General features: G+C 56.7%; 52 protein-coding genes and 1 pseudogene (2 of these 53 only partly in view). 29 read left to right on the top strand and 24 right to left on the bottom strand.

Annotation, left to right across the window (positions count from 1 at the left end; translation table 11 throughout):
- Together ORG26_RS03875 and ORG26_RS03870 are read left to right on the top strand one after the other, a co-directional pair.
- Positions 1-590: the 3' portion of a porin family protein gene (locus ORG26_RS03875; RefSeq protein ID WP_266367212.1), read on the top strand. Its footprint begins 88 nt before the window's first position; only the last 590 of its 678 coding nucleotides appear in the window; its start codon lies off the left edge, out of view; the stop codon is at positions 588-590.
- A 121-nt stretch (positions 591-711) separates the two neighbouring features.
- Entirely contained in the window at positions 712-1716 is a 1005-nt protein-coding gene (locus ORG26_RS03870; protein ID WP_266367211.1) for a lipid A deacylase LpxR family protein, read from the top strand.
- Between the two features lie 56 nt (positions 1717-1772).
- Here ORG26_RS03870 and ORG26_RS03865 read toward each other — a convergent pair whose 3' ends face one another.
- Positions 1773-2183 (bottom strand): LytR/AlgR family response regulator transcription factor, encoded by a 411-nt coding sequence (locus ORG26_RS03865; protein WP_266367210.1) that lies wholly within the window; start codon positions 2181-2183, stop codon positions 1773-1775.
- Positions 2184-2422: 239 nt separating this feature from the next.
- Positions 2423-2854, bottom strand: coding sequence for a LytR/AlgR family response regulator transcription factor (locus tag ORG26_RS03860; protein WP_266367209.1), 432 nt, complete (start codon positions 2852-2854; stop codon positions 2423-2425).
- A 323-nt stretch (positions 2855-3177) separates the two neighbouring features.
- Between ORG26_RS03860 and pheS the strand changes: the two genes are divergently transcribed.
- The 3 genes from pheS to ORG26_RS03845 all read left to right on the top strand — a co-directional run bounded on the left by pheS (position 3178) and on the right by ORG26_RS03845 (position 6896).
- On the top strand, positions 3178-4200 hold the full coding sequence (pheS, locus tag ORG26_RS03855; protein ID WP_266367208.1) for a phenylalanine--tRNA ligase subunit alpha: 1023 nt from the start codon (positions 3178-3180) through the stop codon (positions 4198-4200).
- A gap of 225 nt (positions 4201-4425) precedes the next feature.
- Positions 4426-5697, top strand: a complete 1272-nt coding sequence (locus tag ORG26_RS03850; protein ID WP_266367207.1) for a DUF937 domain-containing protein — start codon at positions 4426-4428, stop codon at positions 5695-5697.
- A gap of 215 nt (positions 5698-5912) precedes the next feature.
- Positions 5913-6896 carry an SDR family NAD(P)-dependent oxidoreductase gene (locus ORG26_RS03845; RefSeq protein ID WP_266367206.1) on the top strand — a complete coding sequence of 328 codons (984 nt, stop codon included), beginning with the start codon at positions 5913-5915 and terminating at the stop codon, positions 6894-6896.
- A gap of 311 nt (positions 6897-7207) precedes the next feature.
- Here ORG26_RS03845 and ORG26_RS03840 read toward each other — a convergent pair whose 3' ends face one another.
- Positions 7208-8254 (bottom strand): alpha/beta hydrolase, encoded by a 1047-nt coding sequence (locus ORG26_RS03840; RefSeq protein WP_266367205.1) that lies wholly within the window; start codon positions 8252-8254, stop codon positions 7208-7210.
- Positions 8255-8576: 322 nt separating this feature from the next.
- Between ORG26_RS03840 and ORG26_RS03835 the strand changes: the two genes are divergently transcribed.
- Positions 8577-9089 carry a hypothetical protein gene (locus tag ORG26_RS03835; protein ID WP_266367204.1) on the top strand — a complete coding sequence of 171 codons (513 nt, stop codon included), beginning with the start codon at positions 8577-8579 and terminating at the stop codon, positions 9087-9089.
- Positions 9090-9117: 28 nt separating this feature from the next.
- Positions 9118-9489, top strand: coding sequence for a GerW family sporulation protein (locus ORG26_RS03830; protein WP_266367203.1), 372 nt, complete (start codon positions 9118-9120; stop codon positions 9487-9489).
- A 61-nt stretch (positions 9490-9550) separates the two neighbouring features.
- Here ORG26_RS03830 and ORG26_RS03825 read toward each other — a convergent pair whose 3' ends face one another.
- The gene (locus tag ORG26_RS03825) at positions 9551-10474 is read right to left on the bottom strand and encodes a hypothetical protein (protein ID WP_266367202.1); all 924 of its coding nucleotides are present in this window, start codon (positions 10472-10474) and stop codon (positions 9551-9553) included.
- A 127-nt stretch (positions 10475-10601) separates the two neighbouring features.
- Between ORG26_RS03825 and clpB the strand changes: the two genes are divergently transcribed.
- Positions 10602-13241: an ATP-dependent chaperone ClpB gene (gene clpB / locus ORG26_RS03820; protein ID WP_266367201.1), complete on the top strand. Its 2640-nt coding sequence runs from the start codon at positions 10602-10604 to the stop codon at positions 13239-13241.
- Between the two features lie 456 nt (positions 13242-13697).
- On the opposite strand, the pseudogene tnpA reads toward clpB, so the two are convergent.
- Positions 13698-14162, bottom strand: a pseudogene (gene tnpA / locus ORG26_RS23660) (IS200/IS605 family transposase).
- Positions 14163-14300: 138 nt separating this feature from the next.
- Here tnpA and ORG26_RS03810 point away from each other — a divergent pair.
- The 3 genes from ORG26_RS03810 to ORG26_RS03800 all read left to right on the top strand — a co-directional run bounded on the left by ORG26_RS03810 (position 14301) and on the right by ORG26_RS03800 (position 22152).
- Positions 14301-16961 (top strand): DUF7133 domain-containing protein, encoded by a 2661-nt coding sequence (locus ORG26_RS03810; RefSeq protein ID WP_266367200.1) that lies wholly within the window; start codon positions 14301-14303, stop codon positions 16959-16961.
- A gap of 445 nt (positions 16962-17406) precedes the next feature.
- Positions 17407-20466 carry a SusC/RagA family TonB-linked outer membrane protein gene (locus ORG26_RS03805; RefSeq protein WP_266367199.1) on the top strand — a complete coding sequence of 1020 codons (3060 nt, stop codon included), beginning with the start codon at positions 17407-17409 and terminating at the stop codon, positions 20464-20466.
- 12 nt (positions 20467-20478) lie between these two features.
- A complete protein-coding gene (locus ORG26_RS03800; RefSeq protein WP_266367198.1) occupies positions 20479-22152 on the top strand; it encodes a RagB/SusD family nutrient uptake outer membrane protein in 1674 nt (557 codons plus the stop codon).
- Positions 22153-22224: 72 nt separating this feature from the next.
- On the opposite strand, the gene ypfJ is transcribed toward ORG26_RS03800, so the two are convergent.
- A complete protein-coding gene (gene ypfJ, locus ORG26_RS03795; RefSeq protein ID WP_266367197.1) occupies positions 22225-23094 on the bottom strand; it encodes a KPN_02809 family neutral zinc metallopeptidase in 870 nt (289 codons plus the stop codon).
- Between the two features lie 500 nt (positions 23095-23594).
- Between ypfJ and ORG26_RS03790 the strand changes: the two genes are divergently transcribed.
- Positions 23595-25196, top strand: a complete 1602-nt coding sequence (locus ORG26_RS03790; RefSeq protein ID WP_266367196.1) for a hypothetical protein — start codon at positions 23595-23597, stop codon at positions 25194-25196.
- Here the strand turns inward: ORG26_RS03790 and ORG26_RS03785 are convergent.
- Together ORG26_RS03785 and ORG26_RS03780 are read right to left on the bottom strand one after the other, a co-directional pair.
- A complete protein-coding gene (locus ORG26_RS03785) occupies positions 25190-26266 on the bottom strand; it encodes an NADH:flavin oxidoreductase/NADH oxidase (RefSeq protein ID WP_266367195.1) in 1077 nt (358 codons plus the stop codon). The two genes, ORG26_RS03790 and ORG26_RS03785, sit on opposite strands and share 7 nt — an antisense overlap.
- A gap of 22 nt (positions 26267-26288) precedes the next feature.
- Positions 26289-26519, bottom strand: coding sequence for a hypothetical protein (locus ORG26_RS03780; protein WP_266367194.1), 231 nt, complete (start codon positions 26517-26519; stop codon positions 26289-26291).
- Positions 26520-26771: 252 nt separating this feature from the next.
- On the opposite strand from ORG26_RS03780, the gene ORG26_RS03775 reads away from it, so the two are divergent.
- The 3 genes from ORG26_RS03775 to ORG26_RS03765 all read left to right on the top strand — a co-directional run bounded on the left by ORG26_RS03775 (position 26772) and on the right by ORG26_RS03765 (position 29748).
- Positions 26772-27317 (top strand): gluconate 2-dehydrogenase subunit 3 family protein, encoded by a 546-nt coding sequence (locus ORG26_RS03775; RefSeq protein WP_266367193.1) that lies wholly within the window; start codon positions 26772-26774, stop codon positions 27315-27317.
- Between the two features lie 82 nt (positions 27318-27399).
- The gene (locus ORG26_RS03770; protein ID WP_266367192.1) at positions 27400-29115 is read left to right on the top strand and encodes a GMC oxidoreductase; all 1716 of its coding nucleotides are present in this window, start codon (positions 27400-27402) and stop codon (positions 29113-29115) included.
- A 210-nt stretch (positions 29116-29325) separates the two neighbouring features.
- Positions 29326-29748, top strand: a complete 423-nt coding sequence (locus tag ORG26_RS03765) for a hypothetical protein (RefSeq protein ID WP_266367191.1) — start codon at positions 29326-29328, stop codon at positions 29746-29748.
- A gap of 84 nt (positions 29749-29832) precedes the next feature.
- On the opposite strand, the gene ORG26_RS03760 is transcribed toward ORG26_RS03765, so the two are convergent.
- Positions 29833-30972, bottom strand: a complete 1140-nt coding sequence (locus ORG26_RS03760; RefSeq protein WP_266367190.1) for a YsnF/AvaK domain-containing protein — start codon at positions 30970-30972, stop codon at positions 29833-29835.
- Between the two features lie 31 nt (positions 30973-31003).
- Positions 31004-31438 (bottom strand): YsnF/AvaK domain-containing protein, encoded by a 435-nt coding sequence (locus tag ORG26_RS03755; RefSeq protein ID WP_266367189.1) that lies wholly within the window; start codon positions 31436-31438, stop codon positions 31004-31006.
- Positions 31439-31768: 330 nt separating this feature from the next.
- Here ORG26_RS03755 and ORG26_RS03750 point away from each other — a divergent pair, with 330 nt between their 5' ends.
- Both ORG26_RS03750 and ORG26_RS03745 read left to right on the top strand, forming a co-directional pair.
- Positions 31769-32308: a hypothetical protein gene (locus tag ORG26_RS03750; protein WP_266367188.1), complete on the top strand. Its 540-nt coding sequence runs from the start codon at positions 31769-31771 to the stop codon at positions 32306-32308.
- A 78-nt stretch (positions 32309-32386) separates the two neighbouring features.
- A complete protein-coding gene (locus tag ORG26_RS03745; protein WP_266367187.1) occupies positions 32387-33091 on the top strand; it encodes a hypothetical protein in 705 nt (234 codons plus the stop codon).
- 57 nt (positions 33092-33148) lie between these two features.
- Here ORG26_RS03745 and ORG26_RS03740 read toward each other — a convergent pair whose 3' ends face one another.
- Positions 33149-34258, bottom strand: coding sequence for a hypothetical protein (locus tag ORG26_RS03740; protein WP_266367186.1), 1110 nt, complete (start codon positions 34256-34258; stop codon positions 33149-33151).
- A 174-nt stretch (positions 34259-34432) separates the two neighbouring features.
- On the opposite strand from ORG26_RS03740, the gene ORG26_RS03735 reads away from it, so the two are divergent.
- Positions 34433-35890 (top strand): Gfo/Idh/MocA family protein, encoded by a 1458-nt coding sequence (locus tag ORG26_RS03735; protein ID WP_266367185.1) that lies wholly within the window; start codon positions 34433-34435, stop codon positions 35888-35890.
- 107 nt (positions 35891-35997) lie between these two features.
- Here the strand turns inward: ORG26_RS03735 and ORG26_RS03730 are convergent, their stop codons facing one another.
- Both ORG26_RS03730 and ORG26_RS03725 read right to left on the bottom strand, forming a co-directional pair.
- Entirely contained in the window at positions 35998-36159 is a 162-nt protein-coding gene (locus ORG26_RS03730; RefSeq protein ID WP_266367184.1) for a lmo0937 family membrane protein, read from the bottom strand.
- A 227-nt stretch (positions 36160-36386) separates the two neighbouring features.
- The gene (locus ORG26_RS03725; protein ID WP_266367183.1) at positions 36387-36782 is read right to left on the bottom strand and encodes a hypothetical protein; all 396 of its coding nucleotides are present in this window, start codon (positions 36780-36782) and stop codon (positions 36387-36389) included.
- A gap of 178 nt (positions 36783-36960) precedes the next feature.
- Between ORG26_RS03725 and ORG26_RS03720 the strand changes: the two genes are divergently transcribed.
- The 8 genes from ORG26_RS03720 to ORG26_RS03685 all read left to right on the top strand — a co-directional run bounded on the left by ORG26_RS03720 (position 36961) and on the right by ORG26_RS03685 (position 44979).
- A complete protein-coding gene (locus ORG26_RS03720; protein ID WP_266367182.1) occupies positions 36961-37587 on the top strand; it encodes a hypothetical protein in 627 nt (208 codons plus the stop codon).
- 17 nt (positions 37588-37604) lie between these two features.
- A complete protein-coding gene (locus ORG26_RS03715) occupies positions 37605-38462 on the top strand; it encodes a prephenate dehydrogenase (protein ID WP_266369308.1) in 858 nt (285 codons plus the stop codon).
- Positions 38463-38774: 312 nt separating this feature from the next.
- Positions 38775-40103 (top strand): TolC family protein, encoded by a 1329-nt coding sequence (locus tag ORG26_RS03710; RefSeq protein WP_266367181.1) that lies wholly within the window; start codon positions 38775-38777, stop codon positions 40101-40103.
- Positions 40104-40281: 178 nt separating this feature from the next.
- A complete protein-coding gene (locus ORG26_RS03705) occupies positions 40282-41370 on the top strand; it encodes an efflux RND transporter periplasmic adaptor subunit (protein ID WP_266367180.1) in 1089 nt (362 codons plus the stop codon).
- Between the two features lies 1 nt (position 41371).
- Positions 41372-42628, top strand: coding sequence for an ABC transporter permease (locus ORG26_RS03700; RefSeq protein WP_266367179.1), 1257 nt, complete (start codon positions 41372-41374; stop codon positions 42626-42628).
- 139 nt (positions 42629-42767) lie between these two features.
- On the top strand, positions 42768-43484 hold the full coding sequence (locus ORG26_RS03695) for an ABC transporter ATP-binding protein (RefSeq protein ID WP_266367178.1): 717 nt from the start codon (positions 42768-42770) through the stop codon (positions 43482-43484).
- Between the two features lie 2 nt (positions 43485-43486).
- Entirely contained in the window at positions 43487-44539 is a 1053-nt protein-coding gene (locus ORG26_RS03690) for a sensor histidine kinase (RefSeq protein WP_266367177.1), read from the top strand.
- Positions 44540-44625: 86 nt separating this feature from the next.
- On the top strand, positions 44626-44979 hold the full coding sequence (locus ORG26_RS03685) for a hypothetical protein (protein WP_266367176.1): 354 nt from the start codon (positions 44626-44628) through the stop codon (positions 44977-44979).
- Positions 44980-45066: 87 nt separating this feature from the next.
- On the opposite strand, the gene ORG26_RS03680 is transcribed toward ORG26_RS03685, so the two are convergent.
- Together ORG26_RS03680 and ORG26_RS03675 are read right to left on the bottom strand one after the other, a co-directional pair.
- Positions 45067-45516, bottom strand: a complete 450-nt coding sequence (locus ORG26_RS03680) for a ferritin-like domain-containing protein (protein WP_266367175.1) — start codon at positions 45514-45516, stop codon at positions 45067-45069.
- Positions 45517-45619: 103 nt separating this feature from the next.
- A complete protein-coding gene (locus ORG26_RS03675) occupies positions 45620-46066 on the bottom strand; it encodes a ferritin-like domain-containing protein (RefSeq protein WP_266367174.1) in 447 nt (148 codons plus the stop codon).
- An 89-nt stretch (positions 46067-46155) separates the two neighbouring features.
- On the opposite strand from ORG26_RS03675, the gene ORG26_RS03670 reads away from it, so the two are divergent.
- On the top strand, positions 46156-46956 hold the full coding sequence (locus ORG26_RS03670; RefSeq protein ID WP_266367173.1) for a LytR/AlgR family response regulator transcription factor: 801 nt from the start codon (positions 46156-46158) through the stop codon (positions 46954-46956).
- A 25-nt stretch (positions 46957-46981) separates the two neighbouring features.
- On the opposite strand, the gene ORG26_RS03665 is transcribed toward ORG26_RS03670, so the two are convergent.
- The 7 genes from ORG26_RS03665 to ORG26_RS03635 form a co-directional block, all read right to left on the bottom strand.
- A complete protein-coding gene (locus ORG26_RS03665) occupies positions 46982-48271 on the bottom strand; it encodes a hemolysin family protein (RefSeq protein ID WP_266367172.1) in 1290 nt (429 codons plus the stop codon).
- 8 nt (positions 48272-48279) lie between these two features.
- The gene (locus tag ORG26_RS03660; RefSeq protein ID WP_266367171.1) at positions 48280-48528 is read right to left on the bottom strand and encodes a hypothetical protein; all 249 of its coding nucleotides are present in this window, start codon (positions 48526-48528) and stop codon (positions 48280-48282) included.
- Positions 48529-48640: 112 nt separating this feature from the next.
- Positions 48641-51208, bottom strand: coding sequence for a cytochrome c biogenesis protein CcsA (gene ccsA / locus ORG26_RS03655; RefSeq protein ID WP_266367170.1), 2568 nt, complete (start codon positions 51206-51208; stop codon positions 48641-48643).
- Between the two features lie 3 nt (positions 51209-51211).
- Entirely contained in the window at positions 51212-51652 is a 441-nt protein-coding gene (locus tag ORG26_RS03650) for a cytochrome c maturation protein CcmE domain-containing protein (protein ID WP_266367169.1), read from the bottom strand.
- A 96-nt stretch (positions 51653-51748) separates the two neighbouring features.
- Positions 51749-51973, bottom strand: a complete 225-nt coding sequence (locus ORG26_RS03645) for a CcmD family protein (RefSeq protein ID WP_266367168.1) — start codon at positions 51971-51973, stop codon at positions 51749-51751.
- 42 nt (positions 51974-52015) lie between these two features.
- On the bottom strand, positions 52016-52714 hold the full coding sequence (ccsA, locus tag ORG26_RS03640) for a cytochrome c biogenesis protein CcsA (RefSeq protein ID WP_266367167.1): 699 nt from the start codon (positions 52712-52714) through the stop codon (positions 52016-52018).
- 118 nt (positions 52715-52832) lie between these two features.
- Positions 52833-53498 carry a heme exporter protein CcmB gene (locus ORG26_RS03635; protein ID WP_266367166.1) on the bottom strand — a complete coding sequence of 222 codons (666 nt, stop codon included), beginning with the start codon at positions 53496-53498 and terminating at the stop codon, positions 52833-52835.
- A 306-nt stretch (positions 53499-53804) separates the two neighbouring features.
- Between ORG26_RS03635 and ORG26_RS03630 the strand changes: the two genes are divergently transcribed.
- Positions 53805-54029 (top strand): FeoA family protein, encoded by a 225-nt coding sequence (locus ORG26_RS03630; RefSeq protein ID WP_266367165.1) that lies wholly within the window; start codon positions 53805-53807, stop codon positions 54027-54029.
- Between the two features lie 89 nt (positions 54030-54118).
- The gene (gene feoB, locus ORG26_RS03625) at positions 54119-56239 is read left to right on the top strand and encodes a ferrous iron transport protein B (RefSeq protein ID WP_266367164.1); all 2121 of its coding nucleotides are present in this window, start codon (positions 54119-54121) and stop codon (positions 56237-56239) included.
- A gap of 21 nt (positions 56240-56260) precedes the next feature.
- Here the strand turns inward: feoB and ORG26_RS03620 are convergent, their stop codons facing one another.
- Both ORG26_RS03620 and ORG26_RS03615 read right to left on the bottom strand, forming a co-directional pair.
- Positions 56261-56425: a hypothetical protein gene (locus tag ORG26_RS03620; RefSeq protein WP_266367163.1), complete on the bottom strand. Its 165-nt coding sequence runs from the start codon at positions 56423-56425 to the stop codon at positions 56261-56263.
- Between the two features lie 428 nt (positions 56426-56853).
- Positions 56854-57671, bottom strand: partial view of an NAD(P)H-hydrate dehydratase gene (locus tag ORG26_RS03615; RefSeq protein ID WP_266367162.1) — the 3' portion only. Its footprint extends 682 nt past the window's final position; only the last 818 of its 1500 coding nucleotides appear in the window; its start codon lies off the right edge, out of view — the gene reads right to left on this strand; the stop codon is at positions 56854-56856.

Raw genomic sequence — 57671 nt, 5'->3', positions numbered from 1 at the left:
TCTCCCAGTTACAGACGGACGGCCTTCGCGCCACCCGCCTCGACAACGGTTCCCCGGTGATGACGGGCGGCCAGGCAGTTGTCGATTTTTTCAAGGAAAGTGAAAGCCGCCGCACGGGCTTTGTCGGCGGGGTATATGCCCGTCTTGGCAAAAAACTGTACATCCAGCCGGAAGTCCTGGTATCGGCCAAAGGTGGTTCGTTCGATATAGTGAGAACGGGCATGACATCTACGACCCAGCGTGTCGACATCAAAACCACAACCATTGATATTCCGCTGATGGTTGGTTACAAACTTGGCCCCCTGCGCCTGAACGCCGGTCCGCTGGCTTCCCTGCCGATTTCGGAAAGTAAGTCGTTCAAGGATGCCGTTAACCAGTATACGACGCAGCCGGTGGACCAAACTTACAAACAAGCCATCTTCGGCTACCAGGCCGGGGCGGGGCTCAGCCTGCTCGGGTTGCAGCTTGACGTGCGCTACGAGGGTGGATTGTCAGACTTGTCCCGCGTGGGTATCAAGACGCCGCAAAACGATAGCCGCTTTACCACCCGGGGCAATTTGTGGCAGATCACGGCTGGATTCGGCTTTTAATCGCTCCCATACATAACCTGATGAAACCCCGTCCAACGACGGGGTTTTCTTTTTTCAGACAGCGACTGGAGTTCGGTATTATCTTTGTGCGAGTACCGGCATTACTCACCGTTCGCTTTTCATGAAGAAGTTGCTGCTGCTTGCGGCCAGCCTCTGGCTTACGTTGCCGGGATGGGCGCAGGATTCTACCCGTCATGCCTACGCCTATTTTTCGCTGGAAAACGATGGTTTCCAGATTCGGGCCAAGGACGTGACCGACCGCTATTTCACCAACGGAGTGCGGGTCGGCATGCAAAGTACCGCCGGCCGGCGCAATCCCTTTCGCCGCCTGCTGCTTCACCTGCCGGCTTCGCTGGAAAGTCGCCCGGACCATTTGTATGGTTTTGAAATCGGTCAGGAAATCTACACGCCCCGATCCACTTCGCAGCGGACCCCCAAGCTGTACCCGTACGACCGGCCTTATGCCGGTTATCTGTTCACCTCATGGAGTCTGGTAGCGACCGACCGCGTGCGGGCCACCCGACTGACCTCCGCGCTCACGCTCGGCATGATTGGACCCGTCAGCGGCGCGAGCGAAGTGCAGAACGGGATGCATCGGCATCTGAAACAGAAAAGCGCAGAAGGCTGGGTGAACCAGCTCCGCAACGACCCCGTCATCAGCTACTCAGCCCGGTGGGAAGCCCGGCCTTTTGCGCCCATTCACCCGGCCTTCGACCTGACGGCCAGCGTGGAAACAACCGTGGGAACGCTGACAAACTCGCTCGGCCTGGGAGGAATGCTGCGAATTGGCCGCTTCAACGACTATTTTCAGAGTGCTTCCGGGATGTACGACGATGACGCTTCGGTGCCGGTGCGGAAAATTCAGGTTTACGCTTTTGTCCGTCCGGTGTTTCAAAGCGTGCTGGACAATTCACTGCTGGGCGGCGGCTGGCTGAACGGGTCGCGAAATTATTACGCGCTGCCTTCGGTAGAACTGGAACACTTTTACTGGACGACCGAGTACGGCTGGGTAGCGGTCCTGAAGAATTTCCGGCTGGCCCTGACCCAATGCTACCGCGGCAAAGAATTCAGGACCGGGGCCGAACACTACTGGGGGAAAATCAGCCTGACGGCCCGCGTGCGATAAAAAAAGCCGTTGCTATGGGGCAACGGCCATTGGTTATATCGTAAACGGACGGTTTCTTAGTTATAAAGCGTAATCCGGTAGCGGTGCAGACGCAGGCTAATTTCTTTTGCACGGCGGCGGGAAATACTCACTTCCTGGCCATCCGAGAGCTTCACGCAGCGGTCGGGCAGGTAGTTGTCGAACTGCACATAGCCCATGTTGACAATGGACGACTTGTGCACACGCAGGAACACGCTTTCGTCCAGCATGGATTCAAAAGCCTTCAGCGTCTTCGAAACCAGGTATTTCTTTTTGTCACGGGTAAAGATATACGTATAGTTCCCCTCGCCCTGAAGACTGACAATATCGTCAACTGAAATCAGGACGGAGCGGTTCAGGTAGGGCAGGGCAATCCGTTGAGTGCCGCGCTGATAAGCGTCAGGAAAGCTGGGCTGGAGCGAAGAGGAAGAAAGTACAGGAGATTCCATAATTTTTGGCGTGTTGGCTGACTGAATCGACACAACAAAAATAACGGTTACCCCCCTGGAAACGTAAAAAGGCTTGATCATCCAGTTTGCTTGTTGTTAATTAAGCATCTGAATGTCAAGCCTTTAGTTCTGGTGTGGATATAGATATTACGTAAATCCCCTAGTTGGAATACGTATTTCTACGTATTGCTGAAAATCTGTATGGAACGTAATATTCTCTCCTGCACAATACCAGACGGTTAGCGCGAAGAGGTAGGCAGGAAATTACGAATCCGGTCGATGAACATCTGGGCGCGGCGGCGGGAAATTTTAACCTGCTGACCATCAGTCAGTTCGAGTTCGCCTTCTTTTTTGATGTAAAACCGACGGACATAGCCGAGGTTGACGATGCATGATTTATGAACGCGGACAAACGACTGTCCGTCAAGCAGTTCTTCATACTCTTTCAGAGTGCGTGAGACCAGCATTTTGGTGCCATCTTTCAAAAAGAAGTTGGTGTAATTGCCCGAACCTTCCAGGCGTACAATTTCGTCGATAGAAACAGTGCGTTTTCGGTCATAGAATGGAATCAGGAGTTTCTGAAGTGAGGCAGGAGTGGACTTTTTTTCCACACTTTTGGGGAAATTTGTGGACACTTGGTCGAAAAGGTTCTCACGCAGGATTGTTTCCATAGCAGCTAGAGTATTCTGTTAAAAGGTTGACAACACTTGGTTTTAAGACGATTAGTGCAGAACGGGAAGATTTTTCGAACTGTGGACTGCACCAGCCGTTACCAGTAGATTCCCAACAACCGTACCGTCTATACTTTGTACATCTGTTCACCTGCCAGACTGAACAGATGTGCAGGTTGGATTGGCTGATAGCCGGGGATGAATTCATGCTATATTCAAAAGTTGAATTGTTATCTTTGCCGATACGAGGCGGCAAGGTCTGGTTAATAAGATGGGACATTGCCCGCCCGGTAACTTGTTGGGTTTAGATTTTTTTTTGGCGTATGCTGGACAGAGTAAAAGAAATATATCAGGAGATTGAACAATTTGAAGTTCAGACCAAAGACCAACTGGAGCTGTTCCGGCTGCGGTTCGTGGCTAAAAAGGGAGCCGTGGCGGAGTTGTTTGAAAAACTCAAGACCGTTCCCCAGGAAGACCGCCGGGCCGTTGGTCAGGAACTGAACAGCCTGAAGGATTTCGCGCAGCAGCGTTTTACCGATTACAAAGCGCTGGTGGAAGAGAATTCCGGGGGACATGCCGGTCCGGTTCCCGATCTGACGCTGCCGGTGGTGCCCAACCAGACCGGCGCGCTGCATCCGCTTTCCATCGTCCGCCAGCAGATCATTACCATTTTCGGCCGCATCGGTTTCAGCGTCTCCGACGGACCGGAAATCGAAACGGACTGGTACAATTTCGGCGCGCTCAACTTCCCGGACAATCACCCCGCCCGGGATATGCAGGACACGTTCTTTGTCCAGACCAATCCGGACGTACTGCTGCGGACGCATACTTCCAACGTTCAGGTCCGCCTGATGGAGCGTCAGAAACCGCCGTTGCGGGCGATCATGCCGGGCCGGGTTTACCGCAACGAGGCGATTTCGGCCCGGGCGCACTGCCTTTTCCACCAGGTCGAAGGGCTGTATGTGGACCGGAACGTAGGTTTCCGGGACCTTAAGGATACGCTCTACCACTTCGTGAAGGAGATGTTCGGGAAAGACACCAAAATCCGCTTCCGGCCCTCGTTCTTTCCGTTTACGGAGCCGAGCGCCGAAATCGATATTTCCTGCCTGATCTGCAAAGGGGCCGGCTGTAATGTCTGCAAACAAACGGGCTGGGTCGAGATTGCCGGTTCAGGCATGGTGGACCCCAACGTACTGAGCAACTGCGGCATCGACCCCAAGGAGTTTACGGGTTTTGCCTTTGGAATGGGCATCGAACGGATTGCGATGCTGAAATACGAGATTCGTGACCTGCGGCTCTTTACGGAAAATGACGTCCGTTTCCTGCGTCAGTTCGAAGGAGCCTGAGCGGATTGCAAAAAGGAAAAAGAAACGGGAAAAGGGAATGGTTCAGGCCGGTCGGACAGGCGGGATTAGGATACCATTAACTTTTCACGTTAATTTTTAACTTTCTTCAAAACGTTTCTATTTTTAACCTCTGTATGGCGTTCGTCAGCTACAGGTGAAAGCAGATGAGGGGCCGGGGCCATGTAGGTGGCTGGTTGATGAAAAAGAATTTGTCTCAATAGATTTATGAATTTAGTAGCCGTACTGAAGGAGAACTTAACCGACACTGTTGTTTCACGCGCTGCGTACTACGTAGACGAGAATCCGGAAAAAACCCGTACTGCCCTGGAGGGCATTGTCTGTACGATCGTGGCCGGGCTGATGAAACGAACCACCACCGAAATCGGCGTTAACCAGCTTTTCAACGCCATCCAGAAGGGCAAGTACGATGGTTCTCTGGTTGCCTCTTTCCCCGACCTGCTGAAAGACCCCGAACAGGTCAGTCGCCTGGCCGAAGCGGGCAGCAACAGCATCAGCCACCTGCTGCCGGCCATGAAAAGCTCGATGGGGACCATGATCTCCAGCTACGCCAACATCAAAAACTCGGCGGCCATTACGCTGCTGGGTCTGATGACGCCGGTCGCCCTCGGTACGCTCCACCAACTGGTTCTGGAGAAGAAAATGGATGCCGATGCTCTGGCGTCCCTGCTCGCCGACCAGCGAGACCGCATCGTGGAAAACACTCCGGAACGGCTGCTCGACAAAATGGGCGAGGGCCTGAACATCCAGCAACTGCTGGCGCTGGGTGTGACCCCGGCCAAACGGTCGGCCACCATCGAACGCCCGGTATTGCAGGAACGGCCCCGCTTTGTGCCCGAGCCGGACGAAGACTCCAACGGGTCGCTGGCCAAATGGGGCATCGGCGCGCTGGTGCTGGTGGCGTTGGCCGGTGGAGGGTACTACATCTGGAACAATACCCAGAATTACTCCGACTACGAGGAAACGGCTATTTCCACGGATTATAAGGACTCGACGGCCACCGACTCGACCAAACGGCTGACGGCTACCCCGGTGAGCGGCAGCGCCACGGCGCCCGTTTCGGCAACCCCGGCGGCCGCCGGAACCGCCACCGCCGAGCTGGCCGCCTACCTGGCTTCCCCCGAACCGGCAGGACGGGCCTTCAAACAGCCTTTTCTGGCTTTTGAGAAAGGGTCGCTTACGCCGGCAGCAACGACCCAGCCAGCCATCACCGAACTGGCTAATCTGCTGAAGGCCAATCCCAGACTTCAGATTCAGCTCATCGGATACGCCAACGACGCCACCCTGCCCATGACCAACAAAGTGCTGTCGACCAAACGGGTATACGTGCTCAAGCAGCAGCTGATCGACGCAGGCGTAGACCTGATGCGCATTGACGCCGTAGGCTTCGGAACGGGTGTCCGCTACAACCCAGCCGACACCTCGGCCTCCCGGAAACCCACCCGCCGCGAAGTGCTGGTCAAAGTGGTGACGAAATAAAGGTTGAAGGTTTAAAGTTTAAGGTTGCTCTGCCCCTTTATTTAATTGAGGCGAAGCTACGTTCAACTTTAAACCTTCAACTTTTTTAAGGCGAAGCTACGTTCAACCTTCATTTTTTACCCCGTTAGCGAGTATTTCCCAACAAGTTTACCCGTGGCTTGTTCTATCCGAATGGGGTTCATCTACCCCAAACGTACTCTGAAGCAAGCATAGTTATGGAAACACAAACGGGAAAAACGGCGCTGGTAACCGGCGCAACCAGCGGCATTGGGCATGAACTTGCCAAGCTTTTTGCACAGGATGGCTACAATCTGGTCCTGGTGGCACGCCAGGACGATAAGCTCCGCGAAGTAGCCGATCAGTTCAGGCAGCAATACGGGACGCAGCAGATTCACACGGTCGCCCGCGACCTGACCGACCCCAAAGCGCCCGAGGAAGTTTACGACGAAACCAAGCGGCAGGGCCTGCATGTAGACGTGCTGGTCAACAACGTGGGGGCGGGCGAATACGGCATGTTTGCCAACGAAACTGACCTCCAGCGCGAACTGAGCATCATCCAGCTCAACGTCACCTCTCTGGTTCACCTCACCAAGCTGTATCTGAAAGACATGATCCAGAAAGGGGAGGGAAAAATCCTGAATCTGGCCTCGGTGGTATCCATCATGCCTAACCCGATGATGGCGGTTTACGGAGGGACCAAGTCCTTTGTTTATTCGTTCTCGGAAGCGCTGCGCAACGAGCTCAAAGACACCAATATTACCGTAACGGCCCTGTTGCCGGGCGCTACGGACACCAACTTCTTCAACGCCGCCGGGGCAGAAGGCACCCGCGCCCACAAAATGGCCCAGGCCACCGGCGACCCTGCCGCCGTGGCGAAGGATGGCTACGATGCCCTCATGAGCGGCAAAGACAAAATCATTTCCGGTTTCATGAACAAAGCGCAGGTGGCGATGGGGCATTTCATGCCGGACCAGATGAACGCCTCCAGCATGCGTAAACTCATGCAACGCGAAGGCGAGGAGGAACGCACCGAACGCAGCAGCGACTGGATGTTCCCCGCCCTGCTCGCGGGCACCGTCGCCACGATGGCGCTGATCTGGGCTTTCGGTCGGGACATGAGCACCTACGACAAGCTGAAGTACCGGTATAAGGCCAACCGCGTTAAAAACGACCTGCTTAGCGCGCTGTCCCTGAATTAAGTCTCGGCGCCGTACGCCAAAAAATAACCGCACTCCCAAACAGGGGTGCGGTTATTTTTTGTAAAAAATGCTAGCCGAGGAGGTTTGGTGACGGACTATTTTTGTCAGTAAGGCATTGGCTGATAGTGGGTTGGCTCCGAGCGGAAGTTGGGCTAATACAAGTCAGGCTGGAAGGTGATGTTCCTCATACTCTGCCTCTTTTTTCGGGTGCAGTTTTACAATGTCAAACGAGACACAAACGGCTTAGGCCGATTAAAGATACTACATTTTGTAGGGTAAGAGAGGGTGTTAAAAAAGCGCGGTTGTTCCATTCAGCCGCGCTTTTTTGTTTTCAGCACAGACAGAAACTCCACGGCCATCTCCATAAACCGGTCGTTGGCGTGCGGAAACACATCCACCGGCCCGACAAACCCGTGCAGCATGCCCTTAAACTCGCGGTGATGAACCTCGATTCCGGCTTTCTCCAGTCGCTTGGCGTAAGCAATGGCCTGGTCGTGGAGGGGATCGAATTCGGCGGTAACCAGCAGGCAGGGCGGCAGCTGACCAAAGTTTTTATGCAGCAGGGGCGAAATCTCCGGATTCCGGCAGTCGGCCCCGGCAGTGTACACGTTGCGGATAAATTCCATGCTGGCCTGCGACAGAATGTACCCCACGCCAAACTTCCGGAACGACTCGGACTCCTCGGAGTACATATCGACCGCCGGATAAACCAGAATCTGTAGATCAATCGCGTCCGTGAGCCCTTCGTCGCGGGCCTTCTGCGTCACCACGGCGGCCAGGTTACCACCGGCGCTGTCGCCCCAGACGGCAATCCGGGCGGGGTCTCCGTCTTCACGGGCAATGTTGGCCAGTACCCATTTGAAGGTTTCGTAGCTGTCGTTGGTCGCCGCCGGGAACGGGTGTTCCGGAGCGACCCGGTAATCCGGAGCCACCACCAGAAAGCCCGTCTGGTTGGCCAGATGCCGGTAATACGCTTCGGCCATCGGGACAAAGTCGTAGAAAAACCCGCCCCCATGATAGGCAATGATGACCGGGAGCGGCCTGCCCGAGTGCGTCGGCTTGAACAGATGCACCTTGCAGTTGGGCAACTGAATGGTTTTGCGCGCGGCAATCGGCTCCAGTTCGTACACGTCCCCGTGCGCCCGCGCCCGCCGGTCGATCAACTGCCGTTTAGTCCAGCTGGCCGGTTCGTCATCGAGCCACTGACGGATAATGGCCGAACGCAGGGTGAGTCGCCCGTGCGGCGTGTACCGCAGGTTGTTGATGTATACGCCCAGCACCATCAGCCAGGCAAATCCTATCAGAAAAATACGTTGAGTCAACGGAATCACCCGTATCACACTTACCACTCGCTTCATAGTTCATACAGGCTTACGAACACCCGAAACCGGGGTTCAGCACCAATTATTGGCTCCCAACGGAGCTTTACCACAATTCACGGAAAGCACAGTCGGCGGATTGCGCTGATTGATAGTCCATTGGCAAGCCAACGGGCCGAAAAGTCCGGGGCTGGAAAGAAGGAGGGGAGGTTGTTGTTAAGACAAGATTAGGAAAGCTTTTGTTTGAAAGATTTGACAACTGGTCCAAATCGGTAGACGATCAGCAACGGGACTGATGCCCGTCATGGAAGAAGGAACGACGGCGACAAACATTTGTGGGGTAACAGCTAAACGATTACTCATGACCGGGTTTCTATGGTTCGTATGCATCCTCAGCCTGCTGGGGCTGATTCTGGGCTGGCTGCTGGTCGCCCGGTTGGCGGTGGTGATCGATACGGATGCCCGGTTGTATCTCCTGCAATGGCAGGGAGTTGCCTCGGCCCGGATGGTAGCGGATGGGCACGTTCGGCTCTGGGTGCTGGGCTGGACCAGAACCATCAACCCCTGGCAGCGCGAGACCAGACCGGCCTCCGCCGTTCCCGCTAAAAAAGCAAAAAGCCGGCGGACGGGCCCCAGGCCGTCTTTCCGGACCCTCCGGCGCAAGGGGCTGGCCGTTCTGCGGAGTTTTCGGGTACACGAGTTTTACGTTAATCTGGATACTGACAACTACCTCACCAACGCCTACCTGTACCCGGTGATGGGAGTGCTGAGCGGCCCCAACCGGCGGTTCCGCATCAATTTTAACGGCGACCTGACCGTCCGGCTCCGGATGGAAAACCGCCTGTACCGAATCGTCCTTGCTTTACTGAAATGATTTAACCAACTCTAAACCAAAAACAATTATGCAAACCTCAGTCAACGAAGTATTGGGTCAGGTGACCGACTTCCTCCGCAGCGAATCCAAAACAGAAACCGTCATCGGCAAAGCATTCCAACTGGGCGAGTTTTCCTGCGTCCCGGTCATTCGGCTCGGCATGGGCTTCGGCTTTGGCGGCGGCGAAGGAGAAGATAAAAAGGCGGGCCACGGCGAAGGCAGCGGGGCCGGAGCGGGCTTCGGCATCGAACCGATTGGTTTTCTGGTGACCAAAGGCGATCAGATCAATTTCGTCAGCACGAAGCAGTCGCGCGGGCTGAGCGAGGCGCTGGAAAAAGTGCCGGACGTGCTGGAGAAATTCATGAAGCGGAACGGTAATGCTGAACCGGCCGCGGTATAATCGCAAGGAGGGCAATCTGGCAACAGGTTGCCCTTTTGCTTGCTGACCGGATTGAATTCTCTCACCGGGTAGCGTGAGCCGCCTTGGTCCGCAGGGCTACGGGCCCCGGTGCGCGTTTCCGGCGCATCAATTGTTTCAGGGCGGGTTCAAGGGCCAGGGCATGGCCCCCGCCGAAGGTCACCATGACCCGGTCGTGCTGGTCGAGTGCCCGGTCGATTTTCGCCAGAAGTACACTGTCGCGGAGCATTTTGGTAGCCCGGCCAAGGGCGCAGAACAGGCAGTTGCCGCCGTTGACATAGTCGAATTTCTCGACATCGGCATTCAGAATCGGCAAAAACGGGCGACCGATGTACTTCTGGTACAGATTCTCGAAATAGGCCAGACCGCGTTCGTGCTCCGCCAGCGGAAAGCCCCGCCGGACGTAATAGGTTTCAATTTCTTTGGGATAAACTTTTTCAAAGGGTTCGTTGCCGTTGAAGCCCGAGAGATGCGGAATGACGGTCCGTTCCATGATGTAATAAAGAAAAAGCTGCTCCTTTGGGTACCTTCGCAGCATGAGCGCGTACTCCAGACTGTCGTTGAGGTCGCCGTCCAGCATGTGAATGCCGGCTTTGTCCGACAGAAATTTCAAACATCCGGTCTCGCCATCGCGGCTAATCGCTTCGTGAAGGCTCTGGTATTGCCGGGTCAGAGGGCCTCCTTCGTTGAAAGCAATCTGGGGCTTTACCTGCCGAAAGTATTGCTCAATCATGGAAAATTGCCGGTGGGTGGTGTCCCGGACATGATCACAGCCAACAAACACCAGCCGTTTCTCGCCCTTGCGGAGGTCGATAACGTGCGGCCAGGGACGGTTGAGGTGTTTGCCGACCCAGACATAGCTGCGTGTCTTGTAAGAGCCATTTCGCACGGTCTGGCAACCTGCCGTCAGCAGCAGGAGCAAGGGAAAAAAGCCGACAATCAGGTTCCAGTTAAAAGGGAGTGTCATTTTGGCGTAGAAATAACAGTAATTCTTAATTCAAGAGGCCATTTTGTCCGAAAATAGCTTACGGCGCGTCTTTTGCAAGCGTAAGATTATAAAAACAACAGAAACGAACGCCGGTTAAACCTAAGCCATGAACTTTAATAACTATACCATCAAGGCCCAGGAAGTGATCCAGCAGGCGGCGCAGATCGCGCAGGGCAACCTGCAGCAGACCGTCGAGACGGGTCATGTGCTGAAGGCTATTCTGGACGAAGATCCAAACACGGTCGGCTACCTGGCCAAAAAGGTAGGCGTAGACACCCGCCGCCTGACGCTGGCCCTCGACGCCATCGTGAACGGGTACCCGAAAGTGTCCGGTGCGGGCGCAAACGGGCAGAACATCTACCTCGGCAACGACCTGAACGCGGCCCTGCAACGGGCGCAGACGCAGCTGAAGGACTTCGGCGACGAGTACGTCAGCGTCGAACTGATGCTGCTCGGACTCGTCGGCGGCAAAGACGCCATCGCCACATTGCTCCGCGATGTAGGTTTTAACGAGAAGACATTCAAGGAAGCCATTAAAGAATTAAGAGGAAAAAATAACCCTGTGAAAGACCAGAACGCTGAAGCGAAATACCGTTCGCTGGAGCGGTACAGCATCAACCTGAACGAACGCGCCCAGACCGGTAAGATTGACCCGGTGATTGGCCGCGATGAAGAAATTCGGCGCGTACTACAGATTCTGAGCCGCCGCACAAAGAACAACCCGATTTTGCTCGGCGAGCCGGGGGTCGGCAAAACGGCCATCGTGGAGGGTCTGGCCCAGCGCATCGTGCAGGGCGACGTGCCCGAAAACCTCAAATCGAAGACCATCGTGTCGCTCGATATGGGACTGCTGGTGGCCGGGGCCAAGTACAAAGGCGAGTTTGAAGAGCGTCTGAAGGCCGTCATCAAGGAAGTAACCGATTCGGAAGGCGAGATTATTCTTTTCATCGACGAGATTCACACGCTCATCGGCGCGGGCGGCAATGGCGAAGGCGCAATGGACGCGGCCAACCTGCTGAAACCGGCCCTGGCCCGCGGCGAACTGCACGCCATCGGGGCCACGACGCTGAAGGAATACCAGAAGTACATCGAGAAGGACAAAGCCCTCGAACGCCGTTTCCAGGCCGTGATGGTTGACGAACCGGATGTGCCCGACGCCATCTCGATTCTGCGCGGAATCAAGGAAAAGTACGAACTACACCACGGCGTCCGTATCAAGGACGACGCGGTGATTGCGGCGGTCGAACTCTCGAACCGCTACATATCCGACCGTTTTCTGCCCGACAAGGCCATCGACCTCATGGACGAAGCCGCCGCCAAGATGCGTCTGGAAATCGACTCGGTGCCGGAAGAACTGGACGAACTCAACCGCCGCATCATGCAGTTGGAAATTGAGCGCGAAGCCATCCGCCGCGAAGCCGACCGCGATAAAGAATCAGTGCTCAACAAGCAGATTGCCGACCTGAACGAGGAACGCAACAGCCTGAAAGCCCGCTGGGAAACCGAAAAAGAATCGGTGAACGAAATCCGGACGCTGAAAGAGCAGCTCGACCAGCTTCGTTTCGAGGCCGAAGGAGCCGAACGCTCCGGCGATTATGGAAAAGTAGCCGAAATCCGCTACGGCCGCATTCCCGAAGCCCAGAAGAAACTCGACGAACTGACCGCCAAGGACGGCGACGGCTCCAACCTGTTGCAGGAAGAAGTGACCGCCGACGACATTGCCGAGGTGGTGGCCAAGTGGACGGGTATTCCGGTGAGCCGGATGCTGCAGTCCGAACGGGATAAGCTGCTGCACCTCGAAGACGAACTGGCGAAGCGCGTCGCCGGGCAGGAGGAAGCCATTCAGGTGGTGGCCGATGCCGTCCGCCGCAGCCGCGCCGGGATGCAGGACCCCAAACGGCCGATTGGTTCGTTTATCTTCCTCGGCACCACGGGCGTGGGTAAGACGGAACTGGCGAAGGCTCTGGCCGAGTACCTGTTCAACGACGATAACGCGCTGGTCCGGATCGACATGTCGGAGTACCAGGAGCGCCATGCCGTGAGCCGCCTCATCGGCGCGCCTCCGGGCTACGTGGGCTACGACGAAGGCGGCCAGCTGACCGAGGCCGTGCGTCGCAAGCCGTACAGCGTGATTCTGCTGGACGAAATCGAAAAGGCGCACCCCGACGTGTTCAACATCCTGTTGCAGGTGCTGGACGACGGCCGACTGACGGACAACAAAGGCCGGGTGGCGAACTTCAAAAACACTATTATCATCATGACCTCGAACATCGGGTCGCACATTATCCGCGAACGGCTGGCCGACCTCAACGACCGCAACGCCGCCCGGCTGATTGAGGAAACCAAAGACGAGGTGTTCGAACTGCTGAAGCAGACCGTGCGCCCCGAATTCCTGAACCGGATTGACGAGATGGTGATGTTCCAGCCGCTGACCCGTCGCGAGATTCGCAAGATCATGGAAATCCAGTTCCGGCTGATTCAGGAGCGGCTGGCCGAGCAGGGTATCACGCTCGAAGCCGACGGCGAGGTGCTGGACTTCATCGGGCAGGAAGGCTTCGACCCGCAGTTTGGTGCCCGTCCGCTGAAACGCGTGTTACAGCGCCGCATCCTGAACGCGCTGTCGAAGGAGATCATCGCCGGACGGATTCAGAAAAACGCCGTTGTGGGCATGATGCTGCACGAAGACGAGAACGGACAACGCGACATCATCTTCTTCAACCTGGACAAGGTGCCGGTATTGGAGTAAGAATGAGAATAACTGACAGACGCCCGGTTGCTTTCAGCGGCTGGGCGTTTTTTGTGTATTGAGGTGGAGCGGAAAGTGGAAGGAACCAGCGTCGGCCATGTTTTCCCGTCGCGTTAGCGACCAAACGTTTGTAGCATGAACAGGTAAGCCTTAGTCTTTCCGTCGCGTAGCGGCCTAACAAGTCCAAGAGGTTAGGTCGCTACGCGACGGATATACCACAATGGATGTTTAGGTTTGCTACAAACGTTTGGTCGCTAACGCGACGGAGACATACGACGGCGCGATTGGTTTGCTACAAATATTGGGTCGCTACGCGACGGATATACCACAATGGACGGGTGGCTTGCTGCAAACACGGGTCGCTACGCGACGGAAAAACACGCCGAAAACGTTGACCTCGCTACAAACATGGGTCCGTTGATGCGGCGGGATACCACCGTTGACATGCCAGCCCCGTCAATCTTCCAGCGGCCTGAAAACATATCGTTCATCAAAAGGCACCTCGAACTTTCGCAAAAACGCGACATACTCCTCCCCGAACGTCCGCTTTCGGTGATGCTCTTCCTGATTCAGAATGTATTTCACGACCTCGTCAAGTTGTGACCGACCGTACGAAAAGGTTCCGTAGCCGGATTGTTATTCAAACCGGCCCGGTGTCAGACGGTTTTCGTTAATCCATTTCGAGGAGTCCATTTTTACATATTGCATCAACTCTGAAATCGATTGCTTTGGGTTCAGCCCGATGAGCAGGTGAACGTGGTCGGGCATGCCGTTGATAGCGAGCAGCTTGCTCCCCTAGTGCTGGATAATGCCTGTCAGATAGCGAAACAGCTTTTCTTTCCAGTCCTGACGGATCAGGCCTTGCCGGTACTTCACGGCAAATACCGCGTGTAGATAAACCTGCGTGTAGGTATTTGGCATTTGAGGATGGAACGGGGGTTTCGAACAACTCTGCAAAACATACGGAATTCGCCCGTCCGACTTTAGGTAGCCGGGCGTTTTTTGTTTCTTTATACTTTAATTGCCCCAATTTTTTACAACGCCCAACTCATTTTGATAATGTTGCGAGTTTCCTTTTCCCTGCTGACCTCCTTTTTGCTCCTGTCCTGGCACTGGACGGACCCCAACCGGTCGGCACCGGCGCCGACCCGGACCGTCCTGACCCGCCTGGATTCGATGCGGAACGCCGCCCAGCGGAATGCCGCCCAGTGGCCTTCCGAACTGACCATTACCCCGTTCGTCGGGGCGGACCTGACCCCGAGCCCCGCCTGTCTGGCCGTCGCGCCGGGCGGTGAGGTGTACGTCGGAGTCGATAAGATGGGTTCGCTGGGCAAAAAACCGGGTCAGGGCAGCATCGTCCGGCTGGTCGATACCAACAACGACGGCAAAGTGGACCAGCATACGACGTTTGCGCTCGCCGACAACCCGCGCGGAATCCTGCCCGTGGGCGATCAGGTGTTTGTGCTGCACACCGTTTTTTCGAAAGAAACCGGCGTGGCGTCGGGCATGGACCTCGTTGTGTTCGAAGATAAAAATGGCGACGGAGTAGCTGATGGCCCGTCGAAGCCGCTGATTCAGCACATCAGTTCGCCCAAATTCCTGCAAAGCCGCGGCACCGACCACGCCACCAACGGCATCCGGATGGGCATCGACGGCTGGATCTACATCGCCGTCGGCGATTTTGGCTTTCACGGCGCGACCGACCGTTCCGGCAAACAAATGACCATGCTCGGCGGCGGCATTGTGCGCGTCCGGCCCGACGGCACCGAAATGGAGGTCTACACCCACGGCCTGCGCAACATCTACGACGTGGCCATCGACCCGTACATGAACATTTTCGCGCGCGGCAACACCAACGACGGCGGCGGCTGGAACATCCGTTTCAGTAACCAGATTCAGACCGGCGAATACGGGTATCCGGTGCTGTTCAAGCATTTTACGGACGAAATCATCCCGGCGCTGGTCGATCTGGGCGGCGGTTCGGGAACGGGCGCCCTCTTCATCGACGATGCGACTTGGCCGGAAAAATACAACCGGGTGCCGCTGATGGCCGACTGGGGACGCAGCCAGCTGTATGTCCACCGCCTGACGCCCGACGGCCCCAGCTTTACGCAGAAAGAAGAAGAATTTATCAAACTGGCCCAGATCACGGACGTGGACATCGACGCTTCGGGCCGGATGTACCTGTCGGCCTGGGACGGGGCGGGGTATTCGGGCAATCCGTCCAAAGGCTTCGTGGTGCGGGCGGTGCCCAAAACCTGGAGCTACAAGCCGTTTGCCGACGTCAGAAAAGCGTCGGAAAAAAACCTGGCTTCGCTCCTGAAATCAGGCAGTGCTGTCGCCCGGCTCGCGGCCCAGCAGGAGCTGCTCACCCGACCGGCGAAGAAAGCGGCCGACGTGGCCTGGGACGTAGCCAGCGACAAAAACCTGCCGTTGTCCAGCCGCGTAGCCGGTCTGTTCACCTATGCGCAGATTACCAAGGCGGAAGGCATTGAAAACCTGGTGAAACTGACCGCCGACGCCACCCTGCGGGAGTTTGCCCTGCGGGCGCTGGCCGACCGGAAAAAAACGACCGAAAAAGTGCCCATCGAGCCGTTCCTGAACGGACTGAAAGATCCTTCGGTGCGGGTGCAGATGGCGTCGATCATCGGACTGGGCCGTCTGGGCCGTCCGGAAGCAGCGGAGGCGCTGTTGCAGACGACCGTTCCGGCATCCTTCGTGGCTCCGGCGGTCGGCACGGAAGGGCCGCACGCTACGCCCAACCCGTCCATCATTCCGGCCCACCTCGCCGTCCGGGCGCTGACGGCGCTCAACGCCGTGGATGCCTGCGTCCGGGCAATCGACGGACCCAACGCCACGCTGGCCCTCTGGGCGCTGCGGTACATGCACGACCCCAAAGCCGCCAGCGGACTGGTCGCGGCTTACCAGCGCTCGACGGCCCCGGCGCAGCAGAAGCAGATTCTGACGACCCTGGCCCGCCTGTACCAGAAAGAAGCGGATTACGACGGCTCGTGGTGGTGGGGAACTCGTCCCGACACGCACGGCCCGTACTACAAAGCCATCGAATGGGAAGCTTCGCCCCTCATCAAAACGACCCTGCTGGAGGCCTGGAAGAAGTCGGCCGACAAACAGTTCTTCGCCGATCTGAACAGCCGCCACCGCCTGGGTATTGCCGAATTCGGAGGAGAAGAAAAAGCCGTTGCCGAAGAGGCCGTAAAGGTTGATCTGGCGAAAATCAAAGACAAAAAAGGGCAGGTCGGCGACTCGTCCATTGAGGACGTGATGCTGGCCCTCGCCAAAATCAAGGGCGATGCCGGGCTGGGCCGGAAGCTTTTTGTGCAGCAGGGCTGCGTGGCCTGCCACAGCCTGAGCCGGAGCGAGCCGATGAAAGGGCCTTTCATGGGCCAGATCGGCTCCATCATGAACCGCGAACAGATTGCGGAATCCATCCTCAAACCGAACGCGTCCATCTCGCAGGGCTTTGCCACGGTGCTCGTTTCCGCCAAAGGAAACAAGAGCTACACGGGCTTCGTGACCGAAGAGTCGGCCGACAAACTGGTGCTACGGGACATCACCGGGCAGGTTTACCGCCTGCGGGCCGCCGACGTGCTGAGCCGGAAAGAGATGGAAACATCCATGATGCCCGCCGGTCTGGCCAACGCTCTTTCGTTTGAGGAATTCGCCTCGCTGGTGACGTTTCTTTCGGAGCAGAAAAAATAAGCGGAGCTTTTGAGAATCAGGAAAATGGCCATGCCGCAGGGTGTGGTCATTTTTGCGTTTAAACGGCTCCGTTCCCGGAAAATTATTATACCTGACCAGTCGGATTGGCCAATCGCCTGACCGTAAACGGAAAGAACTGCAAAAGGGAGTCGGCCGCTGATTACGAGCGTGTTCCAGGTCATGTTGGCCAACTATTAAGGAGAAACGAAAGGACGTAATCTTTTCCTAATCCTGAATTGCATCTGAGTACTAATTCTCATTATTATTTTTATTTAAAATATGTTGCGTATAATTCTGAATAAGAATAGTATAGCCCGGACAACGAACGGTTTGTTAAGAATCCCGCCCTGTTTTTATCAATTCTTTAAATCCGCTCCGGGCGGTCGCTGACGAATACGTTTCGCCGGAACTTTGCAGTATCAAACGATTCATCCTTCTACCCCCTATGACGTACCTCTATTCTCCCTCAGGTCGTCTCCTCCGAACGGTCCGGAGGAACGTAACCTTTGGCCTGCTGATGGCGACCCTGCCGTCGGCTGCCGTATGGGCTGCTCATCCGTCCCCGGATTTCGGGAAAAAGCAACGGGAAATTCGCCAGACGCCCAATGCCGACATCACCGTTAGCGGCCGGGTGACCGACGCCGCCACGGGCGAGGCGCTGGCCGGTTGTTCGGTGCTGCTGAAAGGCACCCAGCGGGGCGCCACCACCGACGCGAAAGGCGATTACCGGATTGTCGTGCCCGACCAGAACGCTGTCCTCGTGTTTGGCTTCATTGGTTTCGATGCGCAGGAAGTGCCGGTCAACGGGCGCGCCACCCTCAACGTATCGCTCAAACCGTCCACTTCCGAACTGTCGCAGGTGGTGGTGATCGGCTACGGGACGGCTTCCAAAAAGGACGCGACCGGCGCGCTGACCTCGCTTAAAAGCACGGATTTCAACCGGGGTATCATCAACTCACCCGAACAACTGCTGCAGGGCAAGGTGGCGGGCGTCAACGTCACCTCGGCCAGCGGCGAACCGGGTGGCCGGCAGAGCATCACCGTCCGGGGACCGGGCGGCGTCCGGACGGGCAGTACGCCCCTGTTTGTGCTGGACGGCATTCCGCTCGACAATTCCAGCACGGGCGGCGCGACCAACCCGCTCACGTTCCTCAATCCGCAGGATATTGAAGCCATCGACGTGCTGAAAGATGCCTCGGCCACGGCCATCTACGGGGCCCGCGGTGCCAACGGGGTCATTCTGATCACGACCAAAAAAGGCAAAGCAGGCGTGTCCAACCTGACGCTTTCGACCAATCTCGGGCTTTCCCGAATGGCCCGTCCGCTGGAACTGTTCAGCGCCGACGAGTACCGCCGCCAGGTGGCCGCGGCCGGCGGCGTGGTCGATGACCTGAAAGCTGACACCGACTGGCAGCGCGAAATCAGCCGCCAGGCCGTGACGCAGGACTATAACCTGGCTTTCAGCGGCGGGGCCGAACGGCTGACGTACTATGGCTCGCTGGCCGTGCAGAATCAGGAAGGTATTCTGAAAAACAGCAAACTGAACCGCTACACGGGCCGTTTCAACGCTTCCCAGCGGTTTCTGGACGACCGGCTGACGGTGGACATGAACCTGACCGCCTCGCAGACGATCAACGAACGGCCGCCCATCGAAAGCGTCCTCGGCGGGGCCATTTCGGCCAACCCGACCTACGCGGCCTACGACGCCAAGGGCGAGCCGGTGCGGTATCAAGCCGGTACCAACCCGCTCATTTCGCTGCAACTGCAGAAAGACCTCACGACGACCAACCGGATCGTGGCTAACCTGTCGCCTTCGTTCAAAATCACGAAAGACCTCGTCTACAAGCTCAATCTGGGGGCCGATTATGCCAACTCGACGCGCGACCTGCAGTCGCTGGCCAGTGCCGTGCCGCAGCAGGACGGACGCCTCGAAAGCATCTATTCCAACAACCGGAACGTGCTGATCGAGAACTATTTCACCTATACCAAAGGCTGGAACGACCACGACCTGACCGCCTTGCTCGGGCATTCGTACCAGCAGTTTCAGATTCAGGGCCGCAACTGGAGCATCAACAAATTTCCGCTGTCGCCGATTGAGCCCATCAACAACCCCGGCCTGGGGCAGGACCTGACGCTGGCCAACAACCGGCCGGGCGGCTTTGCCCTCCAGAACGAGATTCAGTCGTTCTTTTCGCGGGTCAATTATCAGTACAAAAACCGCTACCTGCTGACGGCTACGGTGCGGGCCGACGGGTCGAGCAAGTTCGGGGCGAACAATAAGTACGGCGTTTTCCCTTCGTTTTCGGCGGGCTGGCGGCTGTCGGAGGAGGCTTTCCTGCAATCCGGGCCGTTCTCCGACCTGAAGATCCGCGCGGGCTGGGGCCAGACCGGCAACCAGGAAATTCCGTCGAAAATTACCCAGGCGCTGTTTACCTCGAACGTGGCGGCCGCGACCAGCTACCCGCTCGACGCCTCGACCAACTTCCCGGCCGGGACCACCTACACCCGCCTGGCCAATCCCGACATCCAGTGGGAGGTCTCGACCCAGACCGACATCGGGCTTGATTTCGGTTTGTTCAAAGGGGCGCTGACGGGCTCGGTGGATTATTTCCGGAAAGTGTCGGGCAAGATTCTGCTGGAAGTCATCCCGGCGGACCCGATTCAGCCGGCGTCGACTTACTGGACCAACGTGCCGGACATGACCATCACCAACCAGGGGCTTGAACTCGAACTGGCTTACCGGCACGTGAGCAGCAGCGGCTTCCGGTTCGATCTGGGCGGCAACGTGACGTTCATCAAAAACGTGGTGGAAAACTCGCCCTACACGGTCATTACGTCCGGTTCGGCCACCGGCCCCGGACTGACTTCGGCCACCGTCAACGGCTACGTGAACGGGCAGCCCATCGGCACGTTCTTCCTGCGCGAATTTATCGGCATCGACGAAAAAGGGCTCAGCAAATACCGCGACACGGACGGCGACGGTGTGGTTTCGGACAAAGACCGGATTGCGGCCGGCAGTGCCCTGCCCACCCGGCAGTACAACCTCAACGGCAGCGTGGCCTACAAAGGCTTCGACCTGACGGCCAACTTCAACGGTGTTTCGGGCAACAAGGTGTACGACAACACGGCCAACGCTTACTTCTACAAGGCCCGTCTGGTGAAAGGCCTCAACGGAACGACCGAAGCGCTGGGCGAGCCCAACGAGTCGATCAACAACGCCGCGCCGGTATCGACCCGCTTCCTCAAGGACGGTTCGTTCTTCCGGCTCAACAACCTGACGCTCGGCTACAACCTGAGTCCGAAGCTGATCGGCATGAATCGCTGGATCTCGGGCATCCGGCTGGCGGCCACGGGCCAGAACCTGTTTGTTCTCACTAAATACGACGGCTACGACCCGGAAGTGAACATCGACCGGACTGTCAACGGCATTTCGTCGTACGGAATTGACTACCTGAGCTACCCGAAGGCGCGTTCGTTCGTCTTCAGCCTGAATCTGACTTTTTAACCGGCCATCTCCATGAAAAAGAACATACTGCTTACCCTGACGCTGCTCGGACTGGTGAGCCTCAACGGTTGTACGGACCTCAGCGAAAAAGTCCTCGACGAAGCTTCGGCCACGGGCCTGACCGACAAGCAGGCCGCCGACGGCAATATCGCCCCGGTCTACGCCCGACTGCCGGATATCTTCCTGCACACCAACTACTTTGCTATTCAGGAGATTTCGACCGACGAGGCGATTCTGCCGTATCGAGGTGGCACCGACTGGGGCGATAACGGCATCTACATGGCCCTGCACCAGCATACCCACACCAGCACGGACCCCAACCTCCGCAATACCTGGGTACTGCTGACGCAGGGAATCTCGCGCGCGGTGACGGCCATCAATACCCTGCCGGGTATCAACGATCCCAACGTCAAAACGTACGTGGCCGAGGCGTGGGGCATGCGGGCCTATTACAACCTGCTGCTGCTGGACCTTTTCGGGCTGGTGTTTGTCAAAGACGACCCGCAGGGGACGTCCTCGATTCTGCGCGGCGAACAGGCGCTAGAGCATATCAAAAGCGAACTGCTGGCCGTGGAGCCTGACCTGCAGACGAACGTCGGTCCGGGCCGACTGACCAAAGCCGCCGTTTGGGGGCTGCTGGCCCGCCTTCATCTCAATGCCGCCGTGTATCGCGACCGTTACGCCGAGCGCTTTACCTTCCGGCCCGAGGATATGGACAAGGTGGTTGAATACTGCGATAAAATCATCAGCGGCGGTCAGCACCAGTTGTCGCGGGATTATTTCGCCATTTTCAATTCCGACAACAACAGCAACAAGGAGCTGATTTTTGCGGTGGACCAGCGGGCCGAACTCAACGGGCACAATCGGCTGGCTTATTTCTCGCTCTCGGGTGACCAGTTTCCGCTGCCCGCCTTCCCGAACGCCAACGGCACCGACGGCCCGGCCATTACGCCGGACTATTACCGGACCTGGGTGAACGCCTACGCGCCGCAGGACCCGAGTGTGGACCCGCGTTTTCACAAACAGAATCTGGTCATTCCGGCCGATTCCTGCGTTTCGGCGGACGCGTTCAACATGAACCGGGGCATTCTGCGGGGCCAGCAGTACGGGCTGATTCGGGTCAACGGGGCATTTGTGCGCTGCGGAAGCAACTACCGGGTCGGGCGGCTGTTCAACGTGACCCGCAACCGGCCGACGCTTCCGGTCACTTTTACGGAACGGGTGGATTTTACCGTGTCGGGCAGCGACTACAATACGGGCTACCGGGTGCTGAAATATGAATTCAGCAAAAAATCCGTTTCCGGCCGGAACCTGGGCGACGCCGACATTTCCATCCTGCGGCTGGCGGACATTTACCTGATGCGTGCGGAAGCGAAACTGCGGAAAAGCAACGATGCCGCCGGAGCACTGGCCGATGTCAACACGGTCCGGGCCGCGCGAACGGCCTCTACGCCACCGCCCGCCCTGACCAGCATGACCCTCGATCTGCTGTTCCGCGAACGCGGTTTTGAACTGTACTGGGAAATGGTCCGCCGGACGGATATGATCCGTTTCGGAAAATACGAGGAAAGCTGGACCGAAAAATCCGATGCCAACCGGCAGAAGCGGGTGTTTCCGATTCCGCAGACTGCCATCGACGGCGCGTCGAACTTGCCGGGGTATCTGGTCCAGAATCCGGGTTATTAAACCTCGGTTTATTGCTTAAAAGAAAACCCGGCCACCTGAATGGCCGGGTTTTCTGGTTGGTGCCAATCCGGATTATTGCGCCAGCTGGGCGTCCTCGCGGCTATTGAAGGTATCGCCCTGACTCATATCGCCCGTTTCCAGTCCTTTTTTGAACCAGTAGACCCGTTGGGCCGAGGTGCCGTGCGTGAACGCATCCGGAACGACGCGGCCCTGGGTTTCGGACTGAATCCGGTCGTCGCCGATGGAATTGGCCGCCCGAAGGGCCTCTTCCACATCACCGGGTTCAAACGTGAAGCTTTTGCCGTTGGCGTGGTGCGCCCAGACGCCCGCCAGAAAATCGGCCTGCAATTCCAGCCGGACCGACAGGCGGTTGGCTTCCGTCCGGCTCATCCGCTGCTGGGCGGAATGAATCTGATCCATGATGCCCAACTGGTCCTGAAGGTAGTGCCCGACCTCGTGCGCGATGACGTACGCCATCGCAAAGTCGCCGGGAGCCCGGAAGCGCTGGGCAAGTTCGTCGTAGAACGAAAGGTCGATGTACAGTTTTTTGTCGCCGGGGCAATAAAACGGACCCGAAGCCGCCGACGCCGTTCCGCAACCCGATTGTGTAACCTGCCGGAACAGGACCAGTACGGGCGGACGGTAAGTCTGCCCCTCTGCCTGTGCCGGAAGCACCTGCGACCAGATGTCCTCCGTCGAACCCAGCACCCGACGGGTGAAACGGGCCGCTTCGTCGTCCGGCTGGGGACCGGTTGCCTGCTGCTGCGTCGCGGCCGGTTCTTCGCCGCCCCCGCTCAGAATCGTCGAAGGATCGCCGCCGAGCAGCATGACAATAATGGCTACCACGACGGTACCGATGCCACCGCCGACCAGCATTCCACCGCCGCCGCTACCCCGACGGTCTTCTACGTTGCCGCTTTCACGGCCTCCAATCCAGCGCATATCGTTAGTTTTATGTAGTTCCCAGAGTCTGTTTCCGTATGCTAAAATGCATTAAAGGCAGCAATTGTTTGCCAGTTTCCAAGTATCCGAGTCTGTACGCTGTTCCGGAACGAAAATTGTTATCGCCTGTCTGGTCATCACTAGTTTCCTGACAAAGCCGGAAGTAAAGAGACCGCCAGTCTTTTTTCAAAATAAAGCCGTGTTCCTTCTCTGCCCGGTGGTCTTTTCTCCGATTTTTCATTTGAGATTATCACCACAAAATAGAACATAAAACAGAATCGGTCTGCTGGAGAACCGCTTGTTAAAAGATGCTTTGAGATTAATTGAAAGTGTAATAATATGTAAGGTTAATCTAAAGATATATAGATGGTTAAGAATATTTAGATATGTTGGAGTTTTGCTTTTACGTAAGCGATCTTGAGTGGAATAACTGGAGTCTGATACGAAAAGTCATTGGTGTATTGTTGGCCGTTGGAGTATGGGGAGTAATGGCGTTTTATATGTCCAGTTCCAACCGGCTCAAATTCCCGATCCCGGATGCGCTGTATCTGGTGCCCTTCCTGTCGGCTTTACTGATAACCCGCCTGCCGACGTTTGGTCTGGGCAATCTCGATGTAGACGAAAGCATGTACATCGCCGGGGCCAACAAACTCTGGCTGGACGGCCGGTTCTGGATTTCGCACGACGGCTCGACCAGCGGGCCCGGGGTGATTTACCCGCTGATGCTGTTGCGGCTTTTTGTCGATAAGCTCGATTACGGGCTGGTCAGGTTCTACAACCTGTTCGTCAACTTCATTCCGGCGATTCTGCTGCTGTACTGGGCGCTGAAACGCAGTTTCGGGGCCGCCGCCGCGCAGGTGGCTCTTTTGCCGGTTGTGCTGCTGGCCGCCCTGTTTTCCAACAAGGGAATGCTGGCCTATAACGGGGAGCAGGTCTGCCTGCTGCACTTCGCCGCCAGCCTTTTCCTGCTACTGGAGGCCCGGGCGCGGCAGTTTCCGGCAGGCCGCCTGTTCGGACTGGGCTTAGTGCTCGGACTGGCGCCGTTCACCAAGCTGCAAATGGTGCCGCTGGCGGGCTGGCTGGGCCTCTGGACGCTGGCCGTGGTGCTTGGCTCGGCCACGGCCGACCGGTGGAAAAAGTCCGCCTGGCTGCTGGGCGGAGCGCTTCTGCCGACGATTCTGGTGGTTCTCTATCTCTGGCAGAACAACTACCTGCAACCCTTCTGGCTGCTGTATCTCGAAAGCAACCTGCAATACGCCAGCAATCCGACCAACATGCAGCAGGCAGGCCGCCTCGAACAGCTGGTGGCCTGGGCGCACTGGGTGATTACCTTCCGGGAAACGTTCGGTTTTCTGCTGCTGTTGGCGGGTGAGGGGCTGCTGCTCGGCTGGCTGTGGTTTCGGGGCCAGTTGAAGCAGACTTCCTTTGCGCTGGTGGTTCTGGCGCTTGGCAGCGTTGCGTTTTCGTTTTTAAGCGTATTTATCGCCAAAAACTACTTTCCGCATTACCTCTGGCTGGTGCTTCTGCCGCCCGCTCTGCTGACCGCTATTTTGTTCAGATCCACGGCCGAATCGGGCCAGCTGCGCTACTGGGCTATGGGCTACGTTACGGTATGTCTGGCCGTGATGATGCGGTACCACCTTGGCATCAGTGATTTTGGCCGCGATCAGGTTTTCTTCGCCAGCCGCGACCGGCAGTTAAGTCCGCTCGCGCAGTACCTCCAACCGAGAGTGAAGCCCGGGGAGCGCCTCGGCACCTGGGGATTTGTGTCCGACGAATTTGTGACCCTCGACGTGGTTTCCGCCAATTTGCAGGTTCATACGCAGATGATCATCCAGCGGGAAGGTAACGTTCGTCAGTACCTGATCAAACGTTACCTGGACGATATGGAAAGGTACCGTCCCCGCTATCTGGTGGATGATGTGCTGCCGCAGAACGGGCGCGGTTTTCTGAAAGACCCGGACAGGGAGGGCCTTTTCACGGTTCCGCCCATCGCCGCCTACGTCCGGAAGCATTACCGGCTGGATGGCAGCGTGGAAGGCCGCCGCATTTACCGGCGGATTGATGAGGCCGTCGCCCAGGGCCGGAAGTCGGCTCAGTGACGGCGCGGCTTTGCCCGTTCGTACTGCACTGGCCAGCTGACCTCGTCGCCCAGCTGCTGCGCCGCGTGCAGCGGAAAATACGGGTCGCGCAGAAATTCCCGAGCCAGAATGACCACATCCGCTTTTCCTTCGGCAAGGATGGCTTCTGACTGCTCGGCGGAGGTAATCAGCCCCACGGCGCCGGTCGGCATGCCGGTTTCCTTCCGGATTCGTTCGGCAAACTGGGTCTGGTAGCCCGGCCCGACGGGAATCACGGCATTGGGAACGTTGCCGCCGGTCGAGCAGTCCACCAGATCAATGCCTTTTTCTTTCAGAATGGCGGCCAGCGCCACGGAGTCGTCGCCATTCCAGCCGCCTTCCATCCAGTCGGTGGCCGAAATCCGGACAAACAGCGGGAGGTCGGCGGGCCAGACGGTCTGCACGCGCTCCACCACTTCGAGCAGCAGGCGGATGCGGTTTTCAAAACTACCGCCGTAGGCATCGGTGCGCTGGTTGCTCAGAGGAGACAGGAACTGGTGCAGCAGATACCCGTGCGCCGCGTGAATTTCGACCACCTTAAAACCTGCCTCCAGGGCCCGGCGGACCGCCGATGCGAAGTCGGACCGGACTTTTTCCAGCCCGGCCTCATCCAGCGCCAGCGGGGCAAATCCGTTCGGAGAAAAGGCGAGGGCGCTCGGTCCGACGGTCTGCCAGCCGCGGGGTTCCTCCGGGCCAATCATTCCGCCGCCTTCCCAGGGACGATGGTGGCTCGCTTTGCGGCCCGCATGCGCCAGCTGGATGCCCGGAACAGCGCCGTGCTGTTCCAGAAAAGTCGTGATGCGCCGCAGGTTTGTGACGTGCTCGTCGGCCCAGATGCCGAGGTCTTCGGGCGAAATCCGGCCTTCGGGCGAAATTGCGGCGGCTTCGGTAATGATCAGACCTGCCCCGCCAACGGCGCGGCTGCCGAGGTGAACCAGATGCCAGTCGTTGGCAAAACCGTCTTCGCTGCAATACTGACACATGGGGGAGACCACGATGCGGTTGCGCAGGGTTACGCTCTTGAACGTAACCGGGGAAAATAACTGAGACATGGGTGGAAAGGGTGTTTATGGCTTAATTCCCGGCCGACGGTCCGGGTAATACGTCACCGGCCAGCACCGCCGCTTCGTGGAGCAGTTCGGTCGAGACCAGTTCGTCGGTGACGGCTTCGATGTATTCGTCCACTTCGTCCAGTGCCTGGACGGGGTTGCTGTAGCCGATCAGAAACCGGCCGACGTACAGCACGTTGAGCGCAAACTGCAGGCCGGGAAGGGCGTGGTTGTGACGGGTGTCGTTCGTGTTCATCAGGTAGGTAACAGGCAAAATGGCTCCAACTGTTCCCTTCGGTCGTCATTGGTGTTTGAGGGGCGGCCCGATTCGGAGTTGCGCCGCCAGGAGGCTTCGGACAGGCTGGGGATTTCCCTAGTTTTTAGGAGTAAACAAAGAAGAGTGTTGGCTTCTATGAAAGTAATTGGTAACTTTCTAAGAATTTTTGTGAATACAAGCGTTTCACCCATCTGCTTCTGAGCGATACAACCTGTCGAACGAAAAGAGAGTATGCAAAGACGTTCCGCATTGAAATCCATGGCCGTAGCGGTAGGCGGCCTGATGGCCCTGCCCGGTTGGGCCAGCGGCTGGAACCGGACTACGGTCCAGAGTGCCCGTTTCCTGTCCGCTCCCCAGGACGCCCTGCTGGCCGATGTGGCCGAAACCATCCTTCCCGCCACGGATACGCCCGGTGCCAAAGCCCTCAACGTGCACCAGTTTATTCAGAAAATGATCACCGACTGCTTTGAACCGACGGCTCAGGAAACGCTGAAGAAGGGGCTGGCGGCGGTCGAGGAGAAGGCCCGTGCCACGTACGGAAAATCCTTTGCGGAAGGCGACGCCACCCAGCGGACGACGCTGCTGTCCGGTCTGAATGCTTCGGAAGACCCGACGCTGAAAAGCTTCTACTCCACGGTCAAAAACCTGACCATCCGGGGTTACATGACTTCAGAATACGTCATGACCAACCTCACCAAGTTCGAATTCGCCCCCGGCCGCTATCACGGCTGCGTCCCGGTGACAGCCTCTTCCAAAACACTTACTGAAAAGAAATAAAAAGGCTTAAGGTGTAACGTTCAACGTTTAACTGCTAATAGCTTTCAACGTTCAACGTTACTCCTTAAACGGCTATCGACTTATGGCAAATTTTGCGATTGACGCCGTCAAGGCAACCACATACGACGCCATTGTGATTGGCTCCGGCATCAGCGGAGGCTGGGCCGCCAAGGAACTGACCGGAAAGGGTCTGCGGACGCTGGTCCTGGAACGGGGCCGCGATGTCCGGCACATTACGGACTATCCGACGACCATGATGCAGCCCTGGGAGTTTGAGCACCGGGGACAACTGCCGCTCGAAATCCGCAAGGCCAATCCGATCATCAGCAAATGCTACGCCTTTTACGAAGGGTCGGCGCAGTTTTTTGTCAAGGACGCCGAGCATCCGTACGTGCAGGAAAAGCCGTTCGACTGGATTCGCGGTTATCAGGTCGGCGGCAAATCGCTGATGTGGGCCCGCCAGACGCAGCGCTGGAGCCAGTTTGATTTTGAAGGCCCCGCCCGCGACGGCTTCGCGGTCGACTGGCCGATCCGGTACGAAGACCTGGCACCCTGGTACAGCTACGTGGAAAAGTTCGCCGGCATTTCGGGCAATAAGGACGGTCTGCCGCAGCTGCCGGACGGCGAGTTTCTGCCGCCCCACGAGTGGAACTGCGTGGAGAAGTACTTCAGCCAGAAAATGAAGGACCATTACAAAGGCAGCCGACCCATCATCATGGGGCGGGCCGCGCACATCACCAAGCCGCAGCCCATTCACCTGCAGCAGGGCCGGGCGCAGTGCCAGCACCGGACCATCTGCGAGCGTGGCTGTCCGTTCGGCGGGTACTTCAGTTCCAACTCCTCGACGCTGCCCTGGGCGGCCAAAACGGGCAAACTGACCCTGCGCCCGCATTCGGTCGTGCACTCGATCATCTACGACGAGAAGAAAGGCAAGGCAACGGGCGTGCGCGTCATCGATGCGAACACGAAGGAAATGATGGAGTTCTACGCCCGCGTGATTTTTGTAAACGCTGCGGCCCTGAACACCAACCTGATTTTGCTGAATTCAACTTCGAACCGCTTCCCCAACGGCCTCGGCAACGACAGCGGGGTGCTGGGCAAATACGTCGCCTTCCACAACTACCGGGCGGGCATCTCGGGCGATTACGACGGTTTTCTGGACATGACCACCGACGGCAAACGTCCCAATAGTCCGTATATTCCCCGCTTCCGCAACGTCTTCAAGCAGGAAACGGATTTTCTGCGGGGCTACGCCGCCGGTTTCAACGCGGGCCGGAGTTCGTATTCGGACCAGAGCGGCATCGGCGCGGACCTGAAAACGAGCCTGCTGAACCCCAAAATGGGCGGCTGGCACGTCGGTTCGCACATGATGGGCGAAACGATTCCGAAAGAAAGCAATTACGTGGCGCTCGACGCGGGCCAGAAAGACCCCTTCGGCATTCCGCAGCTTAAAATATCGGTCGCCTACGACGATAACGACGATAAAATGGTGAAGGATTATCTGGAGCAGATGACCGAAATGTTCACCGTGGCTGGCTTCAAGAACATCCGCACCCGCGACGACAAGCGGAATCCGGGTCTGGATATTCATGAGATGGGCGGCGTCCGGATGGGTAAAGACCCTAAAACGTCGATGCTCAACAAATGGAACCAACTGCACGCCGTCAAGAACGTCTTCGTGACGGACGGCGCCAGCATGACGTCCACGTCCACCCAGAATCCATCGCTGACCTACATGGCCTTTGCGGCCCGCGCGGTGGATTATGCGGTGAAAGAAATGAATAAGAAAAATCTGTAAGAGGTCAGCGTCAATCGTCAGGGTTTATGATTTCGGGAGGCACACTTCCGGGATTGTAAACCCTGATTTTTTGTTTTGTGCTGAAAATGAATGGGTTGTATCTGGTGGCAGGCTCCGGAAACTGTCTTTTTGAAATAAAAGTTCACCGGGTTAAACCATTTTAATTAAACGCATTCTAACGGTCAGTAACAACAAAAAACTTTACTCACCATGAAGACATTGCTTTTGACTTTGGTTGGTTTTGCTCTGATTAGCACGGGCGCAATGGCCCAGCGTGGTTATGACCGCAATGATCGTTACGACCGGAATGACCGGTACGAGCGCGATTACCGGTATGACAATGGCCCGAACTCCCGCGTGGACGAACGCCGAGACGAGATGCGCATTGAGCGCCTGGACGACATCGTGAACCTGTCGCGCCGGCAGGAGCGGGACATCAAGCGCATCGAAGACCGTTACGACCACATGACCTATGACACCCGCAATCCGCAGGCTTACCAGCGCCTGATGTGGCAGAAACAGCAGGATATTCTGGCGGTTCTGTCGCCGGGCCAGCGCCAGCGCCTGTTTGATGCCCAGCAGGCCCGTCGCTACGATCGGGGCGGTGGCGGTTACAACGGACGCCGTTTCTAACCTGAGGCCCGTATAGCAGAGGGTCCGGTGAGCCAGTATCGATACTGGCTCACCGGACCCCTCCGTCATTTTATCGCTGCCTGATTACAGATTCGTCGGACGGTTGCCCGTCGTGGTGTTCGAATCGTAATCGTCCGTTCCGTAGGAGTTACCCGTGCGGAGGTTCGTGTCGTTCGTGATGTTGCCGGTTGTCGTGTCGTCCACGTCCACTTCCGTACGGCGAACCGTATCGCGGACCGTTTCTACACGTTCTTCAACATCCTTGCTCAGCGAAACCTCTTCTACCACGCGGGCTTCCTTGGACGTAATGGCGCGCTCTTCGTGCTGCGTCAATTCGATTTCGCCTTCGCGGAAACCGGACAGTTCTGCCTCAGAGGCCGGGCGGTTCACCGGGTTGCGGTGTACATGAACGCGTTCGGCACGCAGACGCAGATTTTCTTCCACCGGGCGCTCGATGATCCGGCTGCGGACCCGTACGCGACCCGTTTCTACTTCCTGCTTGCCTACGTTCAGCTGCTCCTCAATGATGGGGATGCGCTGGTCGGAATCGATGGTCCGGTCAATATCCCGGGTCCGGTCGTAGTCGGCGCCGGTCGTCCGGTTCAGGTCCATATCCGCGTCGGAAGTGGTCATGCCGGAGGTCGTCATATTAGTTGAATCCAGATCTGATGACGTCAGACCGGCCGTTCTGCCCCCGGCAGAGTAGCCGCTCTGGTAATCGTTCTGGTACTGGGAAGCCCTTTCGTTGACGTCAACGGCTCCGCAATCGTCCAGAATATCGACGGCGCGCTCGGCTTCGTCTTGCGACATGGCGTGAACCGTTACGATCGAGCTCCGGCTGCCTACTTCTGAGTAGGTGCGGGTTTCGTCGTTGTCGCCGCCAAAAAGCGAGCTGAAGAAGTCACCAATGCCCCAGCCGTCGTCGTCACGATCCCGACTTCTGCGGTTGTTATCCGAGTCACGATTGTAGTCCGAGTCACGATTGTAAGCCGAATCGCGGTTGTAAGTCGTCGAGCTGCCGGTCGTTCCCATGGAGGTGCTGCCCATGTCGGTGGTCGAACCGGTATTGTAATTGGTCGAACCGGTGTTATAATCGGCTGCATCGCTCATTGTGCTGGTCGACAGGTCAACCTGGTCCCGGTTAAAGCCCTTGTCCATCAGTTTTTCTACCGCATCCTGCGCCTCCCGGGCGCTGTCGAAGATACCTACTACCGTTTGTGCCATGGTTTTTTGTTGAGTATGATGTGAATAAACATTAATCAACCGGGTTTTCCGGGTCCAGGCGTTCGACCGTCACTTCCTCCTTACGCAGCGTGATCTGTTCGGTGGCTGTGGTTTCGATGTGCTGGCGGGTAACCCGCAGCTCCTCGACCAGCCTCAGCCGCTTTTCGACGACCACCACTTCTTCCACAACGGGAATGATCATGGTGTCGCCTTCGTACCGAACTTCCGGCAGCGTATCAACAAACTCTCCGACGGCAACCCGTTCAACGTCCACTTTTTCGCTGATCAGCGGCGTAGAAACGGTCTGTTCTTCCTCGTAAACCCGTTTACCAATGCGAATTCTGCCGGTTTCGACAACTTCCTTGCGCACCTGGAGGTGTTCCTCAATGACGGGGATCACCCGGGTACGGTTTAAGTCGTTCGCAAACGGAATATTCGAATCGGGAGTCTCTTCTGGAGTCATCATGCTCTCGGATTATTTACTGGATTTTGTTTTCGGCCCGCCTTTCTCTCGAAAACCGGTTGCACTCAAAAGGAACAGGCTCCGGCGGGAAAGGTTTTTTAATTATGATTAAATAATCTATAGATAAAGTAGAAAAATGCATTTCCCGCCCTGAAAAGCCCTGTTTGGGGCCGATAAAGTATTAGCCACAGGGACTCCCCGGCGCGGCGCGGGTGAAAAATGCGGGAGGGAAAAGGGTTTGGGGGAAACTGGCACCGTGTTTGCACCTTTTCGGAGTACGGAGCGAGCCCGTGCCGACGTTTTTATACACCGTAATTATACCCGTAACACCGTATGAAGAGCCTTGAAATCAACTTCGATGCGCTGGTAACGTACAACCTTACCCCCAATCAGTATACCTTTCTGTTTCTGACCCATGCCCGGCAGTATGCCCTGATGTACCGTTTCGTACAGGAGGGTCCGGGCTTTTCCGCGCTGGAAATCGGGGACCTCGTCGACCGTGGATTCGTTCTTGACCTGAATCCGTCGGGTTATTACTACATGGACTCCTTCGTGCTGACGGAAAAAGTGGCCAACGATCTCTTTGAAACCGATACCGAGAAGGCGGCCCTGGAATTCTGGAACACGTATCCCATCCAGCTCTACGACCGCGACCGCGACGAGTCGTTTTCGCTCCTGACCACCGATAAAACCCAGTTTCTGAAGGATTACTACGTCCGCATCGGCTACTCGCCGGAGAAGCACAGACGCGTGATGGACGCCCTTAATTTCGCCATTGACCACCGCATGATCGACATGAGCATCCGGCAGTGGCTCGATTCTGAACAATGGGAAGCCATTCTCGAAATCCGGCAGGAACGTCTGGCGGCCTGACCGCTCACGAAAAAGTGTTGTCTGCCTATGAGATATGAAGACGTATTGTTATAAGTTTGAGGACATTATTCTAACAAAATGTTCAAACGTATACTGACCCTCCTCGTTGGGGTCCATCTCGCAGGGGCCGCGGTAGCCCAGCAGTTTCTGCCGCCTATCGACCGGTTTTCGAGCAGCAAGCCGGGCTATCTGATTACCAAATCGGGCGAGCGGGTCGAATTCACGCTGGAAGACCTTGACCGGAAAAAAGGACTCATCGTCCGGGTAGAGGGCAAAACCACCGACGGAAAGAAATTCAAGTACGAAGCCGACGAAATTGCGGAGCTGGGGCTGGCCCCGTCCGATTTTTCAAAGCTGAACTCACTGGCCGAAAGTACCCGCTCCATCGACAAAATGCAGCGGAACAAAGTAGGCGAATCGATGCGGGACCTGGTTGTTTTTTATCAGGAACAGCTCGACGACCCCAAACGCACGGTGCTGGTGCAGCTGATCAATCCGGGCTTTGATTCCAGAATCCGGGTGTACCACGATCCGTTTGCGATGGAAACGATGGGCGTCGGCGTGGCCGGAATCCAGGTCACGGGCGGGCACGACATGTCGTATTACGTCAAAGCGGATGGCAAGGTCTTCCGCCTTAAGAAAAAACATTACGACGACCGCTTCCGCGACCTTTTTGGCTCGTGCCCGGCGCTGATGACAAAATACAAGAGTTTCGTCTGGCGCGATCTGGTAGACCACGTTTACTTTTTCGACCAGCAGTGCGGCGAAGTTTCGGCCCGCTGATTCGTTTCCTCTTTCGGCAAAAAGCGGTGTCTGATGGATCAGACACCGCTTTTTGCTTTACCGGCGGCTCAGGACGTTTCCGCCGGTCATTTCCTTCAACAGGTCAAAAAAGGCCTTTTTGCGCGGCGAACTGATCTGCCAGTTGACCGGCACGGACTGGTACCCGTCGTTGTACCCTTCGTCTTTCATCCGGAAATCGAAAAAGCCCCAGGAAACGTAGGATTTCGTGGCGGCCACAAAATTGTTGAGCGGTTTGTCGAAATCGAAATGGTCATCCTCGTTGATGACGATGGGCATGGGCCGGTAACCGGGCACGGCGCGGGTTTCGGCGATGAAGGCCGTGATGCGGTTGGGGTCTTTGATGCTGTTGCCGTGCAGCAGAATGTAGTCGGACTCCCGGACCACGTTTTCCTGCGGCACCGTGTTTCCGCCGTAGCTCGTGCTGACCAGCAGGCGGCGGCCGTTTTTCCGGCTCCGTTCGTGCACCCGGCGGATCAGCTCATGCACCCGCTCGGGTTGCAGAATCGGGTGGTCGTAGCGGATGTTGCACTCATTGGTGATCTCGACCATGACGTGGCGGTAGCCCTGCCGGTGAATCCAGTCCGTAGCCAGGTCGGTCGCCCGGACGACGGCGGCTTCGTCTTTCAGCCGCTCGTCCTGCCCGAAGTAGAAATAGCCCAGGATGACCACCATGCCCAGTTCGTCGGCGCGGTCCAGGATGCGTTTGAGGCGGGCCATGTAGTCGGGGCGGAGGGAGCCGTCGGCTTCAATGGCCGAATTGTGCCAGGGCTGCGCTTTCGAGTAGCCCTGCGGACTGCCGCCCTGAAGATTGATGGTAAAAGCCAGCATGCCGTGTTCTTTCCAGGCGGGCATAGCGGCGATAAACTCGCGGGTGTTGCGCTCGGGGTCCCAGGTTTTGGTATCGGGGTAAGCCCACTGGCTGCGGGTTTCGGGGTTCTGATCGTCGAAAATGCCCTGCACCATCCGGGAGTTGGGCAGCAGCCCTTCGAGCCGGTTGCCGTTCCACTGGCGGCCTTTGAGCGTGGGTTGCCCGTTGATATAAAATTTTTCTCCGACGATGGAGACGGTTGTGGAGCGGCGGGCTACCGGGGCCGTGTACGAAAACAGCGACAGGCTGAGAAAGAGGAAGAGGAGTCGTGGGAGCATAACAGAAGCTTTTGGCAAAAAGACGCTGCGGGAGGCTCCTTTACTGCGTTGGAGTAGGATTTATCCGACAAAAAATAACACAGACAATGACCGCTTTTCTCGCTTTTAGGGTAAATCTTCTGCAAATTTGCTTTTACGTTTACAGAGCAGTTCATTCCAATTTCAACCATTTCCATGCAATCTTCCGAAAAACCTACGAACCCATCCCGGCGTCAGTTTCTCCAAACCGGTGCGCTGGCGGCCAGTGGCTTCCTCATTGTGCCGCGTCATGTGCTGGGCAAAGGCTACATTGCCCCGAGTGACAAACTGAACATTGCAAGCATCGGCATTGGCGGTAAAGGGTCCAGTGACGTAACCAATGCCTTCAACAATGGCGCAAACAACATGGTGGCGCTTTGCGACATCGACTGGAACCGGGGCAAGGCCATTTTCGACAAGCATCCGAATGCGAAGAAATACAAAGACTTCCGGGAGATGCTCGATAAGGAAGCGAAAAATATCGACGCCGTGACGATCTCGACTCCGGACCACACGCACGCGGTGGCCGCCATGGCCGCCATGCAGCTCGGCAAGCACGTGTACGTCCAGAAGCCGGTAGCCCACGATATCTACGAAACCCGCATGCTGACCGAGGCCGCCCGCCGTTACAAAGTCGTGACGCAGATGGGCAACCAGGGGGCTTCCAACCCGGCCCAGGTGCAGATGCAGAAATGGTTCAACGACGGCCTCATCGGCAAAGTCCACACGGTGAACATCTGGACCAACCGCCCCGTATGGCCGCAGGGCATTCCCGTTCCGCAGGCGACGGGTACCGCCCCCGACCATATCGACTGGGACCTGTGGATTGGTCCGGCCTCCAAGGTCGGCTACACGCCCGCCTACCACCCGTTCAAGTGGCGCGGCTGGTGGAACTTCGGCACCGGCGCGCTCGGCGACATGGGCTGCCACCTGATCGACCCCGCCTTCCGCGTGCTCGGCCTGGGCTACCCGACGGAAGTTGAAGCCAGCATCGGTTCGGTCTTCCTGAAAGACTGGACGCCGGAGTACATTCCGGAAGGCTGCCCGCCGTCTTCGCACGTGCAGCTGAAATTCCCGGCTTCGTCCAAAAACAAATCGGAGGTGACCATGACGTGGGACGATGGCGGTATCCGTCCGTTCCGTCCCGAAGGAGTACCGGCTGACGCCGAACTCAGCGAACCCGACAACGCCAACGGCGTCTACCTGATCGGCACGAAAGGCGTGATGATGTGCGGCACCTACGGCAACAATCCGAAGGTCTTCCTGCCCAACGGCAAGGTTCTGAGCTTTACCCCGCCCCAGCAGACCCCGCCCGAATGGGGCCACCAGATTTCCTGGACGGAAGCCTGCAAGGCCGGGTTCAACAGCAAGGAGCACAAAGGCCTGACCTCGTCGTTCGACTACGCCGGCCCGCTGACCGAAACGGTACTGATGGGTAACCTCGCCATCCGCAGCTACATGCTCCGCGAAGCGAGCGCCGACGGCAAGAGCTTCAAGTTCAACGGCCGTAAAAAACTCCTGTGGGACGGCCAGAGCATGAAGATCACCAACTTCGACGGCGCCAACCAGTTCGTCAAACGCGAATATCGCGAAGGCTGGAAACTTCCCGCCTAAAAGAGTTAAAAATTAAAAGTTAAGAGTTAAAAGTAGGGCTCCGCTGAAACAGAAACCTGAATCAGCGGAGCCCTACTTTTAACTCTTAACTTTTAATTTTTAACTCCCTAAACGGATCGTCCGCGGATGAGGCGGAGGACGACGGCGATGATGGCGATGACGAGCAGAACGTGAATCAGGTTTCCTAAACCGAAGCTGTTAAAACCCAGAAAGCCAAGTAACCAAACGATGATCAGAATCACCGCGATGGTATAGAGAAGATTTCCCATAATAAGAAAGAATTGGTGTTTAGTGTATACGTACATCTTTGTTGGGAAAATAATGTGCCAATTAGTCAAGGGGTTAGGCTATGGTCCAAAACCCGGGTTTTGGCGCCGTGAAGCGGGAAATCCGGGTAAAAAGTTTTACCGTCACTGTGGAGTCTTCTACCCGTTTTCCCACAACAAAAAAGGCCCGTCACATCGAACTGTGACGGGCCTTTTTTGTGGGGTGATGACTAGCGGACAAACAGCAGCTGGCCGATCTGGCGCAGGCGGTTGAACGAGAAATAAGCCCAGACAAGCAGCATGTAAATCGAAAACTGCTGATACCCGACCGGCAGGATGAGGTTGCCGATAAACTGACGGGTGCTCACAAAATCGAGCGTGGGTGTAAAGCCGAGGATGTTCTCCACGCCCAGCGCCAGCGTGATTCCGAGGGCGTAAAAAACCCAGTTCGGCCGCACAAAAAGCAGCAGGGTCGAAAAACCCGTGGCGGCAAAACCTAGATAGTGGGGGAGGGTAAGCGCCAGGTTGGCTGTGTGGGCAACATAGACACTGTACAACTGGGTAAGAGCAAGAATAACGATGATGGCCACGTAGCCGTAAAATTCTCTTTTCTTCGCGCGTTCCATACGTTCGGATGTGGTTCGTTAAGTGTTAGTGGTTATACAAAAATAGAAAAATAACATTCCGGACGGATTAAATTGACTTTAAAATATATCGGAAAAGTGGACTTTTTGGAGGTGTTTATTTTTCGGCTACAATTAGCCCCGCCGCCGTATCTTTGCGCACCTTAGATTTGCCTTCACTATGAATACTGCTGAATTGATTGCCCAACTGGTGGCCGACAACGACCTGCATAGCCGCTGGCTGAACACGCTCTCGATGATGGAAAATACCGGTGCCCGCAAGATTGCCGCCGCCGAAGATAAGGTGCGGGTGGACCTGCTGATGCTGAAGCATGCTGCCGAGGAAGCCCGCCACGCCTATTACCTCAAAAAACAGATTCTGAAACTGGACGAAGCCGCCTGCCCGACCTACGAACCCGCTTACCTGCTGGCCCCGGTGGAAAGCCACGCCTACCTCAACCGGCTGGACGTTCAGGTGTGTCGCTACCTGAAAAAGGCGATGAAGCTGTCCGGGACCGAACTGAAATACGCCGCTTACCTGCTGGTGACCTACGCCATCGAAGTACGCGCCGACGAACTGTACCCGATCTACCAGGACGCCCTGAACGCCGCCGGGAGCCGCGTACAGGTAAAATCCATCATTGTAGAGGAGGAAGGGCATCTGGCCGAAATGCTGCGGCAAATGGAAACTTACTTCGGCGACTGGCAGGTTCACGCCGACCGGGCGGTAGCTATCGAAAAAGACCTGTTTGCCGAGTGGATGAACAACGTAAGCAAAACCGTTCAACCGGAATCAATGGCCGCATGAAAACGCATGACAACAAAATGGTCGTAACCATCGTTGGAATCGGGCTGCTGGGCGGCTCGTTTGCGCTGGCCGTGCGGGAGAAATACCCGAAAATCAGCTTTCTGGGCGTCGATGCGTCGGTGGTACACGGGCAACTGGCGCTGGCCAAGGGCATCGTGGACGAAATCCGGCCGCTGGACGAAGCCGTTGCCGACAGCGATCTGGTGGTGCTGGCCACGCCCGTGAACACGATGCTGGACCTGCTGCCGAAGGTGCTGGACCTGCTGCCGGAAGGCGCTACGGTCGTGGACCTGGGCTCGACGAAAGAAGAGCTTTGCCGGGTGGCGGACGCCCATCCCAAGCGGGCGCAGTTTGTCGCGGCTCATCCGATGGCCGGTACGGAGAACTCCGGTCCGGGCGCGGCTTTCCGGGATTTGCTGCCGGGCAAGAACCTCATCATCTGCGACCGCGAAAAGAGCCATCCCGACAGTTTCAAACTGGTGGAGGCGCTGTTTCGGGATATCGGCATGAAAATCTTCTACATGTCGCCGCAGGAACACGACCTGCACCTGGCGTACGTCTCGCACCTGAGCCACGTCAGCGCCTTTGCTCTGGGCCTTACCGTGCTGGAAAAGGAAAAAGACGAGCAGGCGATCTTCGACATGGCGAGCACGGGTTTCAGTTCGACGGTTCGTCTGGCGAAAAGCTCGCCCCAGATGTGGGCCCCGATTTTTCACCAGAACCGGGCCAACGTGTCGCAGGCGCTCGGCGATTTCATCATTTTTCTCCAGCGGTTCAAGGAAGTCATTGACGACGAGGACATTCAGACTTCGTTCGACTTCATGATGCGGGCCAACGAAATCCGGCGGGTGCTGGATGGGATCGAGAAGCGGTGAACTTACCGCGCTAAACGTTCTAAGCAGGGGCCGTCGATTCGACGGCCCCTGCGTCGTTTCAGGAGCCTGACGAGATGCCAGCCGTTTCATACCTGACAAAAATCAAGAATTAGTATTTGTTGCTTCATGTCGGGAGGCGGGATGCTCGGTGCATCTTTACGCCGACCGACAACGGTTTGATTCCCAAATCCGGTCAAGGGTTGCTTCAGCGCTGTTTTTTCCGGAAGAACCCGCGTTTTTTCTGCTTCATGAATAAAAATAGGGCGATCAATGGCCGGTCTTTTTCCTTTGCGTCTGCATTCCGATAAGTTTATGAAACGGTTTCTGATTTTACTTCTGCTGCTAACGACCGGGTCTGCCTATGCCCAGACCGTACTGACCTCGGTTCAGGAGGCGGTGGCGCTGGCCAGCCAGAAGGCCCCGGACCTGACCATCGCCCGCCAGAACCGGGCAGTTCAGGATTTGCAGCGGGTCTCCAGCCGCGCGGCGCTGCTGCCGACGGCCCGGGCCTTTACCAACCTGGATTACAACTACGCGCTGCCCATCCAGCTGATTCCGGCGGAGTTTCTCGGCGGCAGTCCCGGCGAGTTCCGCCGCATTCAGTTTGGGGTTCCTTACAACCTTCAGGCGGGCTTGGAAGTGACGGCCCCGCTGCTGAACAAACCGGCCCGGGTAGACCAGAGCCTGACGGAGCAGAATCTGCAACTGATCGACCTGCAAAATCTGGTGCTGCAGGACGACATTGCCACCCAGACCGCCCGCTTCTACCACGCCGCCCTGCTGACCCGCGCCGCCATCGAACTTGCCCGCCGCAACGTGGCCAGCACCGATACCATCGTGACCATCGCCCGCGGGCGTCTGGATAAGGGCCTCATTGAACCGCTCGAATACAACCGGCTGCTGTCGGTGCAGCTGGCGCAGCTGGATGTGGTGGCGCAGAATGAACTGAACTTTCAGCGGAATGTCAACCAATTGAAGTTTTTGCTGGGGCTTTCGCTGGAAGACTCGCTGGTCCTGGCCCAGCGGGCTACCGACTGGGCGGCCGACGACGTCAGCCCGGCCGAACTCAACGAGCGCCCGGGGGTGACGCTTCGCCGCGCTCAACTGGACTATTACCGCCTGCAACTGGACCGCGAACGGGCGCTGCGGCTGCCGACGCTTGCGGTGTACGGCCGTTTTTCCGAACAGGCCCAGCGGCGGGAGTTCAATTTTTTTGACTTCAATGAGCCGTGGTTTTCCATTGGCGTGGTCGGCTTACAGTTCAACGTGCCGATCTACAGCGGAGGGGCGCGAAAAGCGGGCATGACCCGCGCCCGCCTGCGGATTCAGCAGGCGGAAACGGAGCTGGCGGTGGAACGGAACCGAATGGCGGTGGACAATGCCGATGTTCGCAACAGCTACAACCAGGCCGTTCGCTCGCTGGACCTGAACCGCCGTCAGTTTGATCTGAGCGAACAGAATACGCGCATTGCCCTGATTAAGTACCGCGCAGGCGTTTATGCGTATGACCAGTACCTGAATGTGTTTAACGAAGCCCTGAGCGCCCAGAACCGGTATCTGACGACGTTATCGAATGTACTGGTCAACCGGACGATTTTGCAGATTCGGAGTTCCCTCCCTGTCAGCGGTCGCAGACCCTGACAGGGGCCGGGCGGGAAGAACAGTCATCGCCGCCGTGGCTGGTTTGGGCGGGGAAGAGGAAGTCAGGGTGGTTAATTTGGGTTTAAAACCGCTGAAAGGGTATCTAAGATGAATTTTTAGCCCCTGTCAGGGCCTGCGGCCACTGACAGGGCGATTTTAAGAAATAACGCTTGTATTCATGAAACCTAGTCATCTCGTTATACTGCTGGCGCTGGCGGCCTGTCAGAAGGGGCCGGAAGGCCAGAAACCGGCCGTGAAGGAGCTTACCGAAGCGGTGTACGCCTCCGGCAGAATTTATCCCCGGAACGAATACAAAATCGTCGCTAATGCGGAAGGCGTGCTGCTGAAGCGACTGGTCAGCGAAGGGGATTCGGTGGGGCGAAACCAGCTGCTGTTTGTGCTGGAAAGCGTCGCGCAGGATGCCCGCCAACAGGCCGCCGAAACTGTGTACCGGCAAACCGAAGCCAATCTGGGCGGCGATTCGCCGGTGCTGGCCGAACTGGAGGCGCAGGTCCGCTCGGTCCGTACCCGACTGGAGAACGATTCGACCAACTACGTCCGCTTCCGCGACCTGTACGAACAGAACGCCACATCCAAAGCCGAACTCGAACGGGCGCAGCTGGCCTACCAGACCACCCGCAACGATTATCAGGCCCGCCGGGCGGCTTTGCAGCGCACCCGTCGCCAGTTGAATGTGGATCTGCAGAATGCCCGTTCGCAGTACGTCGTCAGTCGTCAGGACGACCGGAACACCCGCCTGACCAGCTTTGAGGCGGGCCGGGTGTACGAGGTGTACAAACAGCCGGGCGACTTTGTGCGGCGGAACGACCAACTGGCGCTGGTGGGCAGCGGCGGCAAGGTGTATGCCCAACTGGCGGTGGACGAAAGCGATTTTGGAAAAATCCGCCCGGGGCAGGAGGTGCTGATCAAAGCGGATGTGTACCTCAACAAAACGTTCAAAGCCCGGGTGACGAAAATTTACCCGAAACTGAACCGGACCGACCAGTCGTTCCGCGTCGATGCCGAGTTTGAAGGTGCCCAGCCGGATAATTATTACGGCCTGACCGTCGAAGCCAACATCGTGACCCAGCCCACCCGCCGCGTCCTGACGATTCCGAAAGCTTATGTGGTTGGTACGGACAGCGTCTGGGTGGAAGAGAAGGGCGAAAAAAGGAAAATCCGCTTCTCCAAAGGCGCCGAAAATTTTGAACTTGTGGAAGTAAAGGGTGGCCTGACCGAAACCTCGGTCGTATTACCGGCGAACTGATATGGACTTTCGACTAACCTCCCAGATTGCCCGGACGCACCTGCTGGCCCGAAAGCGCCAGACGCTGGTGGCGATGCTGGGCGTGACCTTCGGGATTGCGATGTTCATTACGATGATCTCGTTCATGCAGGGAGTCAACCAGTTTCTGGAAGACTCGGCGCTGGATGCCAGCCCGCACGTCCGGATGTACAACGAAGTAAACACCCAGCGCCCGACCCTGCTGGATGAACTGCGTCCCGGCGACGGGCAGTTCAACGTCGTGTACCACCAGAAGCCCAAAGACCAGTCGGCGAAGCTCAAGAACGGCCTGCTGATCGCCCGGCGGATTGAAGCGGACCCGCAGGTGCTGGGCGTTTCGCCGCAGGTCAGCACGCAGGTTTTCTACAACAACGGTCCGATTCAGATTTCGGGCACCGTGGCGGGAGTGGACATCGAGCGGGAAGACCGGCTGTACGACCTCAAACCCCGCCTCAAGTCCGGCAGCCTCACCGCGCTGCAAACCAATCCCAACGGCCTCATCATGGGCAGCGTCCTGGCCCGGAAGCTGAACGTCCGGGCGGGCGACAAGGTGAGCGTAACAACCCCGACGGGCGGGACACTGATTCTGCGCGTGGTCGGAACGTTCAGTTTCGGAATCGGCACCGTCGATAACATCAAAAGCTACGCCAGCATCGCCACCGTTCAGGAGATGCTCGGCAAAGACAAAAGCTACATCACCGACGTGCACGTCAAGATGAAAGACCCGCTGGAGGCGCTGACTTACAGCCGGCAGCTGCACCGGTTGTACGGGTACTACACCGAAGACTGGGCGACGGCCAACACGGCCATTCTGGCGGGCGAAAAAATCCGGAACGTGATGACATTTGTGGTTTCGCTGACCTTGCTCGTGGTGGCCGGGTTCGGGATTTATAACATCATGAACATGAACGTCATCAACAAGATCAAGGACATCGCGATTCTGAAAGCCACGGGTTTTCAGGGAAGTGATATTGTCGGCATCTTTCTGCTGCAGGCGATCATCATCGGACTCATGGGTGGGGTGCTGGGCCTGCTGATTGGCTTCGGACTGAGTTATCTGCTGTCCATCACGCCGTTCGATGCCGGGGATTTTATGAGCCTGAAGACGTTCCCAGTCCTGTTTGATCCGAAATACTACGTCATGGGGCTGGTGTTCGGCGTGACGACCACCGTGCTGGCGGGCTATTTTCCGTCCAAAAAAGCGTCGGCTGTCGATCCGGTGGCGATTCTGCGGGGGTAATTGTCATGAACTTTGATTTACGGTGATTATAATGATTCACTATGACTAGTCTGGACGGAAGAATACAGAATGCCTGAGCGGAGTGACCGGCTCCTCCTGTAAATCAATCAAATCAGTATAAATCCCAGTTCAAGACGATATGACTCCGGTATTAAAGGCTTCCGGCCTCACCAAATATTTCTACGACCCCGAAAAGTTTCAGGTGCTGAAGAACGTTTCGTTTGAAGCGCAGAAAGGGGAGTTTCTGACCATTGTGGGCAAGTCGGGCTGCGGCAAATCGACGCTGCTGTACCTGCTTTCGACCATGGACACGGAGTACGAAGGCACGCTCGAAATCGGCGGTGATCCGCTGACGGGCCGCTCGCAGGATTACCTGTCGCGGTTCCGCAACGAGCACCTCGGTTTTGTCTTCCAGTTTCATTTCCTGCTGCCCGAATTTACGGCTTTGCAGAACGTGATGCTGCCGGGGCTGAAGCTGGGCCGGTACTCGCGGCAGGAGGTGGAGCACCGGGCGTACGAGAAACTGCGACGGATCGGACTTGGCGATTTTGCGCAGAAACCTTCGGGAAAGCTCTCGGGCGGACAGCAGCAGCGGGTGGCCATCGCGCGGGCGCTCATCAACGACCCGACCATCGTGATGGGCGACGAACCAACCGGCAACCTCGACAAGACCAACACGCAGATTGTATTCGATATTTTCCGCGAAATTGCAAAAGAGAATCACCAGACCATCATCGCCGTGACTCACGACCCGGACTTTGCGGCGGGCAGCGACCGGGTGATTGAAATGAGCGACGGAGAAATCATCAGCACCCACGCCGCCGGGCAATATGTGCCGTCCGGCCATTCGAGTTAAGCATGAAAGCGTTCTGGACCCTTCGCAACAAGATTTTTCTGGCGGTCTTTCTGACCTTCTCCTTCGGGCTGGTGATCGTCCGCGAAGTGGCCCTGCCGGAGGTAGACTGGGGCTGGCACCTCCTTGATTTCACGGCCACCACCGGCATGATCCTGGTCGGATGGGGCGTGACGGAAGTTATTCATCGCACCCTGAACCGGTGGCTGCCACTGGAAAAACACCTTTGGTGGCGGCTGTTTATTCAGATTTCTGTCAGTAAAGTGTTTGCGACGATTCTGTTCGGACTCGGCAATCTGATTGTGTTGCCCCTTCTTCCGGGCATTGAGGCCCATCTGACCCGTCCGACGCTGGTGCTGCTGGTCCTGGTGGTTCTGTTTGCCATTTTTCTGATCAATGCCGCCCTGATTGCCGAGCACTTCCTGATCCGCTGGAAAGAGGATGCCGTGCGGGCCGCCCGGCTGGAGCAGGAAAAGGCGCAGGTGCAGTTTGATAACCTCAAAAACCAGCTGAATCCGCATTTTCTGTTCAACAGCCTGTCGTCCCTCGACGGGCTGATTCATGAAAATCCGGAGCTGGCTTCGCAGTTTCTGCGGCAGTTGTCCAAGGTGTTCCGGTACGTGCTGCAACACAAGGACAAAGACCTCGTCAGCCTCAGTACGGAACTGGACTTTGTCAAAAACTACATTTTTCTGCTGAAAACCCGCTTCAACGGGTCGCTCCAGATTGAGGTGAACATCACGGATGAAGACGCCGACAAACAGATTGTTCCGCTCACGATTCAGAGTCTGGTGGAGAATGCGCTCAAACACAACACCGCCAATGCCGCCCATCCGCTGCATATTCGGGTGTATACGGCCGATCACCATCTGACGGTTGAAAATGGCCTCCAGCAGAAGCAGAACGTGGAAACCTCTAACCAGCAGGGCCTGAAAAATCTGAAAGCACTCTACCAATTTCTGACAAGGGAACCGATCCGGGTCGGGGAACGGGAAGGCAAATTCGTTGTGTCCGTGCCACTGGTCAACGGAAAAGCCCTGCCCGACGGCACGCCTTGAAACGGACCTTTCAGGAGGTTGTTTTCGGGTTAGCGTTCTTGTCTGAAAATAATTTTTAACTTTTCCTCTAAAAAATTGACATCCCTATGACCCAGGCGCATAACGCCAGCCAACTGCTGGACATCACCGTTCGTGAATTGAGCAACGACCCCCGGCATCTGCTGCCGATGGCAAACAGTTTCATCGACCAGTGGGTCCGCGCCCTGGGGGCCGGGCATCTGCTGGAAGACAACATTGCCGACGAACTGGAACAGTTGAAACACGCATTGGCGGAAGGTCGCCCGGCGGCCATCGGCGAGTCGGCGCATTCCCTGGCCAAACTGGCCCGTCAGGGTGCCGAAGAAACCGACGACGAATCCCTCAAAACACGCCTCCACGAACTGTCCAGCGCCCTGGAAAGCGTCGCCACCCTGACCGGACGGAAGTCAGTTAAGAGTTAAGAGTTAAAAGTTAAGAGTTAAAAGTAGGCTCCGCTCATTCAGGTCCTGGCTCAGCGAAGCCTACTTTTAACTCTTAATTCTTAACTCTTAACTAATTTCCCTCATCCTGGCTACCTGTTCGCGGGTTTGGCGGAGTTCGCTCAGGTGGTGGGTCAGCGTATCGCGGATGTAGGCGGGGAGGTGTTCCTGCTTGAGGACTTCTTCGTACTCCGCGATGGCGGCGTCTTCGCCGAAGACACAGGAATCAAGAATGGCGTTGCGGTCTTTTCCCGTAAAAAAGGCCTTGATATCAATCCAGGCGCGGTGCCAGTTGCTGCCCGAGCTGGTTTCGGAGGTGTCGGGAACGGTGCCGTGCGAGCGGACAATGACGTCGGCCAGGTCCGAGCGGAACCGGCGGCTCAGGGAGGTGAGGTTGCGGAAGAGGTCGGCCAGCTGCGGGTCTTCAATGTCATGGGCAGCCCGCTCGTAGCCCTGGATGCGGTCGTTGTTAATCAGGACGAGGTCACTCAGGACGTCGTTAATGTCTTCGTTGGACATATCCGTTTTCAGTTGTCTGTTTTCGGTTTTCTGTTGCTGCGCGAAAGTAAGCTGCCTGCTTCAGTCAAGCAACGGAAAACCGAAAACAGACAACCGGCAACGATTAGTGCCGCAGGCTCGCCATCTGGTCGTGCGAAGCACGCAGTTTGGAAAGATGACTTTCCAGCAGCGTTTTGATGTGCGCGGGCAGATCTTCATCGTCCAGTGCGTCTTCGTAGGCCTCTACGGCGGCGTTTTCGCCAAACTCGACGGAGCTGAGGATCGTATCCCGGTTTTTGCCCGTCACTGCGGCTTTGATGTCGATCCAGGCACGGTGTACTTTGCTCGACAGGTCGGTAGACGTCGTTTCGTCCACAGCCGAACCGTCGAGGCGGACAATATGGTCAGCGAGTTCGCTCCGAAACTGCTGGCTCTGCACCATCATGTGACGGAACAGGTCGTTGAGCTGGGCGTCTTCGTTGTCTTCAATGGACTTTTTAAAGCCCTGAATGCGGTCGTTGTTGATGCGGACCAGGTCGTTGAGGGTCTCAACGAGTTCTTCGTTATCCATAGTGTTGAGTTGATTGGGTTAACAAATAAAAAACTGGTGTGGGCGGGGATTGTTTTTGCTTTTTATTTTTCTGAGTAAGTGCACGGATTATGACCATTCTGCTAATAGAAGATGAACCGCTGGTGGCCCGGATTCTGGAGCGGCAGGTGCGGAGCCTGGAACCGACCGCCCAACTGCAGGGGCCGCTCGAAAGCGTGCAGGCGGCCCTGACCTGGTTTCGCCAGCTTCGGGAAAGCGGGACCCCCGAGCCGGATCTGATTCTCTCCGACATTCAGCTGTCCGACGGCGTGAGTTTTGACATTTACCGCGAAGTGAACCCGCAGTGCCCCATCATCTTCACGACGGCCTACGACGAGTACGCTATCCGGGCTTTCAAGCTCAACAGCATCGACTACCTGCTCAAACCCATCGATCAGGAGGAACTGGAAGCGGCTTTTGCAAAATTTCACCAATGGCGGCAGGGCGGGTTATCCGTCGATTTCCGAAACCAGCTGAGCCACCTGCTGGCCGATCTGCAACCGGCCCGGGGCCAGCAGCGCGCCTACAAACGGCGGTTTACGGCGCATTACCTGAGGCAGATTGTTCCGGTTGCGGAGGAGCATGTCGCCTGTTTCTGCCGCGACGAACTTATTTACCTGCACACCAGCGACGGCCGCAAACTGGTCACCGATTACCACTCCCTCGACGAACTGGAAGACCTGGCCGACCCGACGCATTTTTTCCGGGCCAACCGGCAGAATCTGGTCAACGTAGAAGCCATCGCCGGCTACCAGTCGCACCATACCGGAAAGCTGATTCTTTCGCTCAAGAAGCCCGTCAGCCTCGACGTGACCGTCAGCAAGGAAAAAGCCGCCCAGTTTCGGGAGTGGTTTGAGGGAGGAAGCTTTTGAATAATGAACCGCCGCGGTTCATTATTCATTCGTTGCTCTTTATCACCGTAACCTTCACCATGTCGATTCGGGTTTCGTTCATGGATTCGATGGTGAAGACGAAGGGATGGAGTTCGATGACTTCGCCCACGTCGGGAAGTTCTTCGTGCAGGGAGATCAAAAGGCCGCCGAGGGTATCGTAATCGCCCTCCGGGATTTCCCAGCCGTACGTTTCGTTCAGGTATTCGATCTCGTGCCGGGCGCTTAGCAGCCAGGTGTTCTCGTCCAGCTGCCGCTCGGCCCAGTCTTCGTTCGTGTCGTATTCATCCTGAATTTCCCCGAAGATCTGCTCGACCAGATCCTCCACCGTTACCAGGCCCGAGGTTCCGCCGAATTCATCGACCACGAGGGCGATGTTTCGCCGTTCGCGCTGGAATTTTTCGAGCAGGTCGCTGGCGGGCATGCTTTCGGGCACGACCCGGATGGGCATCAGAATCGCCTCGATGGAGTCCGGTTTTTTGAACAGCGACAGGGCGTGGCAATAGCCGATTACGTCATCGATGTTGTCCCGGTAGACGAGAATCTTCGAGTGTCCGCTTTCCTGAAACGCCTTTTCGAGTTCCGCCATCGTGTCATCGACGCAGACAGCCGTAATCTCGGTACGCGGAATCATGCAGTCGCGCACGGTGGCCGAGCTGAATTCAATGGCGTTGTTCAGGATTTCGGTGTCGATGTCGATTTCGTCTTCGTTGTTCTCCACCGCTTTCTGGTTGATTTCCTCCAGATAATGGTTCAGGTCGGTAAGGCCGAAGACGGGCCGGATTTCGGAATAATTACTTCGCAGGACGACCCGGTTAAACGCCTTGGTCAGGCCCACCATCAGCCGCACGACGGGCGCAATGACCTGATAAATGATCCAGATCGGAATTGCCAGCCATTCCAGAAAGGCATCCGGATGAATCAGCGCCAGACTTTTGGGCAGGTAATCGGCTATCGGGAGAAAAAGAATCGTCAGGATCAGTGTTTCAATCGCAATCAGGACGAGCGGGTCCGTGAAGGTGGGGGGCAGGTAGTCGGCCAGGAGCGGATTCAGCGCCGTAAAGCCAAGAACCCCGTAAAGCACCAGAAAAAGCGTATTGCCCGTGAGGGTCGTTCCGACAAACAGAATCGGCTGTTTCAGGAAGCGGGAAACCAGTTTCTCGCCCAGCGGACCCTGTTTGCTGTGCAGCTCGAAATAAAGCCGGTTAACGGACAGATAAGCCGTTTCGACGGCGGAAAAAAAACCGGCAAGCACCAGAGCCAGCAGTGCGCCGATCAGTATACTAAATGATTCCATAGGCCAGGTTACCGCTTCCGCTTCTTACCCGGTTTGGGGGCGGTCGACGGCTTGTCGCGCAGCGGAACGGCGGGTTGATCGCCGGCTTTTTGTTTCCGCTGGTAACGAACATACTGAAAGCCCAGCAGAAATGCCAGACACAGCATGATTAACCAATAATGGTCGCCAAAGTTTCCGGTCCGGCGAAACTCCATGATCCACAGGATGAAACAGCCAATGGACATGGAAACAAGGATGGTTTCTTTCAGTCTTGTCATCGATTGGAAGTTGGTCGGTAAGTTGTAAGTCTCAAAGTCGCAAGTGGCTCCGCCGTTTCTCAATCCGGTGGGGTCCCTTACGACTTTGAGACTTACGACTTACTGACTTTTTTTAAGCTTTTCCCTGATTTCGCAGCTGCGTAAATTCCCGGTAGCGGCGGACGGTCGACATGGAGAAGCCGACCACCAGCACCAGCGTTCCGAGCCAGAGCAGGTTGATGAGCGGCTTTTCCATCGCCTTCATGACGATGTAATCCCGCTGCGTGGTGTTGGTCTGAAAGGTGAATTGTCCCGTACGCGGGTCGATTTCGTTCAGCTGAATGCGCAGCCCGAGTTCCTGACTGGTTTCGGGAATCCGACCCACCATCCGGTCTTTGATGACAAAGGCGGGGGACAGCGTGTACTCCCGGTCCTTGTCCAGCACCCGGATGTTTGCCTTAATGGCCGCATCGGTAGGGCCCAGGTCCGTGCCGTCAACCTGCGTCGTCCGGACCACGTTGTCCAGAATGGCGACGTAGTCGTTGACAAAGAAGGTATCCTTCATCATCACCGAATGCGTTTCCGGCTGGCTCCAGGACCCTTCGCTTTCCGGGTCCGGGATGGAGGAGACGTAGGTGTACAGGTCGCGGTTCACGTCGCGCTTGATGTCCGGCGACGAGAGCAGCCCCATCTTCTGGTTAACCTGCGAACGCGGATACAGCGTGAAGATTTTGCCGTCCGGCTGCCGGTATTCCACTTCGAAGTAGGTGTTCTCGGGATACAACGCCAGCGTATCGCCTTTTTTGTAATAGACCTTGCCGTCCTTTTCGATGTCGCGCAGGGCTACGCCGTGAAAATCGCCTTCGATGACTTCCACCCAGTCTTTGGGCAGGTAACCCGGCACTTCGCGCGCTTCGATGCGCTGGCCTTTGTAGGTCAGCAGGTATCCGCTCATCTGCTGCGGCTGGTTGTACCACAGGATGACGTTTTCCTTGTTTTCCTTGTTATCGTTTTTCGTGAAATCTTCCGACCGCGAAATCAGCAGCCCGGTGCCGTTGATGGACACCACCCGGGAGAAACCGGACGAAAACAGCACGCCGATGAGCATCATCGCCACGCCGATATGCGAGACGGCCCCGCCCGACAGCTTGTAATTGCCCCTAACCACGCCCCAGAGAATGCTGCCGTTGGCAACGATGGCAAACACCGCCGCCGTCAGCAGGACCATGTACGACGGATTGGTCAGTTTGCCGGAAATAATCAGGGCCGCACTGAAACCGAGGGTAATCAGCAGCGGCGTCATCAGGCTGCTGAACGTTGCCTGGTCTTTGATTTTGCGCCACCAGACGTACTGTCCGATGCCGGTCAATACCGCTACCGCCGCAAAAAACCAGATCTGGAATTTGTTGTAGTGCCCTACCTGATCGGCGGGCAGCGCCAGGTTGGATACAATGCCGAACTGCTCCAGCACCGCGTTGTAAACCGGAATGGACGTCGTGGCAATGACCTGAAAACCCGCCAGCGTCAGCACAACGGCACCGAGGAACATCCAGAACTCCCGCGAGTAGGTCGATGCTTCCTGCTCATCTTTCGGCAGCGTTTTCCAGCGCACAACCAGCAGGCCCACTGACATGAACAGGAACGCCAGCAGATACAGCAGCAACTGCCCCGAAAGGCCCAGATCCGTAAAGGAGTGGACCGAAGCGTTGCCCAGAATACCACTCCGGGTGACGAAGGTCGAATACAGAATCAGCAGGAACGTCGTGATGTTCAGAATCAGCGCGGCTTTGAGGCCGGTCGAATTCTTCCGTCCGATCAGCATCATGTGAATCGCCGCCACCAGCGTCAGCCAGGGCACAAAGACCGAGTTTTCGACGGGGTCCCAGTTCCAGTAGCCGCCGAAGTTGAGGGTTTCGTACGCCCAGTAGCCGCCCATCAGAATACCGACGCCCAGCACGACCGCCGAGAACAGCGCCCACGGCAGGGCAGGCCGCATCCAGTCGATCGGGTCTTTCCGCCACAGGCCCGCCATAGCGTAGGCAAACGGCACGAGCGTCGTGGCGTAGCCTAGAAACAGCGTCGGCGGGTGAATCACCATCCAGTAGTTCTGGAGCAGAGGATTGAGGCCGTTGCCGTCTTTCGGAATAAAATTTGGGTCGGTCGCAAAAATCGGCGTGTCCGGCAGAGCTTCCCGCAGCAGCAGGAACGGCGAACTGCCGAGCTTGTATTTCTCGAAGAACACCACGCCCAGAATCATGGACGCCAGAAAAGCCTGCACGAGGCCAAAGACCGTCATGACGGGGGCTTCCCATTTGCGGTTGGTATTGATCAACACAATCGCCAGCAGGGCGTCCCAGAAAAGCCACAGCAGAAAACTGCCCTCCTGGCCTTCCCAGAAGCTGGAAATCATGAAGTGCGTCGGCAGCGCCCGCGAAGAGTGGCTCCAGGCGTAATGGTATTCGAAATAATGGTTGTAAACGATGTAGAACAGGCTGGCCACCACACCCGTCACGGCGACGGCATGCAGGTAAAACGAGCCACGGGCCAGCCGACGCCATTGTGCCAGCGGGCCCTGATCAAGAGAGGGATGGTCGGTTGCGGCCAGGGACACGTTCAGGTATGCCACCGTCGCCACGAGCGCCGTGACGAAGGAAAGAATAACGAAAAAGTGACCGAGGTTACCGACGAAGGTATGTATCATGGATTACAGTTGGGCAGTTTTAGCTTCGTGCTCCGTAGTTTCGAGCTTTCCGTCATTGTACTTCGACGGGCATTTCAGCAGAATTTTGTCAGCCTGAAAATGGTCGCCTTTCATCGAGCCGATAACCACAATCTGCTCCGAACGGTCGAAGTCCTGCGGTTTGGGGGCGTTGTAGATAACCCGTTTGACCCGGTTGTCGTTGTCTACCAGCGTAAAGACAAAATGGTTGGGGTCCAGAGCCGGCTGGTACTCCATGCCTTCAATCCGTCCGGATGCGTCTTTCTTCAGTTTGCCGACAACGTGCACGGCATCCGATTCACCATCTTTTGCCAGCGATTCGGCTTGGGTAAAGTTCACGTACGTGCTGGCGTCGCCGGCCGTCGAAACGATGATCGTAATGGCCGCAGCGATGACCAGAAGGGCGATGATGTGTATCTTTTTCATGGTTTGACAAAAGGGAATTTAGACAAGGGACAAAAGACTTCGGCCGCGCGACCTCAGGGTTTGGGTCACCTGTCCTGCGTCTGAGGTCGGTATGGCTTATTTATTTTTGATTTCCTTTTCCAGTTTACTGATTTTGCTGTCCAGCCGGGTGAGGTAAAAGATGATGCCGAAGAAGGTTGCGGCGATGACGGCCACCACAACCCATATTTTGCCGTCGGCGCGCAGGCGGTCGGCCATCTCGACGTCGGCAGAAGCACCCTGGGCAAATACCGTCAGGGACGACAGCAGCAGTGCAAAAAAGACAACAAGTGTACGGAACATAAGAATGGGTCGACTAAGAGTATAACAAAAGCGGGCGGACAATCATTCCGCCGTCGTCCGGGCATTTTGCCGCGAGTCCAGCACGTCTTCCAGCATTTCGTCCAGCCGGCGCACCCGGACCCGCAACTGGGTGATCCACACGCCCAGCAGCGTCCAGCCGATCACGGCCGGGTAGAACACCTGCCGCATCTGGTTGTCCATGTCATACTGACCGAAGGCCGGGTTACCGCCGTTGCCGGGGTGCAGCGAATCGGTCAGACGCGGAAGCACAAAAATGAGCGGAATGAAAACCGCAAACGTGAAGATGTTGTAAATCGCCGAAATCCGGGCCCGCCGCTGTTCGTCGTCAAACGAGTTGCGCAGGATCAGATACGCGAAATACATCAGCATAGCCACCGCAACGGCGTTGGTCTTGGGGTCGTTGGGCCAGGGAGTGCCCCAGGTGTAATTGGCCCAGATCGACCCCGTGGCGCAGCCCAGAATACCGAACACAATGGCCGTATTGGCAAATTCAACGGCCACCAGATCATCGGCAAACCGGCCGTTCCGCAGGTATCGCACCGAGTAAATCATCGAAGTAAGCATCAGGATAATCATTCCGAACCAGAGCGGTACGTGGAAGTACACGTTGCGAATGCTTTCGTTCAGAATCGGTTGCCGGGGAACATTGCCCAGCAGGCCCACCAGAATGACGTAGGTCAGAATGACGACGGTCAGTAATTTCCACCAGTTCTTTTTCATGTATCGACGGGCTTCAGCCCGTTGTTTTGTATCCGCGGGCTGATGCCCGTTTTATTTCTTCTGGCAACGGGCTGAAGCCCATTGATACTCCCTAACGGGTTTTAAGCCGTTGGTACACCTAGCTCCGCCACAAAAACGGAAACAGCATCCACGAAACCGCCAGCACGATGGCATCAATCGCCAGCAAGGTCAGGATTTCGTCGGTACTTACGCTACGGTCAAGGCCGTCAAGTGCATTTTTTGACACCCGAATCAGCATAAGCAACAGAGGAAGCACCACCGGAAAGCTCAGCACGGCCATCAGCGTCGCGCTGTTTTCGGCTTTGGAGGCAATACCGGCAATCAGGGTCAGCGTGGCGGCAAAGCCCAGCGCCCCGAGCAGCAGGTTGGCCACAAACAGGAGCAGGTCCTGCACCGGATTGCCCAGTACAAAGGCGTACACGATAAAACCCAGCGCCGCCAGACCGAGCATCAGCACCGTATTGTACAGGATTTTCGAGACAATAATCTGCTGGGGACTCGCCAGGGTATAGTAGTACAGCAACCGTCCGGCCCGTTCCTGCACAAAGCTTTTAGCAATGGCGTTGATGGCCGTAAACAGCAGAATAATCCAAAACAACGCGTTCCAGACCATCGGCGTGAGCTGGTTGCGGCGCATACTAAAACACAGGTAGCAGACAAACACCGTACTGACAATGTACAGCAGAATCCCGTTCAGGGCGTAGCGTTGCCGCCACTCCAGCCGGAACTCCTTCTCCATCAAAACTCCAATCTGTTTCAGCATGCTGCACTGCCGTTGGCCATAACCGGACGAACTGACGCCCGCTGCGGCCCGCGTTATCTTAATTATTTCACAAAATTACGACACAAACCCCAGTTCCGGTTGATGCGGTCCGGCTTTTTTGGTGACAAAAATCATTTAGCTGGTCTAAATAAGGTTATTGGCCTTCTGTGCATGCCAAACTACTTTTGTCGTTATCAAACGGACCGTCCAGCCCGGTTGTTTTTTTCGCCGCTTTTATTGGAAAAGCGAACTGCGGTCCGTAAACTTGCGTTATTTTTATTGAATCTAAATAAGCGGCACCGCGCAATGAGCAACCGTAGCGTAGCAGACCTGAAAATTGGGGAAAAGGCAGTCATTAAAGCGTTTAGTGACCAGTGGATGTCGCTGAAACTGCTGGAAATGGGCTGTCTGCCCGGTGCGGAAGTTTGCCTGCACTGCAAAGCTCCCCTTGGCGACCCCATTTGTCTGAACGTGTCCGGCTACTGCCTCTCGATGCGGAAATCGGAAGCTGCGACGATTCTGGTTGAGTAAGTGTGGTTGGGCAGGGCCCTGTATGTCAGGAAAAGTTTGTAACGACTTCTGACCCTGCCTGACGGTAGCCGACATTCCTGACGATCGAATTGAAATCAAATCCTGTCATAGCGCTTATCGGCAACCCGAACGCCGGGAAATCGTCGTTGTTCAACCACCTGACCGGCCTCCGGCAGAAAGTGGGCAACTTCCCGGGGGTCACCGTCGATAAAAAATCGGGCACGGTAGCCCTCAGCGGTGCCGTCACCGCGACGGTCGTTGACCTGCCGGGGGTCTACAGCATCTACCCCAAATCGGCCGACGAGCGGATCGTAACCGACATTCTGGCCAACCCCGCTCATCCGGATTATCCCGACGTGGCGGTCGTGGTGGCCGACGCTTCCAACCTCCACCGAAATTTACTGCTTTTCACGCAGGTGGCCGACCTGGGTGTTCCCGTCATTCTGGCGCTGAACATGCTCGACGTGGCCCGGCAGCACCACCAGGAAGTCAACGCCGTGACGCTGGCTATGCGGCTGGGGGTTGCCGTGGTGAAAATCAACGCCCGCGTTGGCGAGGGGCTGGATCTGCTCAAAAATGCCGTTTTGCAGCAACTGGCTCAGCCCGAACCGGTCGCTGCTCTTTTTTACGACCCCGCCGAAGATCTCAACGGCCTGCTGACCGACGTTAAAAGCCAGTACAAACTTGCCAACAATTACCTGGCGCTCCAGTACATCATCCAGCACGACGGATTTTCGTTTCTTGACGTTCCGCAGCGGCAGGGACTCGACAAACTGATCGAAAAGCACAGCTTTGCCGAACAGCCCTTTCAGGCCCACGAAACCATCGAACGCTACAAACGCATTCGCCACGTAGTGAAAGATGCGGTCGTTGACCGCCGTCCGCTGGACCAGCCGACCTGGAGCCAGAAGCTCGATCGTTTTCTGCTGCATCCAATTTGGGGGTATGTGCTTTTTGGAAGTATCATGTTCCTCATCTTTCAGGCCGTCTTCGCCTGGGCGTCGATTCCGATGGACGCCATCGACGGGGGCATGGCCGCCCTGAACGAATGGCTGCACGAAACCCTTCCGGCAGGCCCGCTGACCGACCTGCTGACCGACGGCATTCTGGCGGGTATCGGCGGGGTCCTGGTCTTTGCCCCGCAGATCGCGTTCCTGTTTCTGCTGGTGGCTATTCTGGAAGAATCCGGATACATGTCCAGGGTGATGGTGCTGATGGACCGCATCATGCGCAAATTCGGTCTGAACGGGCGAAGTGTCGTCCCGCTGATTTCGGGCGTTGCCTGCGCCGTTCCGGCCATTATGGCAACCCGGGCCATCGGTTCCTGGCGCGAACGACTGATTACCATTCTGGTGACGCCTCTGATGAGTTGCTCGGCCCGCCTGCCAATTTACACCATTCTGGTGGCGCTGGTGGTGCCGGAAGAAACGATTCTGGGCCTGTTCAATCTGCAGGGACTGGTGTTGATGGGCCTGTATCTGCTGGGGCTGGGTTCGGCCCTGGTGGCGGCGTACGTGTTCAAGAAAATCATCAAAGCCCGGGAGCGGAGCCTGTTTGTCATGGAACTGCCGACCTACAAGATGCCCCGCTGGAACCACGTCGGCCTGACGGTCTGGGAAAGCGTCCGGTCATTCATCTGGGAAGCCGGGCGGATCATCGTCGCCATATCGATCATCCTCTGGGTACTGGCTTCCTACGGACCCGGCGACAGCCTGGAACAGGCAGAAAAAGAGGTGCGTCAGAATCTGACGGGCCAGCAGGCGGAGGTCATTGATAACCAGGTAGCGGCTGCCCGGCTCGAAGCCTCGTACGCCGGCCGGTTCGGACACCTGATCGAGCCAGCCATCCGGCCTTTGGGGTATGATTGGAAAATTGGCATTGCGCTGTTGTCCTCGTTTGCGGCCCGCGAAGTATTCGTCGGAACGATTGTGACCATTTACAGCATTGGGGGGGGCGACGGCGACGAAAACAATGCCACCATCAAGGAAAAACTCCGCAACGAAAAGAACCCCGACACGGGCGGGGCTATGTACACCCCGGCACTGGCCTTTTCGCTGCTAATCTTCTACGTGTTTGCCATGATGTGCATGAGCACCCTGGCGACGGTTTACCGGGAAACGAAAAGCTGGAAATGGCCGGCCGTGCAACTGGTTTACATGTCGGCACTGGCCTATCTGTCCGCTTTTCTGGTCTACCAGCTGTTGAAGTAAAAAAGAGGAAGGTTACTTACTTTACCACAGCAGCCCTTTGGAGATCATCGGGTAGATGAAGTGGAAAAGAATATAAATGAAAATCAGAGCGGTCAGGACGCCCATGAAGGAAATTTGATCCAGATCGAAACGGAAGCGACGGTGCGAACGCGATACTCTCCAGTTGTTTTGAACGGCGTTTTTCATTGTTTCGGTTGTTGGTGTAGATTACGGTTACAAAGGTCGGTGCAAAAGCCAGATGGCACCAGCGTATTTTTACGTATTATGAATTTCAGGGGATTGTACGATACAAATCGTCGCTGAGCGGTACCCGGAGCAGCCCTTGGGAACAAAGAAGGTGGTCAGATAACCACAGTTTTGCGGAGCCTTGCTGATTCCTTTTTCGTAATGTCAACAACTGTTCCAGCACGCAGCCGTTTTCTCCGTTTTTCGGGCGTTCCCGCTTCTGGATTATGTATGAGGCTTTTGTAATCTATACTTCTTTTTAAACGGTAAGCGGGAAAGGATTTTTCCTAAGAAATAAGCCCCGGCACTGTAGAATTTTTTCCACAGCGCCGGGGCTTATTTCTACAGCTTTTTTACCCTATAAGACCGGGTTCTGTCTGATAATCAAACTATTCCCAGCGGAGGGATTCGGCTATGTCCTGGGCGGTGATAGCGGTTTGTCCGAACCGCTGGGCGGCCCGGTCTCCCGCCGCTCCGTGCTGGTAGACGCCCAGTACGGCGGCCTCCACGGGGTCGTATCCCTGGGCGAGCAGCGCCGTCAGAATTCCCGTCAGCACATCGCCCGAGCCGCCGGTGCTCATGCCCGGATTGCCGGTGGAATTGAAGTGCACACTGCCGTCGGGAAGCGCAATGGCGGTATGTGCCCCCTTGAGTACAACAATTACCTGGTGTTTCTTGGCAAATTCCCGCAGCAGCGTCAGCTTTTCGTAATCGTTATTCCAGCGGCGCGTCAGGCGCTCAAACTCCCTCGGATGCGGCGTCAGAATGCTGTTTTGAGGCAGTTTGCCCAGCAAATCCCGGTTTTCGCCCAGCAGATTCAGGGCGTCGGCGTCAATGACGACGGGCTTCCGGGCGCGGTCCAGCAGGTTGCGGACTACCCCCAGCGTTTCCGGGAATTTTCCTATTCCGGGTCCGATGCCGACCGCCGAATAAGCGCCCCAGTCCTCGCCCATTACCCGGCTGAAGCCGGTGAGCACTTCCGCGTTGTCGTCGGGCAGGCACATGGCTTCGGGGACGGCAGTTTGCAGAATTGGATAGCCGCAGTGGGGGACGTGGACCGTCAGAAGTCCGACTCCCGAACGCAGGCAGGCCCGGGAGGCCAGCACCGCCGCTCCGATCTTGCCGTAACTTCCCGCCAGCAGCAGCGCGTGGCCAAACGTGCCCTTGTGCGCGAATCGGTCGCGGCGGCGCAGCAGGTGGCGGATTT

Origin of the sequence: Tellurirhabdus rosea (genome assembly GCF_026278345.1) — a bacterium.
Taxonomy (GTDB): Bacteria; Bacteroidota; Bacteroidia; order Cytophagales; family Spirosomataceae; genus Tellurirhabdus; species Tellurirhabdus rosea.
The sequence above is the reverse complement of the archived record's forward strand: the minus strand, read 5'-3'. Positions and strand labels throughout refer to the sequence as shown.

Coding starts and splice junctions, on each gene's coding strand:
- ORG26_RS03870 (WP_266367211.1), top strand. CDS start 712: ATGAAGAAGTTGCTGCTGCTTGCGGCCAGCCTCTGGCTTACGTTGCCG.
- ORG26_RS03865 (WP_266367210.1), bottom strand. CDS start 2,183: ATGGAATCTCCTGTACTTTCTTCCTCTTCGCTCCAGCCCAGCTTTCCT.
- ORG26_RS03860 (WP_266367209.1), bottom strand. CDS start 2,854: ATGGAAACAATCCTGCGTGAGAACCTTTTCGACCAAGTGTCCACAAAT.
- pheS (WP_266367208.1), top strand. CDS start 3,178: ATGCTGGACAGAGTAAAAGAAATATATCAGGAGATTGAACAATTTGAA.
- ORG26_RS03850 (WP_266367207.1), top strand. CDS start 4,426: ATGAATTTAGTAGCCGTACTGAAGGAGAACTTAACCGACACTGTTGTT.
- ORG26_RS03845 (WP_266367206.1), top strand. CDS start 5,913: ATGGAAACACAAACGGGAAAAACGGCGCTGGTAACCGGCGCAACCAGC.
- ORG26_RS03840 (WP_266367205.1), bottom strand. CDS start 8,254: ATGAAGCGAGTGGTAAGTGTGATACGGGTGATTCCGTTGACTCAACGT.
- ORG26_RS03835 (WP_266367204.1), top strand. CDS start 8,577: ATGACCGGGTTTCTATGGTTCGTATGCATCCTCAGCCTGCTGGGGCTG.
- ORG26_RS03830 (WP_266367203.1), top strand. CDS start 9,118: ATGCAAACCTCAGTCAACGAAGTATTGGGTCAGGTGACCGACTTCCTC.
- ORG26_RS03825 (WP_266367202.1), bottom strand. CDS start 10,474: ATGACACTCCCTTTTAACTGGAACCTGATTGTCGGCTTTTTTCCCTTG.
- clpB (WP_266367201.1), top strand. CDS start 10,602: ATGAACTTTAATAACTATACCATCAAGGCCCAGGAAGTGATCCAGCAG.
- ORG26_RS03810 (WP_266367200.1), top strand. CDS start 14,301: ATGTTGCGAGTTTCCTTTTCCCTGCTGACCTCCTTTTTGCTCCTGTCC.
- ORG26_RS03805 (WP_266367199.1), top strand. CDS start 17,407: ATGACGTACCTCTATTCTCCCTCAGGTCGTCTCCTCCGAACGGTCCGG.
- ORG26_RS03800 (WP_266367198.1), top strand. CDS start 20,479: ATGAAAAAGAACATACTGCTTACCCTGACGCTGCTCGGACTGGTGAGC.
- ypfJ (WP_266367197.1), bottom strand. CDS start 23,094: ATGCGCTGGATTGGAGGCCGTGAAAGCGGCAACGTAGAAGACCGTCGG.
- ORG26_RS03790 (WP_266367196.1), top strand. CDS start 23,595: ATGTCCAGTTCCAACCGGCTCAAATTCCCGATCCCGGATGCGCTGTAT.
- ORG26_RS03785 (WP_266367195.1), bottom strand. CDS start 26,266: ATGTCTCAGTTATTTTCCCCGGTTACGTTCAAGAGCGTAACCCTGCGC.
- ORG26_RS03780 (WP_266367194.1), bottom strand. CDS start 26,519: ATGAACACGAACGACACCCGTCACAACCACGCCCTTCCCGGCCTGCAG.
- ORG26_RS03775 (WP_266367193.1), top strand. CDS start 26,772: ATGCAAAGACGTTCCGCATTGAAATCCATGGCCGTAGCGGTAGGCGGC.
- ORG26_RS03770 (WP_266367192.1), top strand. CDS start 27,400: ATGGCAAATTTTGCGATTGACGCCGTCAAGGCAACCACATACGACGCC.
- ORG26_RS03765 (WP_266367191.1), top strand. CDS start 29,326: ATGAAGACATTGCTTTTGACTTTGGTTGGTTTTGCTCTGATTAGCACG.
- ORG26_RS03760 (WP_266367190.1), bottom strand. CDS start 30,972: ATGGCACAAACGGTAGTAGGTATCTTCGACAGCGCCCGGGAGGCGCAG.
- ORG26_RS03755 (WP_266367189.1), bottom strand. CDS start 31,438: ATGATGACTCCAGAAGAGACTCCCGATTCGAATATTCCGTTTGCGAAC.
- ORG26_RS03750 (WP_266367188.1), top strand. CDS start 31,769: ATGAAGAGCCTTGAAATCAACTTCGATGCGCTGGTAACGTACAACCTT.
- ORG26_RS03745 (WP_266367187.1), top strand. CDS start 32,387: ATGTTCAAACGTATACTGACCCTCCTCGTTGGGGTCCATCTCGCAGGG.
- ORG26_RS03740 (WP_266367186.1), bottom strand. CDS start 34,258: ATGCTCCCACGACTCCTCTTCCTCTTTCTCAGCCTGTCGCTGTTTTCG.
- ORG26_RS03735 (WP_266367185.1), top strand. CDS start 34,433: ATGCAATCTTCCGAAAAACCTACGAACCCATCCCGGCGTCAGTTTCTC.
- ORG26_RS03730 (WP_266367184.1), bottom strand. CDS start 36,159: ATGGGAAATCTTCTCTATACCATCGCGGTGATTCTGATCATCGTTTGG.
- ORG26_RS03725 (WP_266367183.1), bottom strand. CDS start 36,782: ATGGAACGCGCGAAGAAAAGAGAATTTTACGGCTACGTGGCCATCATC.
- ORG26_RS03720 (WP_266367182.1), top strand. CDS start 36,961: ATGAATACTGCTGAATTGATTGCCCAACTGGTGGCCGACAACGACCTG.
- ORG26_RS03715 (WP_266369308.1), top strand. CDS start 37,605: ATGGTCGTAACCATCGTTGGAATCGGGCTGCTGGGCGGCTCGTTTGCG.
- ORG26_RS03710 (WP_266367181.1), top strand. CDS start 38,775: ATGAAACGGTTTCTGATTTTACTTCTGCTGCTAACGACCGGGTCTGCC.
- ORG26_RS03705 (WP_266367180.1), top strand. CDS start 40,282: ATGAAACCTAGTCATCTCGTTATACTGCTGGCGCTGGCGGCCTGTCAG.
- ORG26_RS03700 (WP_266367179.1), top strand. CDS start 41,372: ATGGACTTTCGACTAACCTCCCAGATTGCCCGGACGCACCTGCTGGCC.
- ORG26_RS03695 (WP_266367178.1), top strand. CDS start 42,768: ATGACTCCGGTATTAAAGGCTTCCGGCCTCACCAAATATTTCTACGAC.
- ORG26_RS03690 (WP_266367177.1), top strand. CDS start 43,487: ATGAAAGCGTTCTGGACCCTTCGCAACAAGATTTTTCTGGCGGTCTTT.
- ORG26_RS03685 (WP_266367176.1), top strand. CDS start 44,626: ATGACCCAGGCGCATAACGCCAGCCAACTGCTGGACATCACCGTTCGT.
- ORG26_RS03680 (WP_266367175.1), bottom strand. CDS start 45,516: ATGTCCAACGAAGACATTAACGACGTCCTGAGTGACCTCGTCCTGATT.
- ORG26_RS03675 (WP_266367174.1), bottom strand. CDS start 46,066: ATGGATAACGAAGAACTCGTTGAGACCCTCAACGACCTGGTCCGCATC.
- ORG26_RS03670 (WP_266367173.1), top strand. CDS start 46,156: ATGACCATTCTGCTAATAGAAGATGAACCGCTGGTGGCCCGGATTCTG.
- ORG26_RS03665 (WP_266367172.1), bottom strand. CDS start 48,271: ATGGAATCATTTAGTATACTGATCGGCGCACTGCTGGCTCTGGTGCTT.
- ORG26_RS03660 (WP_266367171.1), bottom strand. CDS start 48,528: ATGACAAGACTGAAAGAAACCATCCTTGTTTCCATGTCCATTGGCTGT.
- ccsA (WP_266367170.1), bottom strand. CDS start 51,208: ATGATACATACCTTCGTCGGTAACCTCGGTCACTTTTTCGTTATTCTT.
- ORG26_RS03650 (WP_266367169.1), bottom strand. CDS start 51,652: ATGAAAAAGATACACATCATCGCCCTTCTGGTCATCGCTGCGGCCATT.
- ORG26_RS03645 (WP_266367168.1), bottom strand. CDS start 51,973: ATGTTCCGTACACTTGTTGTCTTTTTTGCACTGCTGCTGTCGTCCCTG.
- ccsA (WP_266367167.1), bottom strand. CDS start 52,714: ATGAAAAAGAACTGGTGGAAATTACTGACCGTCGTCATTCTGACCTAC.
- ORG26_RS03635 (WP_266367166.1), bottom strand. CDS start 53,498: ATGCTGAAACAGATTGGAGTTTTGATGGAGAAGGAGTTCCGGCTGGAG.
- ORG26_RS03630 (WP_266367165.1), top strand. CDS start 53,805: ATGAGCAACCGTAGCGTAGCAGACCTGAAAATTGGGGAAAAGGCAGTC.
- ORG26_RS03620 (WP_266367163.1), bottom strand. CDS start 56,425: ATGAAAAACGCCGTTCAAAACAACTGGAGAGTATCGCGTTCGCACCGT.